The sequence below is a fragment of the Nocardia sp. NPDC050412 genome, assembly GCF_044458825.1.
Lineage (GTDB): Bacteria > Actinomycetota > Actinomycetes > Mycobacteriales > Mycobacteriaceae > Nocardia.
This window is the reverse complement of sequence record NZ_JBITIJ010000016.1, coordinates 115,343-168,496: the sequence shown is the minus strand read 5'-3', so window position 1 is coordinate 168,496 and position 53,154 is coordinate 115,343. Positions and strand designations below refer to the sequence as shown.

Annotated in this window: 14 protein-coding genes and 1 pseudogene (1 of these 15 running past the window's edge); 8 read left to right on the top strand and 7 right to left on the bottom strand. The window is 67.0% G+C overall.

The genetic code is table 11. The annotated features are described in order from the left end of the window. The first annotated feature begins 99 nt into the window (after positions 1–99). From ACIBI6_RS33995 to ACIBI6_RS33980, 4 genes are all read left to right on the top strand, one after another. Positions 100–1,635, top strand: a complete 1,536-nt coding sequence (locus ACIBI6_RS33995) for an amino acid permease (RefSeq protein ID WP_396958951.1) — start codon at positions 100–102, stop codon at positions 1,633–1,635. Between the two features lie 312 nt (positions 1,636–1,947). After that, a complete protein-coding gene (locus tag ACIBI6_RS33990) occupies positions 1,948–2,697 on the top strand; it encodes a DUF1989 domain-containing protein (protein WP_396958949.1) in 750 nt (249 codons plus the stop codon). After that, positions 2,694–3,314, top strand: coding sequence for an urea amidolyase associated protein UAAP2 (locus tag ACIBI6_RS33985; RefSeq protein ID WP_396958947.1), 621 nt, complete (start codon positions 2,694–2,696; stop codon positions 3,312–3,314). Before ACIBI6_RS33990 ends, ACIBI6_RS33985 begins: the two co-directional genes overlap by 4 nt. 119 nt (positions 3,315–3,433) lie before the next feature. Then, a complete protein-coding gene (locus ACIBI6_RS33980) occupies positions 3,434–5,374 on the top strand; it encodes a 5-oxoprolinase/urea amidolyase family protein (protein WP_396958945.1) in 1,941 nt (646 codons plus the stop codon). A 7-nt stretch (positions 5,375–5,381) separates the two neighbouring features. Here ACIBI6_RS33980 and ACIBI6_RS33975 read toward each other — a convergent pair whose 3' ends face one another. Then, positions 5,382–5,534, bottom strand: a complete 153-nt coding sequence (locus tag ACIBI6_RS33975; RefSeq protein WP_364340853.1) for a hypothetical protein — start codon at positions 5,532–5,534, stop codon at positions 5,382–5,384. Positions 5,535–5,620: 86 nt separating this feature from the next. Continuing rightward, positions 5,621–6,775: an epoxide hydrolase family protein gene (locus tag ACIBI6_RS33970; protein WP_396958943.1), complete on the bottom strand. Its 1,155-nt coding sequence runs from the start codon at positions 6,773–6,775 to the stop codon at positions 5,621–5,623. 63 nt (positions 6,776–6,838) lie between these two features. Between ACIBI6_RS33970 and ACIBI6_RS33965 the strand changes: the two genes are divergently transcribed. Continuing rightward, positions 6,839–7,789, top strand: coding sequence for a YafY family protein (locus ACIBI6_RS33965; protein ID WP_364340849.1), 951 nt, complete (start codon positions 6,839–6,841; stop codon positions 7,787–7,789). Positions 7,790–7,792: 3 nt separating this feature from the next. On the opposite strand, the pseudogene ACIBI6_RS33960 reads toward ACIBI6_RS33965, so the two are convergent. After that, positions 7,793–8,190: pseudogene (locus ACIBI6_RS33960) on the bottom strand (RidA family protein). A gap of 30 nt (positions 8,191–8,220) precedes the next feature. Next, positions 8,221–8,694, bottom strand: coding sequence for a MarR family transcriptional regulator (locus ACIBI6_RS33955; RefSeq protein WP_364340847.1), 474 nt, complete (start codon positions 8,692–8,694; stop codon positions 8,221–8,223). 110 nt (positions 8,695–8,804) lie between these two features. Here ACIBI6_RS33955 and ACIBI6_RS33950 point away from each other — a divergent pair, with 110 nt between their 5' ends. Further along, positions 8,805–9,932: a GDSL-type esterase/lipase family protein gene (locus ACIBI6_RS33950; protein ID WP_396958941.1), complete on the top strand. Its 1,128-nt coding sequence runs from the start codon at positions 8,805–8,807 to the stop codon at positions 9,930–9,932. A 116-nt stretch (positions 9,933–10,048) separates the two neighbouring features. Here the strand turns inward: ACIBI6_RS33950 and ACIBI6_RS33945 are convergent, their stop codons facing one another. Beyond that, positions 10,049–10,660 carry a TetR/AcrR family transcriptional regulator C-terminal domain-containing protein gene (locus ACIBI6_RS33945; RefSeq protein ID WP_364340842.1) on the bottom strand — a complete coding sequence of 204 codons (612 nt, stop codon included), beginning with the start codon at positions 10,658–10,660 and terminating at the stop codon, positions 10,049–10,051. A 72-nt stretch (positions 10,661–10,732) separates the two neighbouring features. On the opposite strand from ACIBI6_RS33945, the gene ACIBI6_RS33940 reads away from it, so the two are divergent. Continuing rightward, positions 10,733–11,308, top strand: coding sequence for a peroxiredoxin-like family protein (locus ACIBI6_RS33940; RefSeq protein ID WP_364340840.1), 576 nt, complete (start codon positions 10,733–10,735; stop codon positions 11,306–11,308). A 2-nt stretch (positions 11,309–11,310) separates the two neighbouring features. Further along, positions 11,311–11,928 (top strand): ATPase, encoded by a 618-nt coding sequence (locus ACIBI6_RS33935; protein ID WP_364340838.1) that lies wholly within the window; start codon positions 11,311–11,313, stop codon positions 11,926–11,928. A gap of 7 nt (positions 11,929–11,935) precedes the next feature. Here ACIBI6_RS33935 and ACIBI6_RS33930 read toward each other — a convergent pair whose 3' ends face one another. Further along, positions 11,936–12,505: a Uma2 family endonuclease gene (locus ACIBI6_RS33930; protein ID WP_396958938.1), complete on the bottom strand. Its 570-nt coding sequence runs from the start codon at positions 12,503–12,505 to the stop codon at positions 11,936–11,938. A gap of 433 nt (positions 12,506–12,938) precedes the next feature. After that, positions 12,939–53,154 carry the 3' portion of a non-ribosomal peptide synthase/polyketide synthase gene (locus ACIBI6_RS33925; protein ID WP_396958958.1) on the bottom strand. Its footprint extends 3,929 nt past the window's final position, so only the last 40,216 of its 44,145 coding nucleotides appear in the window; the start codon falls outside the window, past its right edge; the stop codon is at positions 12,939–12,941.

Genomic DNA, 53,154 nt, shown 5'->3' with positions numbered 1-53,154 from the left:
TTCGGAGCCTCAACAGAGACAAAACCCCATCAGCTACACCCCACCGCCCTGGGCATCCAGGGCACCAACCCCAGACACCTACAAACTTAGGGAAACCCCATGGCCACCAAAGTCGATTCCCCCGCCCCCGTCCTCCCACAGCCCGACAGCCAGGACAATGCCGACCTGGCCGGCTTCGGCTATCAGCCGGTGCTGCACCGCAAACTCGGCCGCTATGCCTCATTCGCGGCCGGATTCTCCTTCGTCTCCATCCTCACCACGATCTTCCAGTTCTTCGGTTTCGGCTATTCGTTCGGTGCGGCCGCGTTCTTCTGGACCTGGCCGATCGTGTTCGTCGGACAGTTCCTGGTCGCGCTGAATTTCGCCGAACTGGCCGCGCGCTACCCGATTTCGGGCTGTATCTACCAGTGGTCGCGTCGGCTCGGCGGCGAGGTCATCGGCTGGTTCGCCGGGTGGATGATGGTCATCGCGCAGATTGTGACTGCCGCCGCGGCGGCGATCGCGCTGCAGGTAGTGCTGCCATCGATCTGGAGCGGATTTCAGGTCGTCGGCGAGGACACCGCGCTCACCTCGACCTCCGGCGCCACCAATGCGGTACTGCTCGGCAGCATCCTGCTGGTGCTCACCACGGTGATCAATGTGATCGGTATCGACCTGATGGCGCGCATCAATTCGATCGGCGTCACCGTGGAGATCATCGGCGTGCTGGCCATCATCGCGCTGTTCTTCACCCACACCGAGCGCGGGCCGGGCGTGGTGCTGCAAACCGATCAGGCCGCGCCCGGATCGTATTGGGCCGCGTTCCTCGTCTCCGGCCTGATGGCGGCCTATGTAATGGTCGGATTCGATTCCGCCGGAGAGCTTTCCGAGGAAACGAAGAATCCGCGCCGGGTCGCGCCGCGCACCATTCTGACCGCGCTGGCTGTCTCCGCACTCGGCGGTGGACTGCTGCTGCTCGGTGCGCTGATGGCGGCACCGAGTCTGGACGACGGTTCATTGGGCACCGAGGGCCTGGCCTATGTGCTCACCTCGAAGCTGGACAGCCCGGCGGGTAAGGTGCTGCTCGGGTGTGTCGCGGTGGCGATTACAGTGTGCACCTTGGCAATTCAGACGGCTGGCTCGCGACTGATGTTCTCGATGGCGCGCGACGGCAAGCTGCCCTTCGCCCGTCGGCTGGCCGTGGTGCATCCACGCTTCGGCACACCGGTGCTGCCCGCGGTGATCATCGGCGTACTCGGTATCGGTCTGCTGGTGCTCAATCTCGGCAATGCGGCGATCTTCGCGACCTTGGCCAGTGTCTGCATCGTGACGCTCTATCTGGCATATCTGCTGGTCACCGTACCGCTGCTGATACGGCGGATCAGGGGCTGGGACAGCGGTGACGCCGGGTTGTTCAGCTTGGGGCGCTTCGGAATCCCGATCAACGCGCTAGCCGTCATCTGGGGCATCGCGATGGCGGTGAACCTGGCCTGGCCGCGTGCCGAGGTCTATACGCCGAATGGTGGCAGCTGGTGGATGCTTTGGGCCGCACCGCTTTTCGTGGTGATCGTGGTCGCCGTCGGTGTTGTCGTGCATCGAATCGTCAATGCGAAGCCGAGCACTGAAAGCCTCGAACCCGCGGTCCAACCCGCCTGATGAGGTGTGCGGTGGTGGTCTCGACACCACCACCGCACACCGACCCGCCGAGTGGCGCACCTGCTGACCGCGCGCCCCACCACCGGCCAACACTCGCAACGCACCGCATCTGACACCGGTTCGAGCACGTGGACATCCCCGCCGACAAACCATGAACGACGACAGCTGTCGATCAGCAAGCGAAGCGTCCAGAACAGTGTGGAAGCCAGTCCTTCGAGACCCACCACAGGCGACCACCGATCAGGCACACCCCCGCCACCCTCGGCATCCAAAGCACCGGCACCCAGACACCTACGATCTTAGGAACCACCGATGACCAGCACCGCCTCCGCTCTCGGGGCTCGCGCGCACGCGAGATCCCAAGCAGCCACCGCGACCATCGCCGGACCGGAGTTACCCGATGACGTCGCGGCGGCGAGAATAACCTTCGCTCAACGCATTCCGGCCGGTGGTTACGCGAATGTCGTACTCGGTCGCGGGACCAGACTGCGTTTGCGCGATCCCGCCGGAGCCGCATGCCCGCACGTGTTGTTGCTGCGTGCCGACGCACCGTGGGAGCGGCTCAATGTGGCCGATACCGTGAAAGTGCCGTGGCAGGCATATCTGGGTATCGGACATCCACTGCTGTCGGATCAGGGCCGGGTGCTGGCCACCATTGTCGCCGACACGTCCGGCCAGCACGACGCCCTGTGCGGCCCGACGCCCGAAGGCCGTGCACTGCTGCGACTCGCGGGCGCAAAACAGGGTCTCGAGCCACGGGATATTGCGCCGACCGTGTCCTTCTTCCGCGGCGTCCGCGTCGAATCCGATGGTGCGCTGAGCGCCACCGGCAGCGCCGCGGCGGGTTCCTCGGTCGACCTGCTCATCCATCTGCCGGTGATCCTGCTCGTCACTGACACCACACACCCGCTCGATGATCGGCCCGCATCAGATCTCGACATCGTCGCCTGGGCCGCACCGGACGAGCTTGCCGTGCAGCACAATTCCGACCCGGAATATCTGCGAGCGGTCGAAAACACCGAACAGGCCTGGACGGCCGCGACTGTGGAGGTAGGGGCATGATCTCGGCACCGACCCGCACCATTGTGCTCGACGAAACCGTGCCGGCATGCGCGCCGTGGTCGACCGTGGTCGGCGCGGGCGAACAACTCGAAATCATCGACCTGCACGGCAATCAGGCGGTGGACTGTCTGCTGTATTCGGCTGCCGACCACACCGACCGCTACAGCGCGCAGGCCACCATTACCGCACAACGCAATATCTTCCTCGGCACCGGAAGCGTGCTGCGCACCGATGCCGGCACCGCGCTCATGACCGTGCTAGCCGACGAGGTCGGCAACCATGACACCATCGCGGGCGCCTGCTCCCAGGAGTCCAATACGCTGCGCTACGGCCATCACACCCGCCATCAACACGCCTGTGTGGAGAACTTCCTCACCGAGGCGCTGAAATGGGGCCTGGGCAAACGTGATCTGGTGTCGAATATCAACTGGTTCATGAATGTCCCGGTCGAGGCCGACGGCACCCTCGGCATTGTCGACGGATTATCTGCTCCAGGAAAGAAAGTCACGTTGCGCGCCGAGATCGACACGTTGGTGCTGGTGTCGAATTGCCCGCAGATCAATAACCCCTGCAACGGATTCGATCCGACTCCCGTTCGGATGGTGGTGACCCGATGACCGTTGCCGACCTAGCGGTTGAACATGGCGAAGTCGTGGGCCACGTGGGTGTGATAAACGCGGCCGACACTGCGCGTGCCGCATGTCCAGAGCAGGCAGCGCAGGTGATTCGGCCGGGAATGCTTACCACGGTGCAGGATTGGCCGGGCCGTATCGGATATTGGCACGTCGGAGTTCCGCCTTCGGGCCCGATGGACGATCTGTCGTTCCGGCTCGGCAACCGCGTGCTCGGCAATCCCGAGGGCGCTGCGGGCCTCGAATGCACACTCGACGGTCCCGCGCTGAAATTTTCCGCGCCGACATGGGTGTGCGTCACCGGCGCACCGACCGATGTCACCGTGAACGGGATCGGTGTCCAGCAGTGGCGAACGGTGCTGGTTCCGGCGGAAGCAACGCTGGACATCGGTTCGGTGCGTGGACCGGGCATGCGCTGCTACGTGCTGATCGCGGGGGGTATTCAGCTGCCCAAATATCTGGGCAGCGCAGCCACATTCACGCTCGGCAGATTCGGCGGCAGCGCGGGGAATGCGTTGCGTGCCGGTGAAATGCTCCCGCTCGGCGCACATCGGGGCCGAGTGGCGGCCGCGGTGCCGATGGAGGAGCAGCCGGTCCTGACGCGGCGGTGGGAATTGGCTGTCACCGAAGGCCCGCACGGCGCGCCGGAGTTCTTCACCCGCAAAGACTTCGACACGATTATCGGCACCGACTACGAAGTGCATTTCAATTCCGATCGCACCGGAGTGCGACTGATCGGCCCGAAACCCGAATGGGCCAGAACCGATGGCGGCGAGGCGGGACTACACCCCTCCAATATCCACGATACTCCGTATTCGGTTGGAGCACTGGACTTTACCGGCGATACACCCATCCTACTCGGCCCCGACGGCCCCAGCCTCGGTGGCTTCGTCTGCCCGGTGACGGTGGTCGCGGCCGACCGGTGGAAGCTCGGCCAACTCGCCCCCGGCGACATCGTGCGCTTCGTCCCGATCCGCAGCGCCCGCGCCGCCTCCCTTCGCGAACTCGGTACAGCCAGACGCGCCGCCTGGCCCACCGTGCTCTCCCCCGGCGGCGACGGCGATGACGGTGTACTGCGTCGCGCCGATGTCGACGACGAGACCGGGGTGACCTACCGCCGTCAGGGAGACGACGGCGTCCTCGTCGAATACGGCGCCATGACGCTGGATCTCGGTCTGCGCGCCCGTGTACACGCGTTGCATCAGCATCTACTCGGGGCCGATGTGCGCGGCGTGACGGAACTGACGCCCGGTGTCCGTTCGCTGCAGGTCCGAGTCGATCCGACGGTGATGCCGGTCCCCGTCCTGCTCGATCTGCTGACCGAAGCCGAACAGCACATCCCCGCCGCCGATCAGCTCGTAGTGCCGAGCCGCACCGTGCACCTGCCGCTGTCCTGGGACGATCCAGCCACGCGGGAGGCGATCACCCGCTATATGCACGGGGTGCGCGCGGACGCACCCTGGTGCCCGTGGAATATCGAATTCATCCGGCGCATGAACGGTTTGGCTTCGGTACAGGAGGTCTACGAGACCGTCTTCGGGGCCGAATACCTGGTCCTCGGTCTCGGCGACGTCTACCTCGGCGCACCGGTCGCGACCCCGACCGATCCGCGCCACCGGCTGGTCACCACGAAGTACAACCCGGCCCGCACCTGGACCCCCGAAAATGCCGTCGGTATCGGCGGCGCGTACCTGTGCATCTACGGAATGGAAGGTCCCGGCGGTTACCAATTCGTCGGCCGCACAACCCAAGTCTGGAATCACCGCCACCCCGGTGATGCGAGCGACGAATCGCCTTGGCTGCTGCGCTATTTCGACCGGATCCGCTGGCATCCGGTCGAAGCCGATGAACTCCTGGACCTGCGCGCCGATTTCGCGGCGGGCAAGGTACAGGTGCAGGTCGAGGACGGCGCGTTCGCACTCGCCGACTATCGGAAGTTCCTGTCCGACAATGCCGAATCCATCGACCGCTTCCGCGCGATACAGGCCGAAGCCTTTGCCGCCGAACGCGACTCCTGGCTGCAGGCGGGTGAACTCACCGCCTGATCGCGCATTACCAGCCGAACAGCTCCGCCATATCGATGGACTCGTCATCCCAGAGGTCCTCGATATGGCGTCGTTCCACCTCGGGCAAATCCGGCGACCAGCCGCAGCGTCGCCAGAACTCTTCCCGATATTGCTGAGTAATCCGTCTCGGCTCGCTCATGGCGCTCACCTCTGCATTGCCACCGTCCTGCTGCCTTTGATTGTGAGCCTGCTCCGGCCACGACATGCCGGAACAGGCCCAGGTTTTCAGCGCAGGTCGCGGAAGAACTCGCGGATGTCGTTCAGCAGCAGCACGGGCTCCTCCAGGGCCGCGAAATGTCCGCCGCGATCCACATCGACCCAGCGGGTCATTGTGTGCTGGGTCTCGCAATAGCGCCGAATTCCGACGTCCTGAGCGAAAACGATTGCCGCAGTGGGCACTCCGGAATTCGATTTACTCGTACCCCAGCCGGCGCGCTGCGCGTAGCCGACGAATGCGGCCGAACCCGCAGTGCCGTTGAGCCAGTACAGCATCACATTGGTCAGCAGCCGGTCGCGGTCGATGATCTTGTCCGGGTCCATGTTTCGCGGATAGGTCCATTCCCGGAATTTGTCCATGATCCAGGAGAGCTGACCGATCGGCGAATCGACCAGTCCGTAGGCCACGGTCTGCGGTCGGGTGGATTGAATCGCGATATAGCCGATCTCCTCCCGCAGGAATGCCTGGATGCGGTCGATCCGGTCGCGCTCGAGATCGGTCAAGCTGGCCAACTCGTCCTGGGAAAGCTGATGGGTCGCAATCGGATCCGGGCCGCCATTGGTGTGGACGCCAATCACATTTTTCGGCGCGCTCCGGGCCACCTCCGGACTCACCGCAGCGCCGATATCGCCGCCCTGTGTGCCATAGCGCTCGTAGCCGAGTCGGCGCATGAGTTCGGCCCAGGTGTCGCCGATCTTCGCGCTGGTCCAGCCCACTTCGCTGACGGGTCCGGAGAAGCCGAATCCGGGCAGCGATGGAATGACCAGATGGAAGGCATCGCGGGGATCGCCGCCGTGGGCACGCGGGTCGGTGAGCGGTTCGATCACGTCGAGGAATTCGACGACCGAACCTGGCCAGCCGTGTGTCATCAGCAGGGGCAGGGCATTGGACTCGGGTGAGCGGACGTGCAGGAAGTGGATGCGCTGTCCGTCGATCTCGGTGGTGAATTGCGGATAGGCGTTGAGCTGGGCCTCGGCGGCGCGCCAGTCGTAGCCGGTGCGCCAGTAGTCGACCAGTTCGCGCAGCCAGGTAGTCGGCACGCCGGTATCCCAGCCGTCGCCGGGCAGCGGTGCGGGCCAGCGCGCATTGTCGAGACGATTGCGCAGGTCATCGAGCTGCTGCTGCGGGATTTCGATGCGGAACGGAGTAATCTCTGTGCTCATGAAAACCACGCTATGACCCGCTTAGGACAGACTCTGCCCTAGCTTGGGGGCAGACTTTTCGTCATGTTGGAAACCTCCGCGCGCCTGCTGCGATTGCTGTCGCTACTGCAGACGCCTCGGGACTGGACCGGTACCGAACTCGCCGAACGCCTCGAGGTCGATGTGCGCACAGTGCGCCGCGATATCGACAAGTTGCGCAACCTCGGCTATCCGGTCGACGCAACCGCCGGTGTCGCGGGGTACCGCCTCGGGGCGGGTGCGAAACTGCCGCCGCTGCTGCTCGACGATGATGAGGCGGTGGCCGTTGCCGTCGGGCTGCGTACCGCGGCGGGTGGCACCATCGCGGGCATCGAGGACAGTTCGTTGCGCGCGCTCACCAAACTGGAGCAGGTGCTGCCGTCGCGGCTGCGGCATAGGGTCAGTCTGCTCCAATCGGTCACTGTCACAGTGCCTTCCGCCGGCCCGACCGTCGATCCCGATGTGCTGACCGCGGTCGCCGGTGCCATCCGCGACAATCACCGCCTGCGCTTCGACTACCGAACACACGGCGGGACAACATCATTGCGTACCGTCGAACCGCATCGTTTGGCGCACACCGGTCGGCACTGGTATCTCATCGCCTGGGATATCGAACGCGCGGACTGGCGCACCTATCGCGTCGACCGCCTACAACCCCGCGTTCCCACCGGCCCCCGCTTCACCCCGCGCGAGCCACCCGAGACCGACCTGGCGCACTACATAACCAGCGGCACAACAACTTCCCCCTATCGCTATGCCGCCCGCGTGACACTGTATGTGCCGGCCAAGGTCGCAGCCGAACGCATTGCCCCGACCGTCGGCGTCATCGAGGCCATCGACGATCGAAGCTGCCTCCTACGCACGGGTTCCAACTCCCTGGACGAACTCGCCGTCTACATAGCGACTTTCGGCTTCGCCTGCCGAATCCACGAACCTCCCGAGCTGATCGCCCACGTACGCGAACTCACCAATCGTCTCGCCGCGGCGATCGACTAGCGATCACACCGGAACGGCAGCGACGGCCTCGATCTCGACAACCGCGCCTGGCACGGCGAGCGCGGCCACCTTGGCGACGGTGATGGCGGGCGGATTCGGCCGTCGACGCCACACCTCGCCGAATGCCGCGAATCCGTCCTGCAGCGGCTGGCCGTCGACGATCAGGATCGTCCACTTCACGACTTGTTCGATGCTGCGCCCGCGGCTTCGAGGCATGTCACCAGATTCGCGAATGCCTGCCGGGCTTCCGCGAGGTCCGGGCCCGCCAACCGGCCGTTCGCATCGATACCGTTCTGTCCGCCCACGTAGATGGTGTCCGTGGCCGCCGAAACCCGCACCACCTGGGTAAACGCCGGATTGTTCGGCAAGGTCTCGGGGTTTATATGCGTCGTGGTCGTCATGTCGCGCAACATAACAACCGAGGCCGACATTTAGTCGGCCTCGCGCGCAGTGGCCTCCGGGTTCACCTGATCACGGATGGCGCGCAGGCTGGTAACGAAGGCATCGAGTTGGTCGGGCGGCAGCAGACCGGTGAACCAGCGCTCGATGACCTCGAGGTAGTCGGGGAGTACGCGCGCCAAGCGGGTCGCACCGGCGGCGGTGAGCACGGCGTAGGAACTGCGGCGGTCCACCGAGTCGAGTTCGCGGCGCGCGAGGCCGTTGCGCTGCAGGCGGTCGACCAGTCGGGTGACGCCGCTGGTGGACAGGTTGGTCTGGGCGGCGAGGTCGGTCATCCGCAGGCGACGGTCCGGTGAGCGGCTCAAGCGCATGAGTGCGTTGACATCGAGGCCGGACAGACCGTGTTTCTTCCAGGTCGGTTCCAACTTGCGGGTCAGGCCGTCGTACGCCTCGTAGAGCAGGCCCATGGTGGTGAGCCTGGGGTCGTCGAAGAGTTCTGCGTCCACGGTGGCGAGCTTAGCCGAGATAGTTGCGATGGGGATAGTTGACATGCGGAACATATGCGCTAGATTGTTGTCATCGCAATATTCCTCACCGCAACTAAATGGAGATTCCGATGACTACCTCTTCGCGCTGGGTCGCTGGCTTCCGTTCTACGCTGGTCGACCCCGCCGAGCGGATTCGTTTGGCCGAGCCGCGCGGCTTCGCCGATGAGACAGTGCGTCAGGTGCTGCACCTGGTCGGGGCCGGCGAGCAGCTGCGGGTGCGGCTGACGAACCGCTATGGTTCGACACCGGTGACCATCGGTGCGGCACGGATCGCGGTGCGCAAGTCCGGGGCCGAGATCGTCGCGGAGAGCGATACCGAGCTGCGCTTCGACGGCGAGGCTGCAGTTTCCATTCCAGCTGGAGCCGATATCGTCAGTGACCCAGTCGATTTCGCGACGACTGCCGGTACCGATCTGGTGCTGAGTATCTACTTGCCGAAAGAGACCGGCCTGGCACCCTTTTCGCACCTGCCGATGGAATCCGGTTTCGTGGCCGCCGGCGATCAGGTCACCGCACTCGCGCTATCCGGAGCCGAGGAGACGACCTCACGCTTCTATGTGACCGGTGTCGACGTGCTCACCCCGACAGATGGGCCGATCATCGTCGCGTTCGGCGACTCCTGGTTCGAAGGCGTCGGGTCCACACCCGGCGCGAACCATCGTTCCGTCGACGTCCTCAACGAACGTCTCACCAGCGGTTGGGTTCTCAATCAGGGCATCGGCGGGACCCGTTTGCTGACCGACCAGATCGGCGAACATGGTCTGGCCCGTTTCGACCGCGACGTGCTCGGGGTTCCCGGAGTCACCCATGTTGTCCTGAACTTCGGTATCAACGATCTGATCCTCGACAACCGCACGTCATCGGCCGATGCACTCATCGCCGGTTTCCGGCAATTGGCCGGGCGCGCGCATGCGGCCGGACTCGCGGTGTACGCCAACACCATCGGCCCCTTCGCCGGTGTCATCTATCCGGACCTCAATGTCGAAGAGGGCCGAGTAGTACGCCGCGCGGTCAACGAATGGCTGCGCACCACCCGCGTTTTCGATGCCGTGTTCGACGTCGCCGCCGCCGTCGAAGACCCGAATGACCCCGACTTCATCCACCCCGACCTGGACAGCGGCGACGGCCTGCACCTGAACGACGCAGGTCACCACATCATGGGAACAACCATATCCATCCCCGGCCTCACCAACTAGCGCCGCCCAATGACGCCGCGCACATTTTCTCGCGCCGCGCACGAATTCGCCGGGCGAAAACGTGCGCGGCGCGCGAATCGATGCGCGGCAACAGCTCTGGCGGTAGTCACCGGGGCTCAGGGGGACAGACCGCGGAGGACGATTTCGATGCCGAGGTGGAATTCGGTGTTGGGGTCGATATTTTGGGCGTCGGTGGCGGTTTGGACGAGGAGTGGATAGTCGCTTGGGGGGAGGCGGGTCATGGCGTCGGTGCCTGCGCCGGAGAGTGGGCCGTAGTGCTCGTTCTGGAGGTGGCCGAGTAGGAAGGCGATGAGAGTGCGTTGGGCCAGGACTCGGCCGGTGCCGGTGAAGCCCGCATCGGTGAGGATGGTCAGCATCGCCTCGATCCAGCGCAGGCTGTTGGGGGCGGACTGGCGGTGGCGCACAACCAGCGGGACTGTTGCCGGATGGGCGGATACCGTCGTGCGCATGCGGTCGAGTAGGGCCGCGACGCGGTCGCGCCAGTCCGGGGCGGTCGGTGGCGCGAGGTCGATATCGGCCAGGAGATGGTCTACGACCAGCAGCTCGAGTTCGTCGCGGTCGGCGACATAGCGGTAGAGGCCCATGGTGGCGATGCGGAGTTCCTTCGCGACCGCGCGCATGGTGAGGCCGGACAGGCCATCGCGGTCGAGCACCGCGACGGCGGCGGCCGCGATGGCGGGGCTGGTCAGCGAGCGAGGGCGGGGCACGGGTTGACAGCGTACAAGGTACGCGCATACTGGCTGTAGGCGTACCTTGTACACCTACGAGAAGGAGTCCCCATGCCATTGCCGCGCACCGTGACCGACCGGACGCTGCTCACCATTGCCGACGCCGAGATTCCGGTCCCCGATCCGGATTGCCTGATACACCTGCAGTTTCGACGTTTCGCGGGCTGTCCGGTGTGCAATCTGCACCTGCGCTCGTTCGCCGTACGGCACGCCGAAATCTTGGCCGCAAACATCCGTGAGGTCGTCGTATTCCATTCCAGCGCAGCCGAATTGCGCACCTATGCGGGCGATCTGCCATTCGACCTGGTCGCCGATCCCGAGCGAATCCTGTACCGCGAGTTCGGCATCGAATCGGCACCGCGCGCCCTGCTCGACCCGCGCGCCTGGCCGACCATCGTCCGCGCCGCGACCCAGGCGACGGTAGCCGTACTGCGCAAGCAAAAGCCCGCTCCCCCGGGCAAACCCGAGGGTGGACGCCTCGGTCTGCCCGGCGACTTCCTCATAGCCTCCGATGGCCGCATCCTGGCAAGCAAACTCGGCAAGCACGCCGACGATCAGTGGTCGGTCGACGAACTTCTAGCCCTGGTCCCCGCCGACGCGTCGATGAACCTGCCGAAGGAATCCTAATCATGATGACCGTCGAATTGTTCGTCTCCGAGGAAACGATGAGCGTCGAACGGCAGCAACAGCTGGCCGACCGGGTGCTACACGAGCTGACCACCGGCGAATCCGCGCCGGACTCGGTGCTCGATATGGCACGCGAATTGACGCATGTAGTAGTGCACAAGCCGCAGGTCTGGGCTACCGGCGGCCCGGACATCACGGTCGAACCGCGCTATGTCGTGCGGATCACGGTTCCCGGATCATGGAGCAACAACCGCGAATTCGGCGACCACATCATCCCGATAGTCACCCGTGCGATCGCCGATACCGAAGCGGATCCGGACCGGCTCCTGCGTCGTCCGCATTGCATCGTGCAGATCGTCGGCGTCCGCGAACACGCGATCGGTGCGCTGGGCCGCTCCATGACCGCCACCGACATCACCCGGCTGATGACACAGGACTTCCGGGACTCCGGCGTGCGACCCGAAGCACCGAAGGGTTACACGATCGATCCGGTCTGCGGCATGACTATCGAATGGGCCACCGCCCAGATCACCCTGACCCACGACGGCACCGACTACGCCTTCTGTGCCCCGGTCTGCCGCAAGGTCTTCGCCGAGGAGCATGCCATCGCCGAACGATAAAGGCGGCTCAGGGCATCAGTGACGCCGGATCCACGGTGAATTCGAAGGGACTGCGCAGGGTGACGGACTCCCCAGCCGCCACCCGGTGCGTCCGTTCGTAGGTGCCCTCCGGCCCGAGGGCATGTGCGAACAGGACCGGCAACTTTTCGTCAGTGAGCTGGCCTTTGAACGGGTTGATCTCGACGCGCCAGTAGTTTGGAATTTCGGCTGCGGCATAGAGCACGGGCTTGACCATGCGATCCTGCATAGTCGTCGATTTGGAGACAACTTCGACGACCAGCTTCACCTGTTCGGCGGCGACCCCGCGGTCGTCCCAGTCGATCGCGCCAGCCGCCACCATGAGGTCGGGAATGGGCTCGTCGTCGCCGATCAGCACTCCCACGCCTTCCAGCACTACGTATCCGGGAGGCAGTGCGTCGTCGAGAGCGCGCACCAGCCATTTGATCAGCCACTGATGCCGCGGCTTAGGAGCAGCGTTCACGACGAGCTGGCCATTCAGCACCTCGTACCGTAATCCGTCTTCGGGAATGTGATCGAGGTCCGCGGCCGTCCAATGGTCGGACCGAGGAGCGGGCATTGCCAATGGAACCACCTCCAACCTCATCGAACGGGAGCGAACGACGTCCGCTCGGTCCCGTACGAGTCTAGCCCGCCAAAGCGGCGAGGTTCCGTCCGGTGATTCCGGCGCCCCTTCTGATCTCGCGGCGGCGCTTCCCGCTGTTCATGATCCGACCCAGCATCAACCCTTGATGCATATCCAGGTGTAAGTGCGTGGCCTTGCGGCGGTCACAAGTCCGCGGGTCGCATCATCCGTGGGGGAAAATAGCCATGGCAGCCCGCATGGAGCTGAGCCACATCCGGCTCGGCAGTTCTTTCCCCGCCGCGACCGAACGCACCGTGCGCCTGACGCTTTGGACTATCCCGACGCTATGCACGTGCAAAAGCCCCGTACCTTCGACTGTTCGAGGTTCGGGGCCCTTGCCTTCGTGTACCGCGCAGAGCGGTCCCGGTTACTCGACGATCACGATCCGCACGTCCTCGTCCGCCGCCTCGGTCGACTCGCCCACGGTGACGAACCAGTGGGTGACCTCTCCGTCGGCCAGGTCTGCCGCGATCTCGTCCGCGCCGGGCAGCACTGACAGTGCACCGGATATTGCTGCGGTCAGGAACTCGAGGAGTGCGGCTCGGCCGGAGATGGCGGTGGTGAAGGTTGTCGATTCGTAGTCGATGTCGTATTCCGAGCGGACCTGTTCGGCCTGTTCGAGTGCCTCGGTTTGGCTGAAGGCGCGGGGGGTGCCGTCGGCCGTGAGGACTACGAAGGCCGGGTGTTCCTCGGCGAGCGGGCGGACCCGATCGGCGTAGGAGACCGGGTGCGATGGGGCGGCGGCCAGTTCAGCTCGGACCGTCGGATCGCTCGGGACCAGCCAGTTGATCGAGCCGTCGGTTGGTTCCATGGTGATACCGAAAACAGCTCCGGCGGTGGCCATTTCGGCGGCGGTCAGGTCACCGGCGAACAGGCAGGCGGCACCGGCCTTCTGGATGGCCCAGACCGCGACCACCGCATCGACCGAACGCGGCAGCGCCAGGGCCACCACATCGCCCGGTCCGGCACCGTGTGCGATGAGCACCCGGGCCAGCTGCGAGGAACGGCGATCCAGGACGTGGTAGGCGATTTCGTCGCCGTCCGCCAGCAGCGCCGGCGCCTCGGGATCCGCCTCGACCACCTCGGCGAGCACCTTCGACACCGTGCGCGCACCGACCCGGCCCACCGGTTCCGGTGCGGGAGCCGTTGCCGCGATACCGGATTCGACGAGCAGGCGGGCCCGCTCATCGGTATCGAGGATATCGATATCACCGACCAGCCCGGCCGGATCGCCGATCAGCGCGTCCAACACCCGAATCAGCCTGGTGGACAAGGTTTCCACCTCATCGGCGCTGAACCGGCTGATGAGGTACTCGAGGGTGAATTCGAGAGTGGACTCCGCGGTCACCTGCAGGGTGAGTGGATAGTGCGTCGCACTCTCCACACCGACATCGGTCACCGCCATGCCGTCGATCGAACTCGCCGCGGCGATCGCCTCCCGATCGATCGGGTACGACTCGAACACCAACAGCGTGTCGAAGTGCGAGGCGATTCCGGCGGCCCGCTGGATATCGGACAGGCCGACGTAGTGGTGATCGAGCAGCTCGGCCTGGTCACGCTGCAACCGCTTCAGCTGATCGTCGATCGTCGCGCGGTCATCGATGCGCACCCGCACCGGGAGCGTATTGATGAACAGACCGACCATCGACTCCACGCCGGTCAGCTCGGCGGGCCGACCAGACACCGTGGCGCCGAACACCACATCGGCGCGGCCGGTGAGCCTGCCGACCAGGATGCCCCAGGCCGCCTGCACCAGGGTGTTGACCGTGATGCCGAGTTCGGCGCAGTGCTTGGTCAGCTGACGGGTGCGGTCGGCGTCGATCTGGGTGATCAGCTTGGCGGTCTCGTAGGTCTCGACCGTCCGTGCGGGCGCGGCCAATTCGGTCGGTTCGGTCGCACCGTCGAAGGCATCGGCCCAGACCCGCAACGACGCGTCCTGATCGCGGGTGGCGAGCCAGTCCAGGAAGTCACGGTAGGAGGAGACCTGCGGCAGTGCCGACTGGTCGCCGCGCGTCGCGTAGAGCACCAGCAGATCCCGCATCAGCAGCGGCATCGACCAACCGTCGAGCAGCACGTGGTGCGTGGTGATCGCCAGCGACCATTCCTCGGCGGCGGTACGCAACAGCGTGTAGCGCACCAGCGGCGGGGTGGTCATATCGAAGCGCTCGGCGTGGTCGGCCTCGACCCGGCGACGCAGTTCCTCGGCCCGCCCCGCCTCCGGCAGTTCGGTGAGATCCACCACGCGCCAAGGCACTTCGACCCGATCGAGCACGACCTGCCGCACCTGTCCGGTGGAGTCGGTGACGAATGCGGTGCGCAGATTCGGGTACCGATCCAGGATCGCCTGCGCGGCCGCGTTCAGCCGTGCCACATCCACCGTTCCGGCCAGCTGCACCACCGCCTGGATGGTGTAGACGTCCACGCTGGCCGTGGTCATCAGCGCGTGGAAGAGCAGGCCGGACTGCAGCGGCGAGACCGGCCAGACATCGTCGAGGCCCGGGTAGGTCTGTTCCCACAGTTCGATATCGGCCTGACCGACCTGCACCAGCGGCAGATCCGACGGCGTATGGCCACCGGCATTCGGCCGCTGCGCGTGCTCGGCCAGCGCGGTGAGCGCGGCAACCCACAGCTCCGCCAACTCCTGCACCTGCTCCGGGGACAGCAGCCCGACCGGGAACTCGAAGGTGGCAAGCAGCCGCGGACCATCGTCCTCATCGCCGACTGTCACGGCGACATCGAGCGCTCCGGTCGCGGGCATGGTGGCATCCCGCTCGGCCTTGATCGCCGCTTCCTGGTACCGGAAGCCGACCTGACCCGCCAGCGGCAGTTGTTCACCCACCCCGTCGGCTCCGCCGACTGCCATCGCCCTGAGCAGCAGACCGTAGCCGACGCCCTGATCCGGCACCGCGAGCAGCTGTTCCTTCACCGACTTGATGAGCGCACCCGCGGCGTCGCCGCCGTCGAACGCCTCGGCCAGATCGATCCCGCCCAGCCCGAGCCGGGCCGGGTAGACGGAGGTGAAAGCGCCCACGGTGCGCGACAATTCGGCACCGCGGACCGCCGCACGACCGTCACCGTCGAGCCGGATCAGCACATCCGATCCTTGCTCTTCGCCACGCCAGCGCACCAGCGCCATGGCCAACGCCGACAGCAGCCCGTCCGGCACGCGACCGTGGAACCGCGCAGGCACCGTGGTGAGCAGTACCTCGGAGATATCCGCCGGCACCTCGATGCGCACCCGTCGCGTGGTGGCGACGGTATCCAGCGCCGGATCGAAGGCCCGCGCGCCGAGCAGCGGCTCGGGCGTGGCCGAAACCTCCTGCCAGAATGGCCGTTCGGCGGCGCGGCCATTCGCTTGCTCGGTCAGGCCGTAGGCCCAACGCCGCAGCGAGGTACCGACCTCCGGCAGGGCGACCTGGTCGTCGGCGATCAGGTCGAGCAGATCGCCGGTCAGGATGTCGAGGGACTTCGGATCGGCAGCGAAGCCGTGGACCACGATCAGCATGAAGTTGCCGCCGTCGAGACGGTCGGCGGTGCAGCGCACGAACTGCGCCATCACGCCGTTGGCCGGATCGAGGCGATCCGCGGCGGCCGCGCGTTCGTTGTCGGCGCGCCGCATGAGCTCGTCATAGCCGTAGTCGTCGTCGAGGTCGGTATCGAAGGCGACCTCGTGCACAAGGGCATCGATATCGATCCCACCGCGCTCGAGCGCTTCGAATTCCCAGACCTCCTCGACCCGGCGCAAACGAGTGCGCAACGCATCGTGCCGGTCGACCAGTGCGGCGATCGCCGCACGCAGCCGATCCCCGTCGAGTTCGCTCGGCAGCGCCACCGCCGTCTCGTAGGAGAAGCGCTGGTAGGCCGTGCCGTTCGCCAGCACCGCGGCGATGCTCGGCGGCAGCGGGATCTCACCTATGCCACCACCGGGCAGCTCGGCCATGGTCGCCTGCCGCAGATCCGCGGCCGAGGTCGCGATGGCTGCGAGTCCGGCGACGCTGCGCTGTTCGAAGACGTCGCGCACGGAGAACACCACACCGAGCGTCTTCGCCCGCGATACCAGCTGGATCGACAGGATGCTGTTACCGCCGAGTGCGAAGAAGTCGTCGTCGGCACCGATCCGTTCGATGCCGAGTACATCGGCGAACACACCGGCCACGATCTGCTCCACCGGGGTGACCGGCGCGCGGAATGCGGCCTGTTCGAAGGTGGGCTGCGGCAGGGCCTTTCGATCGAGCTTGCCATTCGCATTGAGCGGCAGAGCTTCCAGCTCGAGGAAGGCGCTCGGCACCATGTACGAGGGCAGCTCCGCAGCCAACGCCGACTGGACCGCACTCTTATCGAGTTCGCCGGTGGTCGGGACCACATAGGCGACCAGGCGGTCACCGAGTGCCGGATCGGTATGCGCGAGCACCGCGGCCGAGCTGATCGAGGTCTGTCGCAGCAGCGCCGCCTCGATCTCGCCGAGTTCGATGCGGAAACCACGGATCTTGACCTGGAAGTCGGTGCGACCGCGATACTCCAGCTCACCGGCGGCATTCCAGGCCACCAGGTCACCGGTGCGGTACATCCGAGCACCGGATTCGAACGGGTCGGCCACGAACCGCTCCGCGGTCAGATCGACACGCCCGAAGTAGCCGCGCGCCAATTGCGCACCGGCCAAATACAACTCACCCGAAACACCCACCGGCACCGGACGCAACCGCGAATCCAGCACGTACACCTGGCTGTTCCACTCCGGGGCACCGATCGACACCGAGACGGTATCGACATCGGTCACCTCGTGGTTGGTGATCGAGACCGCGGCCTCGGTCGGGCCGTAGAGGTTGAACAGGGTGGCCCCGTTCGACTCCCGGAACCGCTGCGCCGTCGCGGCGGGCAGCGCCTCACCGATGGCGAGCACCCGGCGCAACGAATCGGGCAGCTGTCCGTCCGATTCGATCAGCAGGGCATCCAACATCGACGGCACCACATGCAAAGTGGTGACGGCGGTATCGCGCATCAGCGTATTGAGGTAGGTCGGATCGCGATGTCCGTCGGCCGACGCGATGACCAGTCGGCCACCCGAAACCGCCGCCGACCAGAACTCCCACACCGACAAGTCGAAGGTGGCCGCGGTCTTGAGCAGCACCGCGTCCTCTGCACCGAGACCGAATTCGCTCGTCTTCCACAGCAACTGGTTGACGATCGCCGCATGCGGCACCGCGACACCCTTGGGGCGACCGGTCGAACCCGAGGTGAAGATCACGTACGCCGTATTCGCCGCGCGCAGTGGCGCGATCCGTTCCGCGTCGGCGATCGGCGCGTCCTGGAGGTCCGCGAGTGCGTCCATCCGAACGACGTCGGTCACCGAGGTCTGGAAATCGGTGTCGGCGTTGGTCACCACACACAGTGGCCGAGCGGTCTCGAGAATGTAGTCGGTCCGCTCACCGGTCTGATCCGGATCCAGCGGCACATACGCGCCACCGGCCTGGGTCACCGCGTACATCGCGACCACCAGGTCCACCGAGCGGCGCAGTGCGAGCGCCACCCGTGCCTCCGGTCCGACACCCAGCGAAATCAGGTGCCGGGCAAGTCCGTTCACCCGAGAGCCCAGCTCGCCGTAGCTGAGGGCGGTGCCATCGTCACCGACCAGCGCCACCGCATCCGGCGTGGCCGCCACGGTTCGATCCAGCAGCGAGGCCAGCGTCGCGGACGAATCCACCTGCTGCGCTGTCGCATTCCAGCCGGAGACCAGTTCGCGACGCTCGTCCGCGGCCATGATCTCGAGATCGCCGACAGCCGCGCGCGGCGCCGCGATGATCTCGGCGAGAACGCGTGCGAAGCGATCGGCGAAGCCACGAACGGTATCCGGGTCGAACAGGTCGTTGGCGTAGGTGAAGTACCCACCGATACCCGACGGCGTGCCGTCCTCGTCGTAGCTGTCCGCGACGATCAGGTGCAGATCGAACTGCGAGAGCTGGGTGTCGATATCGAATCCGGCGACCGTGAGTCCGGGCAGTTCCAGCGTGGTCCGCGCCAGGTTCTGGAACGACAGACCCACCTGGAACAGCGGATGGCGCGCCTGCGACCGCACCGGGTTCAGCACCTCGACCAACCGCTCGAACGGCACGTCCGCATGGGCGAACGCCTGGATATCCGTTTCGCGCTGACGCCCGAGCAGCTCGGTGAACGGCTCGCCGCGATCCAACTGGGTACGGAACACCAAGGTGTTGACGAACATGCCGATCAGATCGTCGAGCACGGCCTCACCGCGGCCCGCCATCGGTGTACCGATCGCGATGTCATCGGTGCCCGACAGCCGCGAGAGCAGTACCGCGAACGCCGTGTGCACGACCATGAACAGCGTCGCACCCTCGGCCCGGGCCAAAGCGACGAGCTCACGATGCGTTTGGGCGTCGATGCTCAGCTCCACCTTGCCGCCCGTGAAGGACTGCACGGCGGGCCGCGGGCGATCCGAGGGCAGATCCAGCTGATCCGGCACATCCGCCAATGCCGACTGCCAGTAGGCGATCTGCTTGGCCGCCAACGACTCCGGATCGTCCTCGCTGCCGAGCAGCTCGCGCTGCCAGATGGAGTAGTCCGCGTACTGCACCGGCAGCGGCGTCCACGTGGGTGACTCGCCGACCGAGCGGGCCGCGTATGCCGTCATCAGATCCCGGGTCAGCGGGCCCATCGACGAACCGTCACCTGCGATGTGGTGCACCACGAGCACGAGCACGTACTCGTTCGGGGCGGGAGCGGAGCCTGCGGAGCGACCCGAGGACACAGGAGCGGAGCCTGCGGAGCGACCCGAGGACACAGGAGCGGAGCCTGCGGAGCGACCCGAGGACACAGCGGTCGGTGCGTCGGTCACCTGGAACAGCTCCACCCGCACCGGCACCTCGGCGGTGACGTCGAACGGCGCCGCCATCACCGCGATCACCGTGGATTCCAGCTCCGCGGCCGCGAGCGGCCGCAGCTCCAGCGCCGGAACAGCCTGCGCCACCGGCAGAATCACCTGTGCCGGGGCTCCCGCGGTCTCCGGGTACACCGTCCGCAGAATCTCGTGCCTGCCGACCAGATCCGCCATGGCCGCACGCAGCGCGTCGACATCCAGCGCACCGGTCAACCGGACCGCGATGGGCAGGTTGTAGGCCGCCGACTCGGTGTCGAAGCGGTTCAGGAACCACATCCGCTGCTGTGCCAGCGACAACGGCACCGGATCCGGCCGCGGACCGGCGACCAGTGGCCGCCGCTCGCCAACACCGGACAGCTGCTCCAGCTTCACCGCCAGGGCCGCCACGGTCGGCGCCTCGAACAGCGCACGCACCGGCACTCGGCCGCCGATCGCGGCACTCAGGCGACCGACCACCTGGGTGGCCACCAGCGAGTTGCCGCCGAGGGCGAAGAAGTCGTCGTCGACACCCACGCGCTCGATACCGAGCACATCGCCGAAGACGCCCGCCACGATCTCCTCCACCGGCGTTGCCGGGGCACGGAATTCGCGAGTGGTGAACGTCGGTTCGGGCAGCGCCTTGCGGTCGAGCTTGCCGCTGGAGTTCAGTGGGAAGGCGTCGAGCACCACGATGGCCGCCGGAACCATATAGCCCGGAAGCACATCCGATACCTCGGCCAGCAGCACCCGCTGGTCGATCGACTGCCCCGGCGCGGGAACCACGTACGCGACCAACTGGTCGCCCAGTGCCGACGCCGCCACCAGTGCCACCGCCTGGCTCACCGCGGCATGGGCCAGCAGCGCCGTCTCGATCTCGCCGAGCTCGATCCGCTGGCCGCGGAACTTCACCTGGAAGTCGGTGCGCCCCAGGTATTCCAGGCGATGACCCGCGCCCGCGACTTCGCGCCAGACAACCAGGTCACCGGTGCGGTACATCCGCGCACCGGTCGTGAACGGGTTGGCCACGAAGCGATCCGAGGTCAGATCCGGGCGCGCGACGTAACCGCGGGCCAGCTGATCACCGGCCAGATACAGCTCACCGGCCACACCGGCGGGCACCGGCCGCAACCGCGAATCCAGCACGAACACCTGGGTGTTCCACTGCGGCAGACCGATCGGCACGGTGCGCGCATCCGTCTCACGCGCGGGCCAGTAGGTCACCGACACCGCGGCCTCCGTCGGCCCGTACAGGTTGTGCAGCACCGCATCCGAAACGGACCGCCACGCCGTCACCGTTTCCGGCGGCAGCGCCTCACCGATCACGAACACGTCCCGCAGCGTCGGCAGCGAGCCCGCTGCCAACTGTGCGGCGAACACCGTCAGCATGGACGGCACGAAGTCGGTGACCGTAACCCCTTGCGCGGCAATCGCATCCGCCACGTAGGCCGGGTCGCGATGGCCGTCGTGGGTGGCGACCACCAGCTGCGCGCCGGCGCGCAGCGGCATGAAGTAGCCCCACAGCGACACGTCGAACGTGGTCGCGGTCTTCTGCAGGTACACGTCATCGGGGCCGAGCGGGTACTCCGCGAGCATCCACTCGATCTGATTGTTGATCGCCCCGTGCGACACCGCGACGCCCTTCGGACGACCGGTCGAACCCGAGGTGAAGATGACGTAAGCCGGGTTGTCCCGGGTGACCGGGCGCAGCAGCTCACCGGGTTCGATCGGTGCGGAGGAGAACCCGTCCAGCTCCAGCGAATCCAGCTCGAGCACCGGGATATCCGCGGGAACCGGCACCGCGTCGGCCGCGGTGGTGACCACGCACGCGGGCTGGGCGGTATCCAGGATGTGCGCGATCCGCTCCGCCGGATGATCCGGATCCAGCGGCACATACGCGCCACCGGCCGCGACGATCGCGTACATGCCGACGACCAGATCCAACGACCGCCGAACGGCAAGGCCGACCAGCGACTCGGCACCCACACCCCGCGAAATCAACAGGCGGGCAAGGCTATTCACCCGGTCGTCGAATTCCCGATAAGTCAGCTCGGCGCCTTCGAACACCACCGCGACGGCATCCGGATGCGCCGCTGCGGCGCGCCGGTACCCGTCGAGCAACAGCTCGGGCTGCACCGGATGCGCGGTGGCGTTCCAGCCACCCAGCATCCGTTCCCGCTCCACCGCGGTGAGCAGCTCCAGGTCACCGACTGCCGCGCGCGGCGCGGTGATGATCTCGCCGAGCAGCCTGGTGAACCGGTCCGCGAACCCTTCGACCGTGCTCCGGTCGAACAGGTCGGTGGCGTAGGTGAATACGCCGGCGATGCCGGCAGGAGCTCCGGACTCGTCGTACAGGTCGGAAAGGATCAGGTGCAGGTCGAACTGAGAGATGTGGGTATCGAACTCCACGCCCGAGACCGTGAGATCCGGCAATTCCAAGGAGGTCTGGGCCAGGTTCTGGAACGACAAACCCACCTGGAACAGCGGATGCCGCGCCTGCGACCGTGCCGGGTTCAGCACCTCGACCAACCGCTCGAACGGCACATCGGCATTGGCGAACGCCTGGATATCCGTTTCGCGCTGCCGCCTGAGCAGATCCGCGAACGGCTCGGCCGAATCCAGCCGGGTACGGAACACCAACGTGTTGATGAACGTGCCGATCAGATCGTTCAGCGCCGCCTCACCCCGACCCGCCATCGGCGTACCGATCGCGATGTCGTCGGTGCCGGACAGTCGAGACAACAGCACGGCCAGTGCCGTGTGCACGATCATGAACAGCGTCGCACCCTCGGCCTGCGCCACGCCGCTGAGACCACGATGGGTATCGGCGTCGATGCGCACCTCGACGGTGCCACCCGCGAAGGACTGCACCGCGGGCCGCGGACGATCCGCGGGCAGATCCAGCTGCTCCGGCAGATCCGCCAGCGCGCCGCGCCAGTAGGCGACCTGCTTGGACATCAGCGAATCCGGATCGTCCTCGCTGCCGAGCAGTTCACGCTGCCAGATGCTGTAATCCGCGTATTGGACCTCCAGCGGCGCCCAGTTGGGTGCGACACCGGCCGAGCGCGCCGCGTACGCCGTCATCAGATCGCGCGTCAGCGGTCCCATCGAGGAACCGTCACCGGCGATATGGTGCACGACCATCGCGATCACGTACTCCGGAGCCGAACTTTCGGTGTCGATCTCGAACAACCGCACCCGGACCGGCACCTCGGCGGTGACGTCGAATGGCGCCGAAATCAGCTCGACTACGGCGGATTCGACCTGATCCGGGGTGACCGTCCGGATGTCCAGCTCCGGAATCGCCTGTCCTACCGGCAGAATCAGCTGTACCGCACCCGACTCGGTCTCGGGGTAGATGGTGCGCAGGACCTCGTGCCTGCGCACCAGATCCGCGATGGCGGCGCGCAGTGCGGCCACATCGAGCGCGCCGGTCAGCCGCACCGCGATCGGAACGTTGTACGCGGCGGACTGGGTGTCGAAGCGGTTGAGGAACCACATCCGCTGCTGCGCCAGCGACAGCGGAATATGTTCCGGCCGTGGACCGGCGACCAGCGCATGCCGTCCGCGCCCGTCGGCCTGCTGTTCCACCCGGATGGCGAGTGCGCCGACGGTCGGCGCCTCGAACAGCAGTCGCACCGGGACGCGGGTGTTCAGCGCCGCGCCGAGGCGGGCCGCGACCTGGGTCGCGAGCAGCGAATTACCGCCCCACGCGAAGAAGTCGTCATCCAGGCCCAGCCGCTGTGCCTGCTCGCCGGATCCGAGGTGCAGCACCTCGGCGAAGGTGTTGGCGACGATCTCCTCGATCGGGGTGACCGGCGCGCGGAACACCGCCTTCTCGAAGGTGGGCTCCGGCAACGCCTTTCGATCGAGCTTGCCGTTGGCGTTCAACGGCAGCGCATCGAGGGTGAGGAAGACCGACGGCACCATGTAGGACGGCAGCTCGGCGGCCAGCGCCGATTGCAGGCGCACGTTGTCGATCTCATCGGATTCGGGCACCACGTAAGCGACCAGCCGGTCACCCAGATTCGGGTCGGTGTGCGCGAGCACCGCCGTGGCCGAAACCTCGGGCTGACGCAGCAGCGCCGCCTCGATCTCACCGAGCTCGATCCGGAAACCGCGGATCTTCACCTGGAAGTCGGTGCGGCCGCGATACTCCAGCCCGCCCTCGCTGTTCCAGGCCACCAGGTCACCGGTGCGGTACATGCGCTCGCCGGTGCCGAACGGGTTGGCCACGAAACGATCCGCGGTCAGGTCAACGCGCCCGAAGTAACCACGCGCCAACTGCGCACCGGCCAGGTACAGCTCACCGGAGACACCGACCGGAACCGGACGCATCCGCGAATCCAGCACGTACACCTGGCTGTTCCACTCCGGACCACCGATCGGCACCGAAACCGTGTCGGCATCGGTGACGGTGTGCGCGGTGATCGATACCGCGGCCTCGGTGGGGCCGTACAGGTTGAACAGCTCGGCCGCGTTGTCCCGCCGGAATCGCTGCGCGGTCGTCGCGGGCAGCGCCTCACCGATCGCCAGCACCCGCCGCAGCGACTGCGGCAGACGGCGACCGGATTCGGTGAGCAGCGCGTCCAGCATCGACGGCACCACGTGCAGCGTCGTAACGCCGGTGGCCCGCATGAGCTCGTTGAGGTAAGCGGGATCGCGGTGACCATCGGCATCGGCGATGACCAACCGGCCACCGCAGACCGCGGCCGACCAGAACTCCCAGACCGACAGGTCGAAGGTGGCCGCGGTCTTGAGCAGCACCGCGTCATCCGCACCGAGGCCGAATTCGGCTGTCTTCCACAGCAACTGGTTCACGATCGCCGCATGCGGCACCGCGACGCCCTTCGGCTGGCCGGTCGAACCCGACGTGAAGATCACGTACGCCGTATTCGCCGCCGCCAGCGGCCGCAGCCGGTCACCGTCGGAAATCGGACCGTCCGCGACGCCGGATAGATCCAGCTCGTCGATCGACACCACTTCGGCCACGGTGCTGCCGAAATCATCGCGACCGGTGCTCAGCACGCAGACCGGTGCCGCGGTGCGCAGGATGTAGTCGGTGCGCTCGGTGGGCTGATCGGGATCGATCGGCACATACGCCGCACCCGATTTCGCCACCGCGTACATCGCGATCACGAGATCCACCGAACGCCGAATGGCCAGCGCCACTCGGTCCTCCGAGCCGACACCGAGCGTAATCAAGTGGCGCGCCAGGCGGTTGGCCTTGGTGTCCAACTCGGCGTAGGTGAGCGTCGTGTCCTCGGCTACCAGCGCCACCGCATCCGGGCTCGACGCCACCGTGGCGTCCAGCAGCGACGCCAGCGTGGTCGAGGAGTCGATGTCGAGTGAGTGCGCGGTGTCGTTCCAGGCGCGCAGAATTCGCGTGTTCTCTGTGGGCGAGAGCAGATCGATCTCGCCGACCCGCACGTCGGCGTCGGCCAGTACGGCATCGAGCACCAATACGAAGCGGTCGGCGAAGCCCTGCACCGTCGCCTCGTCGAACAGGTCGATGGCGTAGCCGAATTCGGCGACGATCTGGGCGGGCGTACCGTCCTCGGCGTAGCGGTCATACAGCGTGACGTGCAGATCGGTCTTGGCCAGCTGCGAATCGAAGTTCACCGCGCTCACCGACAGGCCGGGCAGCGTGAAGGTGGTCTCGGCCAGGTTCTGGAACGAAAGTCCGATCTGGAACAGCGGATTGCGCGCCGTCGAACGCTCCGGGTTGAGCACCTCGACCAGCCGCTCGAACGGCACATCGGCGTTGGCGAATGCCTCCAGGTCCCGCTCGCGCACGTCGGCGAGCAGGTCGGCGAAGGTATCACCGGGCTCGATGATCGTCCGGAACACCAAGGTGTTGACGAACATACCGATCAGGTCGTCGAGTTCGCGTTCACCGCGACCCGCGATCGGGGTGCCGACCGCGATGTCGTCGGTACCCGACAGGCGCGAAAGCAATACGGCCAGCGCCGCGTGCACAACCATGAACAGTGAGGCGTGATTTGCCCGCGCCAGCTCGTGCAGCTTGGCGTGCTTGTCCGGTTCGATCTCGAAGCGAATCGCCTTGCCCTGGAACGACTGCGCGCGCGGGCGCGGCCGGTCGGCGGGCAGTTCCAGCTGATCGGGCATACCCGCGAGCGCGGATTGCCAGTAGGCGACCTGCTGTGCCGCAAGCGATTCCGGATCCTCCTCGGAGCCGAGCACCGCACGCTGCCACAGCGCGTAGTCGGCGTACTGCACCGGCAGCGGCTGCCACTGCGGGATCTCACCCTGGGCCCGTGCCACATACGCTGCCATGACATCGCGAGCCAGCGGCCCCATCGACGAACCGTCGGCCGCGACATGGTGCACCGTGAACGCCAGCACGTGCTCCTGTTCGGCGAGCCGGAACAGCCCGACCTTCAGCGGCACCTGCACGGTGACATCGAAGGTGGTGAGCGCGAATTCGATCACCGCGGCGACCAGGTCCGATTCCGAGATATCGGTGACGGTCAGCTCCGGCACGGCCTGATCGGCGGGCAGGATCACCTGGTGCGGGCCACTGGCCGAACTCGGGTAGGTGGTCCGCAGCACCTCGTGCCTGGCGAACACATCGCCGAGCGCCAGCTCCAGCGCCGCCACATCCAGCGCACCGGACAACCGCACGGCGAGCGGGATATTGTCCACGGCCGAGGTGGTGGTATCGAACTGGTTGAGGAACCAGTACCGCTGCTGCGCGGGTGAGAGCGGCACTCGGGCCGGGCGCTCCCCCGCGACCAGTCGCGGCCGGCTGCGGCCGGATCCGGCATTGTGTTCGGCCTTGGCCGCCAGCGCGGCGACGGTCGACGCCTCGAACAGGTCGCGGACCGCGAGCTGGGTATCCAGTGCCGCGCCGATGCGCGCGGTCACCTGGGTGGCCAGCAGCGAGTTGCCGCCGAGTTCGAAGAAGTCGTCGTCCAAACCGACGCGCGCGACACCGAGCACGTCGCTGAACACGCCCGCCACAATCTCCTCGATCGGAGTGGACGGTGCGCGGAACACCTTCGCCTCGAATACCGGTGCGGGCAGTGCCTTGCGATCCAGCTTGCCGGAAGCATTGAGCGGGAACGCATCCAGTACGACGAAGGCCGTCGGCACCATGTACGCGGGCAGCTCGCCCGCGAGTTCGGCGCGCACCTGGTCGATGTCGATCGCACGATCCGCCGCCGCGATCACATACCCGACCAACTGATCGCCGAGGCGGTCGTCGGAGCGGACCACAACGGCGGCCTGCGCGATCGGTTCCAGCGCGGTGAGCGCCGACTCGATCTCGCCGAGTTCGATGCGCAGACCGCGCAGCTTCACCTGGAAGTCGGTGCGGCCCAGGTACTCCAGCTCACCGTTGGCCGTCCAGGTGACGAGGTCACCGGTGCGGTACATGCGCTCGCCGGTGCCGAACGGGTTGGCCACGAAGCGATCCGCGGTCAGATCCGGACGGGCCACATAGCCGCGCGCCAACTGGGTGCCCGCGAGGTACAGCTCACCCGCGACGCCGACCGGAACCGGGTGCAGCCGCGAATCCAGCACGTACACCTGGGTGTTGAATACCGGCGCACCGATCGGGACCGAGACCGTATCGGCATCGGTCACCTCGTGATAGGTGACGTCGACGGCGGCCTCGGTCGGGCCGTACAGGTTGTGCAGCCAGACACCGGTCAGCTCGCGCAACCGCTGTGCGGTCACCGCCGGCAGCGCCTCACCGGAGGCGAATACATTGCGCAGGTCGAAGCATTCGCCCGCCCGATCGTCGGCCACGAAGACCGACAGCATGGACGGCACGAAGTGCACTGTGGTGACCTGCTCCTGCGCGATGGTCTGGACCAGGTAGGCCGGATCGCGATGGCCGTCCGGCTTCGCGATGACCAGGCGCGCGCCGACCTGCAGCGGCCACCAGAATTCCCATACCGACACATCGAAGGTCGCCGGCGTCTTCTGCAGCACCACATCGCCGCGATCCAGCCCGTATTCGGCCTGCATCCAGACCAGACGGTTGACGATCGCGGCATGGCTGACCGCCACACCCTTCGGACGACCGGTCGAACCCGAGGTGAAGATCACGTACGCGGTATTCGAAGGCCGCAGCGGCGCAAGGCGTTCGGCATCGATCAGCGGTTCGTCGGAGTATGCCGAGAGATCCAGCGCCTCGATCTCGAGCGTCGGCGTCGAGCCCGCGTCGAACTCGTCGGCGGCGGTGGTCAGCACGCAGACCGGCTGCGCGGTGTCGAGCACATACCGGGTGCGGTCGACTGGATGATCGGGATCCAGCGGCACATACGCGCCGCCTGCCACGCTCACCGCGTACATGCCGATCACCAGCTCGAAGGATCGGCGCATGCCGAGCGCGACCATCGAATCGGGTCCGACACCCAGCGAAACCAGGTACCGGGCAAGGCGATTCACCCGCGCGGTGAATTCGCCGTAGGAGATGGTGGTCCCATCGAAGCTCAGCGCGATCGACTTCGGGCTCCGCGCCGCCTGCTCCTCGAACATCGAGACCAGGGTGGCCTGGGCATCGACGACATAGGCCGTCTCGTTCCACTTTTCGAGCACCTTGGCGCGTTCAGTGGCATCGAGCAGATCGACATCACCGACCGCGACGGCCGGATCCGCGACCACCGCATGCAGCAGGCGGACGAGGCGCTGGGCGACACCGGCGATCGTCTTCGCGTCGAACATATCGGTGGCGTAGGCGAATTCGGCGGTCATGCCATCCGCATTCCCGGCCGCGTCGAGCCGGTCGGCGAGGTTCAGGTGCAAATCGAACTTCGCGGTCACCACGTCGAGCGGCACACCGGCCACTTCGAGACCGGGCAGCGCGAACGATGCCTCACCGGTGTTCTGGAACGACAGCATCACCTGGAACAGCGGATGCCGCGCCTGCGAACGGGCCGGGTTGAGGATGTCGACCAGGCGCTCGAACGGCAGGTCGGCGTGGCCGAAGGCAGCCAGATCGGCTTCCCGTGCCCGCGCGACCAAGTCGGCGAAGGACGCACCGGAATCGATCGGCGTGCGCAGCACGAGCGTATTGACGAACATGCCGATCGCATCGTCGAGCACGGCCTCGCCGCGCCCCGCGACCGCAGTGCCGATGGCGATATCGTCGCTGCCGGACAGGCGCGCGAGCAGTGCCGCGAAGGCCGCGTGCACCACCATGAACAAGCTCGCGCCGTTCGCGCGGGCCAGTGCGTTGAGCTCGGTCAGCAACTGCGCGTCGATGCCGAATTCGTAGACATCGCCGCGGTTGGACGCTACGGCCGGACGCGAACGATCCGAGGGCAGATCCAGCTGATCGGGCAGTCCGGCCAGATTCCGCGACCAGTACGCGACCTGCTGGGCGATCAGCGATTCCGGATCGTCCTCGGAGCCGAGGGTGTCGCGCTGCCAGAGCGCGAAGTCGGCGTACTGCACCGGCAGCGGCGCCCAGGCGGGCGATTCGCCACGGCTGCGGGCCGCGTAGGCGACCATCACATCGCGGGCCAGCGGACGCGCCGACCAGCCGTCACCGGAGATGTGGTGCACCACGAAGACCAGCACGTGGGTTTCAGTCGACGAGCCGTCTGTACTTTCTGGTCGCTGCGCAGGCTCCGCTCCCGCATTTCCTGGTCGCTGCGCAGGCTCCGCTCCCGCAATTCCTGGTCGCTGCGCAGGCTCCGCTCCCGCTGGCGCCTCGAGCCGGAACAGCTTGGCGCGCACCGGAACCGCGGCAGTGACGTCGAAGCCGGTCAGCACCGACTCGCTGATGCGATCACGAATATCGGCCTCCGACACCACGACCGGCGTCAGGTCGAGGTGGACCTGACCGGTGGGCAGCACGACCTGTACACCCTGACCGTTGGCGGTCTCCGGGTAGACGGTGCGCAGCACCTCGTGCCGGTCCATCACATCGGCGACGGCCATGCGCAGCGCATCGGTGTCGAGTGCGCCGGTGAGCCGCACCGCCAGCGGGATGTTGTTGACGGCGGTCTGGTTGTCGAAGCGGTTGAGGAACCACATCCGCTGCTGGGCCAGCGAGAGCGGAATCTGTTCCGGCCGTGGTCCGGCCGTCAGTTCCCGACGTCCGCCGGTGCCCTGCTGACCCTCCATCCGCGCGGCGAGCGCGGCCACATTCGGCGCCTCGAACAGCAGCCGCACCGGAATGCGGGTGTCGAGTGCGGCGCCGAGGCGGGCCACCACCTGGGTGGCGATCAGCGAGTTGCCGCCGAGGTCGAAGAAGTCGTCGTCGAGACCGACCGGACGCGCGCCGTCCGCGCTCGACAGACCGAGCACCTCGGCGAAGGTGTCGGCCACGATCTCTTCGATCGGGGTCGACGGTGCGCGGAATTCCTTGGCCTCGAAGGCGGGTTCGGGCAGTGCGCGGCGGTCGAGCTTGCCGTTGGGGTTCAGCGGCATGGCGTCGAGCACCATGAGCGCCGCCGGAACCATGTAGGACGGCAGTAGCGCGGTCAGGTGCCTGCGCAGCGCGTCGATGTCGACGGTGGCGCCGTTCGCGGGTACCACGTAGCCGACCAGCTGATCGCCGGTCCTGGCATCCGAACGCACCAGCGCGACCGCCTGCGCCACCGAATCGTGTGCGGTGAGCGCGGTTTCGATCTCGCCGAGCTCGATACGCAGACCGCGCAGCTTCACCTGGAAGTCGGTGCGGCCGAGGTACACGATCGCACCGTCGGCATTGCGGGTGACCAGGTCGCCGGTGCGGTACATGCGAGCGCCCGGTGCGCCGAACGGGTTGGCTACGAAGCGGTCCGCGGTGAGATCCGTGCGGCCGAAGTAGCCGCGCGCCAGCTGCGCACCGGCCAGATACAACTCACCCGCGACACCCGGCGCTACCGGGTGCAGGCGCGAATCCAGGACGTACGCCTGCGAATTCCACACCGGCAGGCCGATCGGCACCGCGCCTTCGACCTTCTCGGCCACCGGGCCGTGGGTCGCGTGCACGGTGAATTCGGTCGGGCCGTACAGGTTGTAGAGCTCGGCCGAGCTGACCCGGCGAATGGCGGTCGCGGCATCGGCGGTGAATGCCTCACCGGCGATGAGGAGTGCGCGCAGCGATGCCAGGGCCGCACTGCCGACGGCCGCGTCGACACTGCTCGCGAAGACGCTCAGCATCGAGGGCACGAACGAGGTCATGGTGACCCGTTCGGCCGCGATCACGTCGGCCAGGTACTGCGGATCACGATGGCCGTCCGGGCCGGCCACCACGATTCGGCCACCGGTGCTCAACGGGCCGAACAGTTCCCACACCGACACGTCGAAGGTGGCAGGGGTCTTGAACAGCACGACGTCATCGGCACTGATGCCGTATTCACCGGTGATCCAACGGATCTGGTTGACGACGGCAGCGTGCGGCACGGCCACACCCTTCGGCCGACCGGTCGAACCCGAGGTGAAGATGACGTACGCCGGGTTGCTCGGCCGCAACGGCGCATTCCGCTCCGCATCGGTGACCGGCTGGTCCGAGTACTCGGACAGATCCAGGTCATCGATGACGAGTGTGGGCAGGCCGGTGCCGTCGAAGTCGTCACGCGAGGTGGTCAGTACACACACCGGCGCGGCGGAATCGAGCACGTAGCCGATCCGCTCCGCGGGCTGATCGAGGTCGAGCGGCACATAACCACCACCGGCCTCCTGCACGGCGTACGCCGCGACCACGAGGTCGACGGAACGCCGAAGACCGAGGGCCACCAGGCTCTCCGGGCCGACCCCATCCGCGATGAGGCGACGCGCCAACCGGTGCACACGAGCACCGAATTCGGCATACGTGAGCGAATCACCCGTCGCCGGATCCGCGATCGCGACCGCATCCGGCGTCGCAGCGGCCTGCCTGGCGAATTCGTCGACCAGCGTGCCGACCGTACCGAGGTCGCGCTCGGTGTCGTTCCAACCACGCAGTGCCAGTTCGGCTTCGGATGCATCGAGCAGATCGATATCGCCGATGGCCCGATCCGGTTCGGCCGCGACGGCTTGCAGCAGCCGGTTGAACCGCTGCCCGAACGCCGCCATGGTGTTCGCGTCGAAAAGGTCGGTGGCGTAGATCAATTCGGCCGCGATACCCGACGGAGCGACCGTGGTGGCACCGGCACCGTTCGAGGTGCTGATCGGGGTCGTGGTCTGCTCCGAAAGCACCAGCTGCAGATCGAATTTGGCCACATCGATCGGCAGCTCGACACCGCTGACCGTGAGTCCGGGCAGTTCCAGGCTGTTCTGGCCGGTGTTCTGGAACGACAGCATCACCTGGAACAGCGGATGGCGCGCCTGCGAGCGGACCGGGTTCAGGATCTCCACCAACCGCTCGAACGGCAGGTCGGCATGTCCGAACGCGCCGATATCGATGGCGCGCACGGTGCGCAGCAACTCGGTGAAGGTGGCCTCGCCGTCGATCGGTGTCCGCAGCACCAGGGTGTTGACGAACATGCCGATCAGATCATCGAGCGCGCGCTCACCACGTCCGGCGATCGGCGTACCGATGGCGATGTCTTCCTCACCGGACAGCCGCGACAGCAGCACGGCCAGCGCGGTGTGCGCGACCATGAACAGTGTCGTACCCCTGGTGCGCGCGAGTTCGGTGAGCTTGCCATGGGTTTCGGCATCGATCTCGAACACGTGCGTGGCACCGCGGCCCGATGCCACCGCCGGACGCGGCCGGTCGACGGGCAGGTCGAGCTGTTCAGGCAGCCCGCGCAGAGTCCTGGACCAGAACTCGATCTGCGCCGAGATCACCGATTCCGGATCGGATTCGGCGCCGAGCACCGCGCGCTGCCACAGCGCGAAGTCGGCGTACTGCACCTCGAGCGGACGCCACGAGGGCTCGCCGCCCTCGACGCGGGCGGCGTAGGCCGTCATCACGTCGCGGGTGAGCGGGCCCATAGAGAAGCCGTCGGCCGAAATGTGGTGCACCACCAGGGCGAGCACATGTTCGGTCGGGCTGATCTCGAACAGCTTGGCCCGGAACGGGACTTCGACGGTGACATCGAAGCCGGTCAGGATGACCTCCGCAACGCGCTGCGGCAGTTCGGCCTCGGTCACATCGATCGGCGTCAGATCCGGGATCACCCGGGCGGTGGAGACGGTCTGCTGGTAGGCGGTGCCGTCGTATTCCGGGTAGTAGGTGCGCAGCGATTCGTGGCGGGCCAGCACATCGGCCACCGCGATCTGCAGTGCCTGCCGGTCGAGCAGACCCGACAGCCGCACCGCGGCCGGGATATTGTCCACGGCCGATTCCGGATCGAAGCGGTTGAGGAACCACATGCGCTGCTGGGCCAGCGACAGCGGCACCCGCTCGGGGCGCTGCTGCGGCACCAGGGCCGTGCGCCCACCGGCACCGGCCCGGGACTCCGCGCGGGCCGCGAGCGCGGCCACCGTGGAGGCCTCGAACAGTTCACGGACACCGAGATCGGTATCCAATGCGGCCGAGAGCCGGGCGGCGACCTGGGTGGCGCTCAGCGAGTTGCCGCCGAGTGCGAAGAAGTCGTCGTCGAGGCCGACGCGTTCCAGGCCGAGCACATCGGCGTAGGTGGCCGCGATGATCTCCTCGACCGGCGTGGTCGGCGCGCGGAATACCGCGGCCTCGAACACCGGTGCGGGCAGTGCCTTGCGATCCAGCTTGCCGGAGGCGTTGAGCGGGAAGGCGTCGAGCACGATGACCACCGACGGGACCATGTACGCGGGCAACTGCCGTGCCAGGTCCTCGCGCACCGTCTCGATATCGAGCCGCAGGTTCGGCGTCGCGATGACATACGCGACGAGCTGGTCGCCGGTGTGCTGATCACTGCGCACCACGACGACGGCCTGGGCGATCTCGTCCAGCGCGGTGAGCGCCTGCTCGATCTCGCCGAGTTCGATGCGCAGACCGCGCAGCTTCACCTGGAAGTCGGTGCGGCCCAGGTAGTCCAGCTCGCCGTCGGCCGTCCAGGCCACCAGGTCGCCGGTGCGGTACATGCGCGCGCCGTCGGCGGCGAACGGGTTCGCGACGAACCGATCACTGGTCAGGTCCGGGCGCGCGACATAGCCGCGGGCCAACTGGGTGCCCGCCAGATACAGCTCACCCGCGACACCGACCGGAACCGGCCGCAGTCGCGAATCCAGCACGTAGACCTGGGTATTGAAGACCGGCGCACCGATCGGCACGGTGTCGGTATCGGTCGCGACCACCTCGTGGAAGGTGACGTCGACGGCAGCCTCGGTCGGACCGTACAGGTTGTGCAGCGCCGCACCGGTGAGCTCGCGCAGGCGATGCGCGGGCTTGGGCGGCAGCGCCTCACCGGAGGCGAAAACCAGTCGCAGCGAATCACACCGTGCCGCGGCCGCATCGGCCACGAAGACCGACAGCATGGACGGCACGAAGTGGGTCACGGTGACCCGCTCCGCGGTAACGATCTCGGCGAGGTAGGCCGGATCGCGGTGCCCGTCCGGCTTCGCGATGACCAGCCGCGCACCGATATGCAACGGCCAGAAGAACTCCCACACCGAAACGTCGAAGGTGGCGGGCGTCTTCTGCAGGACGGCATCGGTGCTGGTCAGCCCGTAGGCCGACTGCATCCACACCAGACGGTTCACGATCGCGGCATGGCTGACCGCCACACCCTTCGGACGTCCGGTCGAACCCGAGGTGAAGATCACGTACGCGGTATTCGACGGGCGCAGCGGCGCACGCCGTTCCGCCTCGGTCACCGGCTCGTCCGACAACCCGAACAGGTCGAGCAGATCTATGCGCACCTGGGCGGTATCGATCTTCAGATCGTCACCGGAAGTCAGCACGCAGACCGGATCGGCGGTGGCGAGAATGTATTCCGTGCGCTCGGCCGGATGATCCGGATCCAGCGGCACATACGCGCCACCGGCCACGGCCACCGCGTACATGCCGACCACCAGATCGATCGAGCGCCGCATACCGAGGGCCACATACGATTCCGGGCCGACACCGCGTTCGATGAGCCAGCGCGCCAAGCCGTAGACCCGGGCGCCGAACTCGGCATAGGTCAGACTTGTCCCCTCGAACGTCAGCGCGGTCGCGTCCGGAGTCGCGGCGAGCTGGGCCTCGAACATCGAGACCAGCGTGGCCCCGTGAGCGGAGCCTGCGGAGCGAGCCGACAGCCCGTGAGCGGAGCCTGCGGAGCGAGCCGACAGCACAGCGTCGACGTCGTGTGCGGTGTCGTTCCAACCCGACACCACGAGTTCGCGCTCGGCGGTATCGAGCAGTTCGATATCGCCCACCGCTGCAGCGGGTTCGGTGGTGATCGCGGTGAGCACCCGCACCAGGCGATCGGCGATGCGGCGCACTGTCTGCTCATCGAAAAGGTCGCGCAGGTAGCCCGCGCGAACCCGCAGCTGGGAGTCCAGCTGCGCGATCAGGGTCAGCGGATAATGCGTGGCGTCGGCGGCCTGCATATCGACCACAGCCATGCCGTCGATATCGGCGGCCTGCGCCCGTATGCCCTCGGCATCCACCGGGTAGGACTCGAAGACCACCAGCGTGTCGAACAGACCGCCGATTCCGGCGGCGGACTGGATATCGGCCAAGCCGACGTAGTGGTGATCGAGCAGATCCGCCTGCTCGCCCTGGGTCCGGGTGAGCAACTGCTCCACCGATTCCGACGGATCGAAGCGCACCCGCACCGGAACGGTATTGATGAACAGACCGACCATCGATTCGACGCCGGACAGCTGTGCCGGACGGCCGGACACCGTGGTGCCGAACAGCACATCATCACGGCTGGTCATCCGGCCGATCAGAATGCCCCAGGCGACCTGCAGCACGGTATTCGGCGTAACGCCGAGCGAAGCGGCGAGTGCGGTGAGTCGCGCGGTCGCCTGCTCGTCCAGCTCGAAGAAGTATTCGCCGGACAGCGCGGTGATCTCGCGGCTCGCGTCCGGACGCGACAGCAGCGTCGGTTCGCTGACACCGCGCAGCGCGGTGGTCCACGCGGCCACCGAGGCCGCATGATCCTGCTGCCCGGTCCATTCCAGGAAGTGCCGGTAGGAGCGCACCGCGGGCAGCACATTGGCATCGGCGTGCGCCGCGTAGAGCACCAGCAGATCCCGCATGAGCAGCGGCATGGACCAGCCGTCGAGCAGGATGTGGTGGTTGGAGACCACGAACTGCCAACTGTCGGTATCCGATGGGGCAGCCGCGGGTCCCTCCGTGGTTACGCGGGCTGCCGCTCCCGCCCGGGCGGTTTGGATCAGCGTGAAGCGGATCAGCGGCGGCTCGGTCAGATCGAAGCGCTGCATGCGGTCGGCGGCGATGAGATCGGCGGCGTCACCGGATTCGGTCCGGTCGTGCTCGGCCCAGGCGACGCGGACGCTGTCGAGGACGACCTGCACCGGGTTGCCGTCGTTATCGGTGACGAATGCGGTGCGCAGGTTCTCGTAGCGATCCACCAGAGCCTGTGCGGCCGAACGCAATCGGATCGGATCCACCCGGCCGGTGAGCGTCAGTACGGCCTGCGCGGTGTAGACGTCCACCGAGGTGGCGGCCAGGCGCGCGTGGAACAGCAGACCGGCCTGCAGTGCGGACAGCGGCCAGATATCGGCCAGTGCCGGGTAGCGCTGCTCCCAGTTGTCGATATCGCGCTGTGTCAGTTCCCGCCCCCCGCCGCCCCGCGCCGAGCGCACCAGGGTGAAGTCGGACGGGGTGTGCCCGCCCGCGCCATTCGAATTGGCGTGCCGGGCAACCGCTTCCAGTGCGGTGGTCCACAGTTCGCCGAATTCGCGGACCTGCGCGGCATCGAGCAGGGTGCTCGGGTAGCCGATATTGGCGGTCAGCTTGTCGCCGACCACGATGGCATTGATATCCAGCGGCGCCATCGCGGGCATATCCGCGTCGTAGGCGCCACCGAGCGCACCGAGTTCGGCGGCCGGGATCCAGCCGAAGCCGCGCAGCGCCTCGGGCACATCGCCCTCGGAGACGCGGCCCAGGTAGTTGAAGCTCACCTGGCCCGGCTGTTCGACGGGCAGTTCCGAGGCGGTTGCCTCGTTCATGTAGCGCAGCAGGCCGTAGCCGATGCCCTTGTCCGGCACCGCGAGCAACTGCTCCTTGACCGCCTTGACGGCCTTGCCGAGCGCCGGACCACCGGCCAGCGCGGCATCGATATCGATGCCGGACAGATCGAAGCGGACCGGGAAGATCGCGGTGAACCAGCCGACGGTGCGCGAGAGATCCGCGCCGGGCACGATGCCCTCTTCGCGGCCGTGGCCCTCCAGGCGGATCAGCAACGCATCGTCGGTGCGGGCGGTGCTGCGACCCGCGCGCCACTTCGCGGTCGCCAGAGCGAGCGCGGTGAGCAGACCGTCGTTGACGCCGCCGTGGAACAGCGCGGGCACGGTGGTCAGCAGCGCCTTGGTGACCTCGGCGGACACCTCGACCTGCAGTTTTTCGATGGCACCCGAGGTATCCACGGTCGGATCCAGCGCACGCTCGGTCAGCAGCGGATCCGCCGTAGCGACCACCGAACGCCAGTAGTCGAGTTCGGCCACCCGCCCCGCGCTTTCGGCCTCGCGACGCAGCGCGTCCGCCCAGGCGCGCATCGAGGTCGCGGGCGCGACGAGCTGCGGCTCCTGACCCGCGGTGAGTTGACCCCACGCGGCGACGAAGTCCGGCACCAGGATGCGCCAGGAAACACCGTCCACCACGAGGTGATGGGCGGCCACGATGAGGCGGCCGCCGCGGCTGCCGTCCGAGGGGTCCAGCCAGACGAACCGAATCACCACGCCCGCAGCCGGATCGAGTCGATCCAGCGCGGTATCCAATGCGGCGGAAGCGATTTCGAACAGTCCGGCATCGTCGATATTCGCATCGAATTCGGTGTGATCGATCAGCGCGTCCACATCGATGGTGCCCGGCTCGGCGGTCTCGAGGATCCAGTCGTCATCCTCGCGGTACAGCCGCGCCCGCAGCATGTCGTGGCGGTCGACCACGGCGGCAGCGGTTTTCGCGATGCCAGCGCGATCGATACCGACCGGCAATTCGAGTGCCATGGTCTGGTTGAACCGGCCGAACGAACCCTGCCGCTGCGCCATGAACCGGACCACCGGGGTCAGCGGCATGGTGCCGATGCCGCCACCGGGCAGCTCGGCCAGCGCCTCGACGGCGGTTTCGGTGCTGTCGGCGGTCTCGGCGACCGCGGCGAGTCCGGCCACGGTGCGCTGCTCGAAGACATTCCGCGGGGTGAAGACCACACCGCGCGCCTTGGCCCGCGAAACCAGCTGGATGGACACGATGCTGTCGCCGCCGAGTGCGAAGAACGAATCGTCGACACCGACACGCTCGACACCGAGCACCTCGGCGAAGACCTCGGCAATGGTGTGCTCGATCGGCGTACGCGGTGCGCGGAAGACCACCTCGGTCGCGAAGACCGGCTCCGGCAGCGCCTTACGGTCCAGCTTGCCGACCGGGGTCAGCGGAATATGGTCGATCACCATCACCGAGGACGGCACCATGTACGCGGGCAGGCGTTCCTCGACGTGCGCGGTCAGCTCGGCGACATCGATCGAATGACCCGGTACCGCAACCACATACGACACGAGCGAGGTCGCGCCCGCGGCACCCTTGTGGCCGACGGTGACCGCGAAATCGACGCTCTGGTGCGAGGCCAGCGCCACGTCGATCTCACCGAGTTCGATGCGGAAGCCGCGCACCTTGACCTGGAAGTCGGAGCGGCCCACATATTCGACCTCACCGGTGCGCGTCCAGCGGACCACGTCACCGGTTCGGTACATGCGCGCACCCGCGACATACGGGTTGGCCACGAAGCGTTCGGCGCTCAGCCCGGCGCGGGCGTGATAACCGCGCGCCAACTGGATGCCCGACAGATACAGCTCACCCGCGACACCCACCGGCACCGGCCGGAGCTGGGCGTCCAGGATCAACGACTGCATGCCGCGGATCGGCGCACCGATCACCACCGTGTCACCGGCCACCAGCGGCTCGCTGATATTGGTCATGATGGTGGTCTCGGTCGGACCGTAACCATTGTGGAAGCTGCGGATGGACCCGTTCTCCAGCGGCACCGCCCATTTCGCGACCAGATCCGCCGGAACCGCCTCGCCACCGGCGACCAGTACGCGCAGCGAGTCCAGGCCGGTCGGATCGAAGGTGGCCAGCGCGGCGGGTGTGATGAACGCGTGGGTGACCCGCTCGGTGCGGATCAGCTCGGACAGTTCCTCACCGCCGTACACGCCGGGCGGGGTCACCACCAGCGCGCCGCCCGCGCCGACCGCGAGCAGCAGCTCCAGGATCGAGGCGTCGAAGCTCGGCGAGGCGAAATGCAGTGCGCGCGAACCGGAATCGAGGTCGTAGCGCACGATCTGCTCGACGCTGAAGTTCGCGAGTCCGGCATGGGTGACCACCACGCCCTTGGGCACACCGGTGGAGCCCGAGGTGTAGATGACGTAGGCCGGATGCGCCGGCCGCAGCGGGCGGACCCGGTCGGCGTCGGTGACCGGACCGCCGTCGAATCCGTCCAGGTCGAGCTCGTCGAGCACCAGCCAGCGCACCGAATCCGGCAGGCCATCGCGAACCGCCGCGACCGTCAGGCCGACCGGGGAACCGGAATCCGTGACCATGTGGGCGATGCGCTCGGCCGGGTAGTTCGGGTCGACGGGCACGAATGCCGCACCCGCCTTCGACACCGCCCAGGCTGCGAAGACCGAATCCGCGGACCGCGGCACGCCGACGGCGACCAGATCCTCGGTACCGATGCCCTCGGCAATGAGCAAGCGCGCCAACCGGTTCGACCGCTCATCGAGGTCGCCATAGGACACACGTGTCCCCTGGAACACCACCGCGGTCGCCTTCGGATCCATCGCGGCGGCCTCGGCCAGCAGCTCGGGCAGGGTGCGCGCGGGCACCGCGGGCGCACCGGTGCGGGCGATCAGCTCGGCCCGCTCCTGCGCGTCGAGCACATCGATGACACCGACCGGGGCGGTCGGGTCGGCGGCGATGGCCTCCAGCACTCGCCGCCAACGCTGCGTGATCAGCTCGGCGCTCGACACGTCGAACAGCTCGGTGGCGTAGGTGAGCGCCAAAGTCATTCCGCCGGAACCGGTTTCCGACAGCGTGAACTGCAGGTCGAAGCGGGCCACATTCTCTTCGAGGTCCAGTGCGGACACCGAAAGACCCGGTAATTCGAGTGCGGTGCGCTCCAGGTTCTGGAATGCGAGCATCACCTGGAACAGCGGGTTGCGCGCCTGCGAACGTTCCGGCGCGAGCAGTTCCACCAGCCGTTCGAACGGCACGTCGGCATTGCCGAAGGCATCCAGGTCGGTCGAGCGCACCCGGTCCAACAGCGCCGTGAACGGCTCCGACTGATCGATGCCGGCGCGCAGCACGAGGGTGTTGACGAACATGCCGACGAGGTCGTCGAGTGCTTGCTCACCGCGTCCCGCGATCGGCGAGCCGACGGCGATATCGTCGGTGCCCGACAGCCGGGCCAGCAGCACGGAGAGCGCGCTGTGCATGACCATGAACAGCGAGGCACCGCGTCGGCGAGCGATATCTTCCAGCGCCGCGATGAGTTCGGCGGGCAGTTCGGTTTGCAGGGTCGCACCGCGATGCGAGGCGATCGCGGGGCGCGGCCGGTCGGTGGGCAACGGCAGTTCGTCCGGGACGCCGTCGAGTGCGCGCTGCCAGTGCGCCACCTGACGCGCCATCAGCGAATTCGGATCGTCCTCGCTGCCGAGGACCTCGCGCTGCCAGATGGCGAAGTCCGCGTACTGCACCGGCAGCGGCGCCCAGCCGGGCGCGGCGTCCTGGGCGCGCGCGGTGTAGGCGAGCATCACGTCGCGGGTCAGCGGGCCGATGGAGAAGCCGTCGGCCGCGATGTGGTGCACCACGACGACGAACACATGCTCATCGGCACCGGCGGAGAAGAGCCTGGTCCGCAGGGGAGCCTGTTCGGACACATCGAATCCGGCGGTCACGAATTCGGTCACCACCGCGGTCAGCTCGGCCGGATCGACCGAAACCGGTTGCAGGTCGAGCGCGATCGCGTCGGCGGGCACGATCACCTGGACCGGGGTGCCGCCGTGCTCCGGATAGCGGGTGCGCAGCGATTCGTGCCTGCGCACCACATCGGCCACCGCCAGTCGCAGCGCCTCGATATCGAGCGCACCGGTCAACCGGATGGCGACCGGGAGGTTGTAGGCCGCGGATGTGGTGTCGTACTTGTTCAGGAACCACATGCGCTGCTGTGCGAACGACAGCGGCACGAGTTCGTCGGCCTTGCGCGGGCGGGCGACCAGCCGGGCGCGCGCGGCGCCATCGGCATGCGATTCCACCCGGGCCGCGAGCGCTTCCACGGTGGAGGCCTCGAACAGCGCACGCACCGGGACGGTGGTGCCGAGCGCCGCGCCGATCCGGGCGACCACCCTGGTCGCGATCAGCGAGTTGCCGCCGAGATCGAAGAAGTCGTCGTCGACACCGACCCTCGGCAGGTCGAGCACATCGGCGAAGACCGCGGCGACGGTTTCCTGGACCGGTGTCACCGGGGCACGGAAGGCCTTGGCCTGCACCGCGGGCGCGGGCAGCGCGCGACGGTCCAGCTTGCCGTTGACGGTCAACGGAATCCACTCGAGCCGCACCAGTGCCGCGGGCACCATATAGGACGGAAGTCGTTGCGCCGCACCACTGCGCACCACATCGAGGTCCGGGATCACCTCGGGTTCGGCGACCACATAGGCCACGATCCGCTGATCGCCCGGCTGATCCTCGCGCACGATGACCGCGGCCTGGGCAATGCCCGGCTGGGCCAGAATGGCGGATTCGATCTCGCCGAGTTCGATGCGGAAGCCGCGCACCTTGACCTGATCGTCGGCGCGGCCGAGATATTCGAGTTCGCCGAAGCGGTTCCAGCGCGCGAGGTCGCCGGAGCGGTACAGGCGCGTGCCCGCGGCCTCCGCGTCGGCGAGCGGGTTCGCGACGAAGCGGGTGGTGGTCAGGTCCGAGCGGCCGAGGTAGCCACGGGCCAACTGCGGTCCCGCGACATACATTTCGCCCGCGACGCCGACCGGAACCGGCCGCAGCCGGTTATCGAGGACGTACACGCGCAGACCCGCGATGGCACGACCGACCACACTGCCGGAGGCGGCCGCGATGGTCGCGGCGTCCAGCGCGCGGTAGGACACGTGCACCGTGGTCTCGGTGATGCCGTACATGTTGACCAGCAGCGGAGCGGCAGGCGCGGAGCCTGCGGAGCGCCCACCGGCACCGTCGCCGTGTCGGGCAACCCAATCCGAAAGCCTGCGCAGTTCGAGGGCTTCACCACCGAACACCACGTAGCGCAAGGCCAGCGGGTTGGCATCCGGTGCGGCATTGCGATCCGCCTCGGCCAATTGGTAGAACGCGGACGGCGTCTGGTTGAGCACCGTGACCTGTTCCACCCGCAGCAGTTCCAGGAACTGTTCGGGCGAGCGCGAGGTGTAGTAGTCGACGACCACCAGGGTGCCGCCGAACAGCAGCGGACCCCACAGCTCCCACACCGAGAAGTCGAAGGCGTAGGAGTGGAACAGCGTCCACACATCGCCGGGGCCGAAGCCGAAGTCGCGATCGGTATTGGCGAACAGCCGCACCACATTCCGGTGCGCGACCGCCACACCCTTCGGGCGTCCGGTCGAGCCGGAGGTGTAGATCACGTACGCGACATTGTCCGGCGTCAGCGCCGCGAGCCGGTCGGCGTCGGTGATCGGGGCGTCGTCGGCATCCTCGACATTGCCGGTCTCCACCGCGAACCCGTCGAGCACCACGGTCGGCAGCTCGGCGGGCACCGTCACCTGGACCGTGGAATCGAGGACCACGCTGGTCGGACGCGAATCCGCGAGTACGTAGGCGATGCGGTCGGCCGGGTAGGTCGGATCGACCGGCACGTAGCCCGCACCGGTCTTCACCACCGCGAGCAGCGCAACCACGAGATCCAGCGAGCGCGGCAGGATCACCGCGACCAGCGACTCGGGGCCGGCGCCGTCGGCGATCAGCCTGCGCGCCAACACATTCGCGCGCCGATCCAGCTCCGCGTAGGTCAGCGATTCGATGCCGAATTTGGCCGCCGTATTGTCCGGATGCGCGGCCACCGCCTGCTCGAACAGGTCGACCAGGGTGGTACCGGGTGCGTTGAATCGCGCCGCGCTGTGTCGTCTTGCGGCGCTCCCGGCGCCCTCCGTGCGCGCCAGACTGTCGAATCCGGACGACACCCAGCGCTGCGACACATTGAGCCGCTCGGCCTCACCGAGCAGATCGATATCGCCGATGACGATCTCGGGATCCTCGACCACACTCTGCAGAATCCGGACAAGGCGATCGGCGAAGGACGCCACCGTCTCCGGATCGAACAGCTCGGTGGCGTAATTCCACGACAGGCCCAGCGCACCGTCGGCGGTCTCGCCGACGGTCAGCTGCACATCGAATTTGGCTGTGCCGGGATCGAATTCGACCACCGACAGCTCGACACCGGGCAGCGCGACGGTGCCCATATCCGCGGCCGAGGCGGCCTCGAAGGTCAGCGCCACCTGGAACAGCGGGTGATGCGCCTGCGACCGGGCCGGGCTGATCACGTCGACCAGCCGCTCGAACGGCACATCGGCATTGGCGAAGGCCGCCAGATCGGTGCGGCGCACCTGCGCGAGCAGATCACTGAACTTGGCGCTCGGCTCGACCTCATTGCGCAGCACCAGCGTATTGACGAACATGCCGACCAGATCGTCGAGCGCGCGTTCACCGCGGCCCGCGATCGGGGTGCCGATGGCGATATCGGTGCTGTTGGACAGCCGGGCCGCCCAAGCCGCAAGTGCCGCGTGCATGACCATGAACAGCGTGACGCCACGGGCGCGGGCGAGTTCGGCCAGTGCGGCGTGCAATTCGGCATCGATCGAGAAGCCATGGGTGCCACCGGCATTGGAGGCGATTTCGGGCCGCGAGCGGTCGGCGGGAAGTTCGATCTGATCGGGCAGATCGGCCAGCTGCTCGGTCCAGTACGCGAGCTGCTGTGCCGCGACGGATTCCGGATCGTCCTCGCTGCCGAGCACCGCGCGCTGCCACAGCGCGTAGTCGGCGTACTGGACATCCAGCGGCGCCCAGGTGGGCACCTCACCGCGGCTGCGCTCGGTGTAGGCCAGCACCACGTCGCGCAGCAGCGGCCGCAGCGAGAAACCGTCACCACTGATGTGGTGCATGACGAGCACCGCGACGTGGGTGTGCTCATCAATGCTGAGCAGGTTGGCCCGGAACGGCACCTCACTGGTCACATCGAAGTGCACACTCGCCAGCTCGACGATGCGCGCGGGCACCGCGCCGGGGGCGATCGCCTCGGCGGCCAGCTCGAAGCGCACCTCATCGGTGTGCAGAACGTGCTGGTAACCGGTGCCTTCGACCTCCGGGTAGATGGTGCGCAGCGCCTCGTGCCTGGCCAACACATCGCCGATGGCGGCATTCAGCGCGGCGATATCGACCTCGCCGGTGAGCCGCACGGCAACCGGAATGTTGTTGACGGCGGTGCGGTTGTCGAAGCGGTTGAGGAACCACATCCGCTGCTGGGCCAGCGATAGCGGGACCAGCTCGGGGCGCGGCTGCGGAGTCAGCGGTGCCCGACCACCTTCACCGGCGGCCGATTCCACCAGCGCGGCCAGTGCCGCGACATTCGGGGCCTCGAACAGCGCGCGCACCGGGATCTGAGTATCCAGTGCCGCACCTAGGCGTGCCGCCACCTGGGTGGCGATCAGCGAGTTGCCGCCGAGTTCGAAGAAGTCGTCGTCCAGGCCGACGCCGTGTCCGACGCCCTGCAGACCGAGTACTTCCGCGAAGGTGCCCGCGACGATCTCCTCCACCGGGGTGGTGGGCGCGCGGAATACCTTGGCCGCGAACGTCGGTGCGGGCAGCGCCTTGCGATCCAGCTTGCCGGAGGCATTGAGCGGGAACTCGTCGAGCACCACGTAGGCCGCGGGCACCATGTAGGCGGGCAACTGCACACCGAGGGTGTTCTTGACGGTCTCGATATCGACGGCCCGGTCCGGATTCGCGACCAGGTAGGCGACCAGCTGATCGCCGGTCCGCTCATCGGAGTGCACCAGCACGACCGCCTGCGCCACCGCGTCCTGTGCGGTGAGCGCCGATTCGATCTCGCCGAGTTCGATACGCAGACCGCGCAGCTTCACCTGGAAGTCGGTGCGACCCAGGTACTCCAGTTCACCGCGCGGTGTCCACATGACGAGGTCACCGGTGCGGTACATGCGCGCCGCGTCACCGAACGGGTTCGCGATGAAACGATCGGTGGTCAGGTCCGGGCGGCCGACATAGCCGTGCGCCAACTGCGCACCCGCCAGATACAGCTCACCCGGGACGCCCGCCGGCACCGGACGCAACCGCGAATCCAGCACGTAGACCTGGGTGTTGAACACCGGGGCACCGATCGGCACCGAGCTGATATCGGCATCGGTCACCTCGTGGAAGGTGACGTCGACCGCGGCCTCGGTCGGGCCGTACAGGTTGTGCAGTCGCGCGCCGGTCAGCTGGCGCAGGCGCTGCGCGGCCACGGCGGGCAGCGCCTCACCGGAGGCGAAAACATTACGCAGACTGGTGCATTCGGCCGCGCGGTCCTCGGCGACGAATACCGAGAGCATGGACGGCACGAAGTGCACCGTGGTGACCTGCTCGTCGACGATCAGGTGCGCCATATAGGCCGGATCGCGGTGGCCGTCCGGCTTGGCGACGACCAGGCGGGCGCCGACCTGCAACGGCCAGAAAAACTCCCACACCGACACGTCGAAGGTCGCCGGAGTCTTCTGCAGCACAACATCTTCGGCGGACAGACCGTATTCGGCGTGCATCCACACCAGGCGGTTGACGATCGCGGCGTGCGAGACCGCGACACCCTTCGGCCGACCGGTCGAACCCGAGGTGAAGATCACGTACGCGGTATTGCCCGGACGCAGCGGACGATGCCGATCCGCGTCGGTCAGTGGTTCATCCGAGAACTCCGACAGGTCGAGTTCATCGATGCGGACCTGGCGTGACACCGTGGTCTCCAGATCGGTGCCCGCGGTCAGCACGCAGACCGGTCGCGCGGTCTCCAGGATGTAATCGATGCGCTCGGCCGGATGATCCGGATCCAGCGGCACGTAGGCACCACCGGCGGCATTGATCGCGTACATGCCGACGACCAACTCGATCGAGCGCCGCATACCAAGAGCCACATAGGATTCCGGGCCGACGCCGTTCTGCTTCAGCCAGCGCGCCAGCCGGTGCACCCGGGCTGCGAACTCGGCATAGGACAGAGTCGTCCCCTCGTAGCTGACCGCGTACGCGTTCGGCGTGCGCAGTACCTGCGCCTCGAACAGCGAAACCAGCGTCGCGGCCGCATCGCCGACCGGTGAGGTGAGCGCCGCGTCCACCGGGAATTCGGTCTCGTTCCACCGGCCGAGCACCTGGGCCCGCTCGGTGTCGTCGAGCAGGTCGATATCGCCGACCACGATCGCCGGTGCGGCGGTGATACCGCGCAGCACCCGGACGAACCGCTCGGCGAACACCTCCGCGAACCGATCGTCGAAAAGATCTGTGGCATAGACGAGTTCGGCGGCCATCTCCGATTCCGCACCCTCGCTCAGCGTGAGCTGCAGGTCGACCTTGGCCGTCGGCGGATCGATGCCGAGCTCGGAAACCGCGAGCCCGGGCAGCTCCAGCGAGGTGCGCCCGAGGTTCTGGAACGACAGCATCACCTGGAACAGCGGATGCCGCGCCTGCGAGCGGGCCGGGTTGAGCACCTCGACCAACCGCTCGAACGGCACATCGGCGTGCGCGAAAGCCTGCAGATCGCGTTCGCGCACCTGGGCGAGCAGATCGGTGAACGCTTCGGTCGGATCGACCTGGGTGCGCAGCACCAAGGTGTTGACGAACATGCCGACCAGGTCGTCGAGAACCTGCTCACCACGACCGGCAACCGGGATGCCGATGGCGATGTCATCCGAACCACTGAGCCGCGCGAGCAGGGTCGCGAATGCGCTGTGCACCACCATGAACAGCGTGGTGTTGTGCTCGTGCGCGAGGCGGTTCAGTGCCTCCACGAGCGCACCGGGCAGCTGGAATCGGTGCGTGCGCGCCTGATACGAAGCGACGACCGGCCGTGGCTTGGGCGAAAGACGCAGTTCCTCGGGCAGTCCGGCCAGGGTTTCCCGCCAGTAGCCGAGCTGTTCGGAGATCAGTGAGGTCGGATCGTCCTCGGAGCCGAGCGTTTCGCGTTGCCACAGTGCGTAATCCACGTACTGCACCGCCAGCGGCGGCCAGACCGGCGCGGATTCCGAACTGCGCGCGATATAGGCCGACATCAGATCGCGGACCAGCGGACGCATCGAGAAGCCGTCGGCCGCGATGTGATGCACCACGACTGCGAGCACATGGTGCTGCGTGTTGTCGCGCCACTTCTTACTGCTCAGCGGCGCACGCTCGACCTGGTAGAGCCGAATTCGCAGCACGGATTCGGTGGTGATATCGAAACCGCGACCGATGAATTCGTAAAGGGCACTGCCCAATTCGCTTTCGGCGACCGGGATGATCTCCAGCTCCGGAATCGCCTGCGCGGCCGCAAGCACCTGCTGGTAGGCCACGCCCTCATGGGACGGGTAGATCGTGCGCAGCGATTCGTGCCGGGTGATCACATCGGCAATGGCGCCGCGCAGCGCGGGCAGATCCAGATGCCCCTGCAGGCGCACCGCCGCCGGAATATTGTCGGCGGCCGAATCGGCGTCGAAGCGGTTGAGGAACCACATCCGCTGCTGCGCGAGCGACAGCGGCGGGTACTCCGGCCGCGGGCGCACGGTCAGCGCCTGGCGGGCACCGGCCCCGGCACTGGCCTCCATGCGCGCGGCGAGTGCGGCGACGGTCGGCGCCTCGAACAGCAGTCGCACCGGCACCTGGGTATCCAGTGCCGCGCCCAGCCGCGCCACCACCTGGGTGGCGACCAGCGAATTGCCGCCCAGATCGAAGAAGTTGTCGTCGATGCCGATGCGCTCATGGCTGAGCACATCGCTGAAGATGTCGACGACGATCTCTTCGATCGGGGTCGACGGTGCGCGGAATTCCTTGGCCTCGAAGACGGGTTCGGGCAGCGCGCGGCGATCCAGCTTGCCGTTGGGATTCAACGGCATGGCGTCGAGCACCACGATCGCGGCGGGGACCATGTACGACGGCAGCTGCTCGCTCAGGTGCGCGCGCAGCTCGTCGAGATCGACCGTGCCGCCATTGGCGGGCACCACATACGCCACCAACTGATCACCGGTCCGCGCGTCCGTGCGAACCAGCGCGACCGCCTGTGCCACCGAATCGTGTGCGGTGAGCGCGGTTTCGATCTCGCCGAGCTCGATACGCAGACCGCGCAGCTTCACCTGGAAGTCGGTGCGGCCGAGGTACACGATCGCACCGTCGGCATTGCGGGTTACGAGGTCACCGGTGCGGTACATCCGGGATCCGGAGGCGCCGAACGGGTTGGCCACGAAGCGATCCGCGGTCAGATCGGTACGCCCGAAGTAGCCGCGCGCCAGCTGCGCACCGGCCAGATACAACTCACCCGCGACACCTGGTGCGACCGGATGCAGTCGGGCATCGAGCACATACGCCTGGGCATTCCACACCGGCAGACCGATCGGCACCGCGCCGATCAGCCCCTGCGCCACCGGGCCGTGCGTCGCGTGCACCGCGAATTCGGTCGGGCCGTAGAGGTTGTAGAGCTCGGCGGAGCTGACCTTGCGAATCGCGGCGACGGTGTCACCGGTGAAGGCCTCACCCGCGACCAGCAATGTGCGCAACGATTCCAGTGCCGCACCACCGGCAGCGTCCACACTGCCCGCGAAGACGGTCAGCATCGAGGGCACGAAGGAAGTCATCGTAACCCGTTCGGCCGCAATGACTTCCGCGAGGTACTGCGGGTCGCGGTGCCCGTCCGGGCTCGCGACGACAATCCGGCCACCGGTACTCAACGGGCCGAACAGTTCCCACACCGACACGTCGAACGTGGCGGGGGTCTTGAACAACACGACGTCATCGGCACCGATGCCGTATTCACCGGTGATCCAACGGATCTGGTTGACGACAGCCGCGTGCGGTACCGCCACACCCTTCGGGCGACCGGTCGAACCGGACGTGAAGATCACATACGCGGTGTTCTCCGCCCGCAGCGGCGCGATCCGCTCCGCATCGGTGACCGGCGCATCCGAGTACTCGGACAGATCCAGGTCATCGATGGAAAGCGTTGGCAGCCCACCGCTTTCGAAGTTGTCCCGCGAGTTCGTCAGCACGCAGACCGGTGCCGCCGACTCGAGTACATAACTGATCCGCTCGGTGGGCTGATCCAGGTCCAACGGCACATAGCCGCCGCCCGCCTCCTGCACCGCATACGCCGCGACCACGAGGTCGACCGAACGCCGCAGGCCGAGGGCGACAAGCTTTTCCGGGCCGACACCGGCCTCGATCAACCGCCGCGCCAACCGGTGCACGCGGGCACCGAATTCGGCATACGTCAGCGTCGCGGAGCCACTCGATGAGGGGTGCAGGTCGGTCGACGGGTCCAGCGAATCACCCGTCGCAGGATCCACGATCGCGACCGCATCCGGCGTGGCCGCGGCCTGCGCGGCGAACTCGCCCACCAGGGTGAGCCCGCCACTTCGGCGAACGCCGGAACGACGCGGGGCACGGCCGGGCTGACGACGCGGCAGCAAATCGTGACTGGTGTCGTTCCAACCGACTACCGCCAGCGCGGTTTCCTGATCGTCGAGCAGTTGGATGTCGCCGACCGGCACGGTCGGATCGGCGATGATGGCCGCCAGGATCCGATCCAGGCGACGCGCGAAGGCGGCCACCGTGTCCTCGTCGAAAAGATCGAGGGCATAAGAGATTTCGGCCGACATACCGGCGGCCTCGCCCGATTCCTGAGTCTCCTGCAGGGTGAGCTGCAGATCGAATTTGGCCAGTCGCGCGTCGTAATCGATGCCGTTGACCGACAGTCCGGGCAGTTCGAGGTTTGCCTGCTTGACGTTCTGGAACGCCAGCATCACCTGGAACAGCGGGTTGCGCGCCTGCGAGCGGGCCGGGTTGAGAATTTCGACCAGACGCTCGAACGGCAGATCCGCATGGGCGAATGCCTGCAGGTCCGTTTCCCTGGCCAGGGCGAGCAGATCGGCGAAACTCGCCGAGCCCGCGACATCGGTGCGCAATACGAGCGTATTGACGAACATGCCGATCAGGTCGTCCAGCGCGGCCTCACCACGACCGGCGGCCGGGGTGCCGATGGCGATATCGCCGGTACCGCTGGCCCGTGCCAGCAGCACCGCGAGCGCACTGTGCATGACCATGAACAGCGACGAGTTGTGCTTGCGACCCAGATCGATGAGCGCACGCTGGGTCTCGGCGGAGATCACGAACGCGTAGGTACCGCCACGGTAGGAGGCGATCGCCGGACGCGGGCGATCCGACGGCAGCACCAGTTCGTCGGGCAGATCGGCGAGTTGTTCGGTCCAGTACCGGATCTGGCTGGAGATCAGCGAATTCGGATCATCCTCGGAGCCGAGCACCTCGCGCTGCCACAGCGCGTAGTCCGCGTACTGCACCGGCAGCGCGGACCAGGCGGGCGACTCCCACGAGGTGCGCGCCGCGTACGCCACCATGACGTCACGCGCCAGCGGCCCCATCGACCAGCCGTCGGCCGAAATGTGGTGCACCACCATACCGAGTACGAACTCGGACTCGCTGATCTCGAAAAGCCTTGCATGCAAAGGCACTTCGTCGGTGACATCGAATGCCATGGAGGCCAGGTCGATCAGATGCTCGACCAGAGTCTCCTCGGTGACCCGGTACGGGGTCAGATCGGGCACGATCTGCGCCGCGTCGAGCACGACCTGAACGGGACCGCTCTTGGTCTCCGGGAAGACGGTGCGCAGCGATTCGTGCCGGTCGATCACGTCGATGACCGCGACCTGCAGTGCGGCGACATCGAGATCACCGGAGAGCCGGATGGCGACCGGAATGTTGTTGACCGCCGATGCGGTATCGAAGCGGTTGAGGAACCACATGCGCTGCTGCGCGAGCGAGAGCGGCACTGCCTCCGGACGTTCCCGGGCGACCAGCGCACTGCGGGCACCCGCACCGGCATGCGATTCCACCCGAGCCGCCAGCGCGGCCACCGTGGACGCCTCGAACACCATCCGCACCGGCACCCGGGTATCGAGTGCGGTGCCGATGCGCGAGGCGACCTGGGTGGCGATCAGCGAGTTGCCGCCGAGGTCGAAGAAGTCGTCGTCCACGCCGACCCGGGGCAGGTCGAGCACCTCACCGAAGATCTGGGCGACGATCTCCTCGATCGGCGTGCTCGGCGCACGGAAGGTGTGCACCTCGAAGACCGGCTTGGGCAGCGCGCGCCGATCGAGCTTGCCGTTCGCATTGAGCGGCATCGCCTCGAGCGTCACGAACGCCGCGGGCACCATATAAGTGGGCACCATGGCGGACAGATGCGTACGCAGCGCGACATCGAATCCGGCCTCCGGCTCGGCCTCGGTCGGCACTACATAGGCGACCAACTGGTCGCCGAGCCTGCTGTCGGAACGGACCAGCGCGACCGCCTGCGCAACCGAAGGATGCGCGCGCAAGGCGGCTTCGATCTCGCCGAGCTCGATCCGGACACCGCGCAGTTTCACCTGGAAGTCGGTGCGACCGCTGTAGACGATCTGCCCCGCCGCATCGCGGGTCACCAGGTCACCGGTGCGGTACATGCGAGAACCGCTGGGGCCGAACGGGTTTGCGACGAAACGGTCGGCCGTCATATCCGCACGGGTGAGATAGCCGCGCGCCAGCTGGGGACCCGACAGGTACAGCTCACCCGCGACACCCGGCGGCACCGGATGCAGCCGCGCGTCCAGCACGTAGGCCTGGGTGTTCCAGACCGGTGCACCGATCGGCACCGCACCGCGCACAACCTCGCCGACAACCGCGTGGGTGGCATTGACGGTGAATTCCGTTGGGCCGTAAAGGTTGATCAGGGTGATATCGGGACGACCGAGCTTTCGGAACGCCTCCACCGCCTCACCGGTGAAGGCCTCACCGCCGACCAGCAGCATGCGCACCGAGCTCAGTGCCGCCGGATCGACGGTGCCGGCGAATACGGTCAGCAATGACGGCACGAACGAGGTGATGGTGACCTGTTCGGCAGCGATGACCTCAGTCAGATATTGGGTGTCGCGGTAGCCGTCGTGGGTGGCGATGACGGTCCGGCCACCGGTCAGTAAGGGAGCCAACGGCTCCCACACCGACGCGTCGAAGGTCGCCGGGGTCTTGTACAGCGCCACGTCGTCCGCGCCGATACCGAATTCGCTGATGAGCCAGCGCATCTGGTGCACCAGCGCGGCATGCGATACGCCGACGCCCTTCGGGCGACCGGTGGAGCCCGAGGTGAAGATCGCGTACGCCAAATGCTCTGGGCGCAATGGTGATACGCGCTCGGCATCGGTCACCGGAGCATCGGAGATCCCGGAAAGATCGAGCTCGTCGATAACGAGGGACTCGAAGCCCTCCGGCGTGAATCGATCCCGCGACGTGGTCAGCACATAGGCCGGGGCCGCGGTATCGAGCACATGGGCGATGCGTTCGACAGGCTGATCGAGATCGAGCGGCACATAGGTGCCACCGGCCTCGAGCACCGCATGGATCGCGATCATCAGTTCGAGCGAGCGCCGCAGACCGAGCGCGACCGGGACATCCGGACCGACACCGGCCTGGATCAACCAGCGCGCGAGCGCGTGCACCCGAGACCCGAAGTCCGAATACGTCAGCGTCGCGGAACGACCCGATGGGAGGTGGTCGGGCGACGGGTGGGCCAACGATGTGCCGATGGCGGGGGTGAAGCCGTCGACGGAGCGGTCGACCACGGCGATCGCATCCGGTGTCGCGGCCACCTGGCGGGTGAACAGATCGCTGACCGTCCCGGCCGCCTCGATCGCACGCGGCTCGCCGTGCCAGCCGTCGCGGGCCAGCTCGATCTCGCGTTCGTCGAGCAGATCGATATCGCCGACGATCGCCGCCGGATCCACGGTGACACCGCGCAGAATCCGCACCAGTCGATCAGCGAACGAGGACACCGTCGCGTGGTCGAACAGGTCGGTGGCGTAGGAGACGGCAACCGAAACGCCCGCGGGCTCGCCCTGATTGCCGCGATGTTCGGTCAGCGTCCAGAGCAGATCGAATTTGGCGATATTGACTTCGACCTCGGCGGCCGACACCGACAGTCCCGGCAGTTCCAGCGTGCCGTGCGACATCTCCTGGAACGACAGCATCACCTGGAACAGCGGATGCCGCGCCTGCGACCGAGTCGGGTTGACCACCTCGACGAGACGTTCGAACGGAACGTCGCTGTATGCGAACGCCGCGAGGTCGATTTCCCTGGTGCGCGCAAGGAATTCGGTGAAGGACCGACCCGGATCGACGTCCGAGCGCAGCACGAGCGTGTTGGCGAACATGCCGATCAGGTCGTCGAGGGCCTGTTCGCCACGTCCGGCGATGGGGGTGCCGATGGCGATATCGGTGGTGCCGGACAGTCGGGCCAGCAGCACCGCGAGCGCGGCGTGCAGCACCATGAACGGGGTCGTGCCCTCGGCACGGGCCAATCCGTTCAGCCGGGTGTGCAGTTCGGCATCGATATCGAAATTGAACTGTGCGCCGCGGAAGCTCTGCACCGGC

Bases quoted from the DNA above. Each gene is read 5' to 3' on its own strand.
- ACIBI6_RS33980 (WP_396958945.1), top strand. From the start codon at position 3,434: ATGCTTACCACGGTGCAGGATTGGCCGGGCCGTATCGGATATTGGCAC.
- ACIBI6_RS33970 (WP_396958943.1), bottom strand. From the start codon at position 6,775: ATGAGCACAGAGATTACTCCGTTCCGCATCGAAATCCCGCAGCAGCAG.
- ACIBI6_RS33930 (WP_396958938.1), bottom strand. From the start codon at position 12,505: ATGCCCGCTCCTCGGTCCGACCATTGGACGGCCGCGGACCTCGATCAC.
- ACIBI6_RS33965 (WP_364340849.1), top strand. From the start codon at position 6,839: ATGTTGGAAACCTCCGCGCGCCTGCTGCGATTGCTGTCGCTACTGCAG.
- ACIBI6_RS33975 (WP_364340853.1), bottom strand. From the start codon at position 5,534: ATGAGCGAGCCGAGACGGATTACTCAGCAATATCGGGAAGAGTTCTGG.
- ACIBI6_RS33950 (WP_396958941.1), top strand. From the start codon at position 8,805: ATGACTACCTCTTCGCGCTGGGTCGCTGGCTTCCGTTCTACGCTGGTC.
- ACIBI6_RS33935 (WP_364340838.1), top strand. From the start codon at position 11,311: ATGATGACCGTCGAATTGTTCGTCTCCGAGGAAACGATGAGCGTCGAA.
- ACIBI6_RS33995 (WP_396958951.1), top strand. From the start codon at position 100: ATGGCCACCAAAGTCGATTCCCCCGCCCCCGTCCTCCCACAGCCCGAC.
- ACIBI6_RS33985 (WP_396958947.1), top strand. From the start codon at position 2,694: ATGATCTCGGCACCGACCCGCACCATTGTGCTCGACGAAACCGTGCCG.
- ACIBI6_RS33990 (WP_396958949.1), top strand. From the start codon at position 1,948: ATGACCAGCACCGCCTCCGCTCTCGGGGCTCGCGCGCACGCGAGATCC.
- ACIBI6_RS33940 (WP_364340840.1), top strand. From the start codon at position 10,733: ATGCCATTGCCGCGCACCGTGACCGACCGGACGCTGCTCACCATTGCC.